The organism is Mycobacterium sp. PO1 (assembly GCF_017312405.1).
In the GTDB taxonomy this organism is placed as follows: domain Bacteria; phylum Actinomycetota; class Actinomycetes; order Mycobacteriales; family Mycobacteriaceae; genus Mycobacterium.
Window position 1 is genome coordinate 57,672 of record NZ_BLTG01000018.1, and the last position, 57,671, is coordinate 115,342.

47 protein-coding genes and 1 pseudogene (2 of these 48 cut by a window edge) are annotated in these 57,671 nt (G+C 68.6%); 26 read left to right on the top strand and 22 right to left on the bottom strand.

Features of this window, described 5'->3' with window-relative positions:
• Positions 1–586 carry the 5' portion of a cytochrome P450 gene (locus tag J3476_RS08025; RefSeq protein ID WP_207066075.1) on the bottom strand. Its footprint begins 668 nt before the window's first position, so the window shows 586 of its 1,254 coding nt (coding positions 1–586); the start codon lies at positions 584–586; its stop codon lies off the left edge, out of view.
• Between the two features lie 386 nt (positions 587–972).
• On the opposite strand from J3476_RS08025, the gene J3476_RS08030 reads away from it, so the two are divergent.
• A complete protein-coding gene (locus J3476_RS08030; protein WP_207065965.1) occupies positions 973–3,162 on the top strand; it encodes an MMPL family transporter in 2,190 nt (729 codons plus the stop codon).
• A gap of 10 nt (positions 3,163–3,172) precedes the next feature.
• On the opposite strand, the gene J3476_RS08035 is transcribed toward J3476_RS08030, so the two are convergent.
• The 4 genes from J3476_RS08035 to J3476_RS08050 all read right to left on the bottom strand — a co-directional run bounded on the left by J3476_RS08035 (position 3,173) and on the right by J3476_RS08050 (position 6,105).
• Positions 3,173–3,418: a DUF6480 family protein gene (locus J3476_RS08035; RefSeq protein WP_207065966.1), complete on the bottom strand. Its 246-nt coding sequence runs from the start codon at positions 3,416–3,418 to the stop codon at positions 3,173–3,175.
• Positions 3,415–3,771, bottom strand: coding sequence for a hypothetical protein (locus J3476_RS08040; RefSeq protein WP_207065967.1), 357 nt, complete (start codon positions 3,769–3,771; stop codon positions 3,415–3,417). Before J3476_RS08040 ends, J3476_RS08035 begins: the two co-directional genes overlap by 4 nt.
• A gap of 195 nt (positions 3,772–3,966) precedes the next feature.
• Positions 3,967–5,721: a bifunctional serine/threonine-protein kinase/transporter substrate-binding domain-containing protein gene (locus tag J3476_RS08045; protein WP_207065968.1), complete on the bottom strand. Its 1,755-nt coding sequence runs from the start codon at positions 5,719–5,721 to the stop codon at positions 3,967–3,969.
• Positions 5,722–5,877: 156 nt separating this feature from the next.
• Positions 5,878–6,105: a hypothetical protein gene (locus tag J3476_RS08050; RefSeq protein WP_207065969.1), complete on the bottom strand. Its 228-nt coding sequence runs from the start codon at positions 6,103–6,105 to the stop codon at positions 5,878–5,880.
• Positions 6,106–6,234: 129 nt separating this feature from the next.
• On the opposite strand from J3476_RS08050, the gene J3476_RS08055 reads away from it, so the two are divergent.
• The 5 genes from J3476_RS08055 (at position 6,235) to J3476_RS08075 (ending at position 11,930) form a co-directional block, all read left to right on the top strand.
• Positions 6,235–6,924 (top strand): helix-turn-helix domain-containing protein, encoded by a 690-nt coding sequence (locus tag J3476_RS08055; protein ID WP_207065970.1) that lies wholly within the window; start codon positions 6,235–6,237, stop codon positions 6,922–6,924.
• Between the two features lie 88 nt (positions 6,925–7,012).
• The gene (locus J3476_RS08060) at positions 7,013–8,611 is read left to right on the top strand and encodes an aldehyde dehydrogenase (NADP(+)) (protein WP_207065971.1); all 1,599 of its coding nucleotides are present in this window, start codon (positions 7,013–7,015) and stop codon (positions 8,609–8,611) included.
• A 54-nt stretch (positions 8,612–8,665) separates the two neighbouring features.
• On the top strand, positions 8,666–9,607 hold the full coding sequence (locus J3476_RS08065; protein ID WP_207065972.1) for a 5-dehydro-4-deoxyglucarate dehydratase: 942 nt from the start codon (positions 8,666–8,668) through the stop codon (positions 9,605–9,607).
• Complete coding sequence (locus J3476_RS08070; RefSeq protein ID WP_207066076.1) at positions 9,604–10,869, top strand: enolase C-terminal domain-like protein; 1,266 nt, start codon at positions 9,604–9,606, stop codon at positions 10,867–10,869. The genes J3476_RS08065 and J3476_RS08070 overlap by 4 nt, the downstream gene beginning before the upstream one ends.
• Before the next feature lie 137 nt (positions 10,870–11,006).
• Positions 11,007–11,930, top strand: coding sequence for a LysR substrate-binding domain-containing protein (locus tag J3476_RS08075; RefSeq protein ID WP_207065973.1), 924 nt, complete (start codon positions 11,007–11,009; stop codon positions 11,928–11,930).
• Here J3476_RS08075 and J3476_RS08080 read toward each other — a convergent pair.
• Complete coding sequence (locus J3476_RS08080) at positions 11,927–13,462, bottom strand: alkaline phosphatase (RefSeq protein ID WP_207065974.1); 1,536 nt, start codon at positions 13,460–13,462, stop codon at positions 11,927–11,929. The genes J3476_RS08075 and J3476_RS08080 overlap by 4 nt on opposite strands.
• Before the next feature lie 174 nt (positions 13,463–13,636).
• Here J3476_RS08080 and J3476_RS08085 point away from each other — a divergent pair, with 174 nt between their 5' ends.
• Complete coding sequence (locus tag J3476_RS08085; RefSeq protein WP_163673015.1) at positions 13,637–13,762, top strand: calcium-binding protein; 126 nt, start codon at positions 13,637–13,639, stop codon at positions 13,760–13,762.
• A gap of 81 nt (positions 13,763–13,843) precedes the next feature.
• Here the strand turns inward: J3476_RS08085 and J3476_RS08090 are convergent, their stop codons facing one another.
• The gene (locus J3476_RS08090; protein ID WP_207065975.1) at positions 13,844–14,839 is read right to left on the bottom strand and encodes a 2-hydroxyacid dehydrogenase; all 996 of its coding nucleotides are present in this window, start codon (positions 14,837–14,839) and stop codon (positions 13,844–13,846) included.
• Positions 14,840–15,149: 310 nt separating this feature from the next.
• Here J3476_RS08090 and J3476_RS08095 point away from each other — a divergent pair, with 310 nt between their 5' ends.
• The 9 genes from J3476_RS08095 to J3476_RS08135 are packed head-to-tail and all read left to right on the top strand — an operon-like array spanning position 15,150 to position 24,613.
• Positions 15,150–16,706 carry an ABC transporter substrate-binding protein gene (locus J3476_RS08095; RefSeq protein ID WP_207065976.1) on the top strand — a complete coding sequence of 519 codons (1,557 nt, stop codon included), beginning with the start codon at positions 15,150–15,152 and terminating at the stop codon, positions 16,704–16,706.
• Between the two features lie 20 nt (positions 16,707–16,726).
• Positions 16,727–17,656, top strand: coding sequence for an ABC transporter permease (locus tag J3476_RS08100; RefSeq protein ID WP_152515500.1), 930 nt, complete (start codon positions 16,727–16,729; stop codon positions 17,654–17,656).
• A gap of 19 nt (positions 17,657–17,675) precedes the next feature.
• A complete protein-coding gene (locus J3476_RS08105; RefSeq protein ID WP_207065977.1) occupies positions 17,676–18,671 on the top strand; it encodes an ABC transporter permease in 996 nt (331 codons plus the stop codon).
• A 14-nt stretch (positions 18,672–18,685) separates the two neighbouring features.
• Positions 18,686–19,738 carry an ABC transporter ATP-binding protein gene (locus tag J3476_RS08110; protein WP_207065978.1) on the top strand — a complete coding sequence of 351 codons (1,053 nt, stop codon included), beginning with the start codon at positions 18,686–18,688 and terminating at the stop codon, positions 19,736–19,738.
• The gene (locus J3476_RS08115; RefSeq protein ID WP_207065979.1) at positions 19,731–20,735 is read left to right on the top strand and encodes an ABC transporter ATP-binding protein; all 1,005 of its coding nucleotides are present in this window, start codon (positions 19,731–19,733) and stop codon (positions 20,733–20,735) included. Before J3476_RS08110 ends, J3476_RS08115 begins: the two co-directional genes overlap by 8 nt.
• Positions 20,732–21,457, top strand: coding sequence for a sulfite exporter TauE/SafE family protein (locus tag J3476_RS08120; RefSeq protein ID WP_207065980.1), 726 nt, complete (start codon positions 20,732–20,734; stop codon positions 21,455–21,457). The genes J3476_RS08115 and J3476_RS08120 overlap by 4 nt, the downstream gene beginning before the upstream one ends.
• Before the next feature lie 10 nt (positions 21,458–21,467).
• The gene (locus tag J3476_RS08125) at positions 21,468–22,265 is read left to right on the top strand and encodes an IclR family transcriptional regulator (RefSeq protein WP_207065981.1); all 798 of its coding nucleotides are present in this window, start codon (positions 21,468–21,470) and stop codon (positions 22,263–22,265) included.
• 25 nt (positions 22,266–22,290) lie between these two features.
• Positions 22,291–23,634: an enolase C-terminal domain-like protein gene (locus J3476_RS08130; protein ID WP_207065982.1), complete on the top strand. Its 1,344-nt coding sequence runs from the start codon at positions 22,291–22,293 to the stop codon at positions 23,632–23,634.
• Between the two features lie 10 nt (positions 23,635–23,644).
• Positions 23,645–24,613, top strand: coding sequence for a 2-hydroxyacid dehydrogenase (locus J3476_RS08135; RefSeq protein WP_207065983.1), 969 nt, complete (start codon positions 23,645–23,647; stop codon positions 24,611–24,613).
• 82 nt (positions 24,614–24,695) lie between these two features.
• On the opposite strand, the gene J3476_RS08140 is transcribed toward J3476_RS08135, so the two are convergent.
• The 4 genes from J3476_RS08140 to J3476_RS08155 all read right to left on the bottom strand — a co-directional run bounded on the left by J3476_RS08140 (position 24,696) and on the right by J3476_RS08155 (position 28,765).
• Positions 24,696–25,904, bottom strand: a complete 1,209-nt coding sequence (locus tag J3476_RS08140) for a hypothetical protein (RefSeq protein WP_207065984.1) — start codon at positions 25,902–25,904, stop codon at positions 24,696–24,698.
• Between the two features lie 82 nt (positions 25,905–25,986).
• Positions 25,987–26,151, bottom strand: a complete 165-nt coding sequence (locus tag J3476_RS08145) for a hypothetical protein (RefSeq protein ID WP_207065985.1) — start codon at positions 26,149–26,151, stop codon at positions 25,987–25,989.
• Between the two features lie 127 nt (positions 26,152–26,278).
• Entirely contained in the window at positions 26,279–27,721 is a 1,443-nt protein-coding gene (locus tag J3476_RS08150; RefSeq protein WP_207065986.1) for a PE-PPE domain-containing protein, read from the bottom strand.
• Positions 27,722–27,853: 132 nt separating this feature from the next.
• Positions 27,854–28,765 carry a PE-PPE domain-containing protein gene (locus J3476_RS08155; RefSeq protein WP_207065987.1) on the bottom strand — a complete coding sequence of 304 codons (912 nt, stop codon included), beginning with the start codon at positions 28,763–28,765 and terminating at the stop codon, positions 27,854–27,856.
• A gap of 215 nt (positions 28,766–28,980) precedes the next feature.
• Between J3476_RS08155 and J3476_RS08160 the strand changes: the two genes are divergently transcribed.
• Positions 28,981–29,781 (top strand): potassium channel family protein, encoded by an 801-nt coding sequence (locus tag J3476_RS08160; protein WP_163673002.1) that lies wholly within the window; start codon positions 28,981–28,983, stop codon positions 29,779–29,781.
• 9 nt (positions 29,782–29,790) lie between these two features.
• On the opposite strand, the gene J3476_RS08165 is transcribed toward J3476_RS08160, so the two are convergent.
• A complete protein-coding gene (locus tag J3476_RS08165) occupies positions 29,791–30,993 on the bottom strand; it encodes a cation:proton antiporter (RefSeq protein WP_207065988.1) in 1,203 nt (400 codons plus the stop codon).
• 5 nt (positions 30,994–30,998) lie between these two features.
• Positions 30,999–31,481, bottom strand: a complete 483-nt coding sequence (locus tag J3476_RS08170) for a cation:proton antiporter regulatory subunit (protein WP_207065989.1) — start codon at positions 31,479–31,481, stop codon at positions 30,999–31,001.
• 62 nt (positions 31,482–31,543) lie between these two features.
• Between J3476_RS08170 and J3476_RS08175 the strand changes: the two genes are divergently transcribed.
• From J3476_RS08175 to J3476_RS08190, 5 genes and pseudogenes are all read left to right on the top strand, one after another.
• Entirely contained in the window at positions 31,544–32,842 is a 1,299-nt protein-coding gene (locus J3476_RS08175; protein ID WP_286182749.1) for a wax ester/triacylglycerol synthase domain-containing protein, read from the top strand.
• 118 nt (positions 32,843–32,960) lie between these two features.
• Complete coding sequence (locus J3476_RS08180; protein WP_286182750.1) at positions 32,961–34,937, top strand: PQQ-dependent sugar dehydrogenase; 1,977 nt, start codon at positions 32,961–32,963, stop codon at positions 34,935–34,937.
• A gap of 383 nt (positions 34,938–35,320) precedes the next feature.
• Positions 35,321–35,935, top strand: a pseudogene (locus J3476_RS27870) (class I SAM-dependent methyltransferase); the annotation flags it as partial.
• A 93-nt stretch (positions 35,936–36,028) separates the two neighbouring features.
• Positions 36,029–36,862, top strand: a complete 834-nt coding sequence (locus tag J3476_RS27875) for a cyclopropane-fatty-acyl-phospholipid synthase family protein (protein ID WP_373889042.1) — start codon at positions 36,029–36,031, stop codon at positions 36,860–36,862.
• 137 nt (positions 36,863–36,999) lie between these two features.
• Entirely contained in the window at positions 37,000–38,463 is a 1,464-nt protein-coding gene (locus tag J3476_RS08190; protein ID WP_207065991.1) for an HNH endonuclease signature motif containing protein, read from the top strand.
• Here the strand turns inward: J3476_RS08190 and J3476_RS08195 are convergent.
• Positions 38,460–40,469 carry an Ig-like domain-containing protein gene (locus J3476_RS08195; RefSeq protein WP_207065992.1) on the bottom strand — a complete coding sequence of 670 codons (2,010 nt, stop codon included), beginning with the start codon at positions 40,467–40,469 and terminating at the stop codon, positions 38,460–38,462. The genes J3476_RS08190 and J3476_RS08195 overlap by 4 nt on opposite strands.
• A 168-nt stretch (positions 40,470–40,637) precedes the next feature.
• Here J3476_RS08195 and J3476_RS08200 point away from each other — a divergent pair, with 168 nt between their 5' ends.
• Both J3476_RS08200 and J3476_RS08205 read left to right on the top strand, forming a co-directional pair.
• Positions 40,638–41,030, top strand: a complete 393-nt coding sequence (locus J3476_RS08200) for a hypothetical protein (protein WP_207065993.1) — start codon at positions 40,638–40,640, stop codon at positions 41,028–41,030.
• Positions 41,031–41,224: 194 nt separating this feature from the next.
• Positions 41,225–42,001, top strand: a complete 777-nt coding sequence (locus J3476_RS08205; protein ID WP_207065994.1) for an acyl-CoA thioesterase II — start codon at positions 41,225–41,227, stop codon at positions 41,999–42,001.
• Here the strand turns inward: J3476_RS08205 and J3476_RS08210 are convergent.
• The 5 genes from J3476_RS08210 to J3476_RS08230 form a co-directional block, all read right to left on the bottom strand.
• The gene (locus J3476_RS08210) at positions 41,984–43,450 is read right to left on the bottom strand and encodes a sodium:solute symporter (RefSeq protein WP_207065995.1); all 1,467 of its coding nucleotides are present in this window, start codon (positions 43,448–43,450) and stop codon (positions 41,984–41,986) included. The genes J3476_RS08205 and J3476_RS08210 overlap by 18 nt on opposite strands.
• 18 nt (positions 43,451–43,468) lie before the next feature.
• A complete protein-coding gene (locus tag J3476_RS08215) occupies positions 43,469–45,040 on the bottom strand; it encodes a thiamine pyrophosphate-binding protein (protein ID WP_207065996.1) in 1,572 nt (523 codons plus the stop codon).
• On the bottom strand, positions 45,037–45,993 hold the full coding sequence (gene speB, locus J3476_RS08220) for an agmatinase (RefSeq protein WP_207065997.1): 957 nt from the start codon (positions 45,991–45,993) through the stop codon (positions 45,037–45,039). The genes J3476_RS08215 and speB overlap by 4 nt, the downstream gene beginning before the upstream one ends.
• Positions 45,994–46,050: 57 nt before the next feature.
• Complete coding sequence (locus J3476_RS08225; protein WP_207065998.1) at positions 46,051–49,383, bottom strand: hypothetical protein; 3,333 nt, start codon at positions 49,381–49,383, stop codon at positions 46,051–46,053.
• A 110-nt stretch (positions 49,384–49,493) separates the two neighbouring features.
• On the bottom strand, positions 49,494–52,340 hold the full coding sequence (locus tag J3476_RS08230) for a hypothetical protein (RefSeq protein ID WP_207065999.1): 2,847 nt from the start codon (positions 52,338–52,340) through the stop codon (positions 49,494–49,496).
• 414 nt (positions 52,341–52,754) lie between these two features.
• On the opposite strand from J3476_RS08230, the gene J3476_RS08235 reads away from it, so the two are divergent.
• Entirely contained in the window at positions 52,755–52,934 is a 180-nt protein-coding gene (locus tag J3476_RS08235) for a hypothetical protein (protein ID WP_207066000.1), read from the top strand.
• Between the two features lie 281 nt (positions 52,935–53,215).
• Here the strand turns inward: J3476_RS08235 and J3476_RS08240 are convergent, their stop codons facing one another.
• The 3 genes from J3476_RS08240 to J3476_RS08250 all read right to left on the bottom strand — a co-directional run bounded on the left by J3476_RS08240 (position 53,216) and on the right by J3476_RS08250 (position 57,371).
• Positions 53,216–53,512: a hypothetical protein gene (locus J3476_RS08240; protein ID WP_207066001.1), complete on the bottom strand. Its 297-nt coding sequence runs from the start codon at positions 53,510–53,512 to the stop codon at positions 53,216–53,218.
• 61 nt (positions 53,513–53,573) lie between these two features.
• The gene (locus J3476_RS08245; RefSeq protein WP_207066002.1) at positions 53,574–56,333 is read right to left on the bottom strand and encodes a LuxR family transcriptional regulator; all 2,760 of its coding nucleotides are present in this window, start codon (positions 56,331–56,333) and stop codon (positions 53,574–53,576) included.
• 159 nt (positions 56,334–56,492) lie between these two features.
• Entirely contained in the window at positions 56,493–57,371 is an 879-nt protein-coding gene (locus tag J3476_RS08250; protein WP_286182751.1) for an endonuclease/exonuclease/phosphatase family protein, read from the bottom strand.
• 115 nt (positions 57,372–57,486) lie between these two features.
• On the opposite strand from J3476_RS08250, the gene J3476_RS08255 reads away from it, so the two are divergent.
• Positions 57,487–57,671: the start of a sorbosone dehydrogenase family protein gene (locus J3476_RS08255; RefSeq protein WP_207066004.1), read on the top strand. 859 nt of this gene lie beyond the right edge of the window; the window shows 185 of its 1,044 coding nt (coding positions 1–185); the start codon lies at positions 57,487–57,489; its stop codon lies off the right edge, out of view.

Consider the following 57,671-nt stretch of genomic DNA (forward strand, 5'->3'; position numbering starts at 1 on the left):
GATCGGCGATCTCGGCGTACAGCAGCCGGTCGGCCTCGGCGATCGCCCTACGCAACGGTCGCCACGGCCACCTCTGCAGCAACTCCGGATTCATGACCGCCAGGCTCTGCCAGGCCCCGATCCGCAGCACCCGGGGCAGCACCACCCGCAGCGCCGCGAGCCGGGCCTGGTCGGTCGTACCGATCACGGTGCGCAGGATGACCTCCAGCGTGATCTCCGACATCTTCGGCGCCGCTGCGAAGGCCCGGTCGCGCGGCCAACCGGCGATGTTGTCCGCGGCGATCTGGGCGATCAGGTCCACTTGCGCGGCCACGGCGTCCCGGGCGAACGGCGCGAGCATCAACCGGCGCCGGTCGCGGTGCACATCGCCGTCGACGACCAGCACCGAGGTGTCCCCCAGTAGCCCCCGGAGCATCGAATTGGCTTCCCCGGCGTGGTAGACGCGCGGATCGCCGGAGAACACCGTCTTGATGTCGGCCGGATCGGTCAGATAGACCACGGTGCCCATCGAGGCCACCCGCAACGTGAACGCGGTCCCATAGCGTCGCCGGCACGCGGCGATGAACTGGGGTCCGCGGGACAGCATCAGCGCCGCCTGCACTCCGCGCGGCAGGCGTGGACCTGCGGGCAGCGACGTCGTCGTCACCCGGCCCAGCCTACGAGCCGGCTCCCGGCGTCACGCCGCTTTGGCCGCTGTCCAGCAACAACTCCGGAAGCGGGAAGCGCTTCGAATACGTTGACGAGCACCTTCGGCGGGCGCCCGCCCCGCGTCACACAGATCACACCGTCTGGGCTGCGTAACCCGCGCCAGCGTGGGAACACAATTTGCGAAAAGTGTCTGCTCGACACCGCGACCGGCAGGCCGAGGCAGAACCACACCACTGCGAGACACCACTGAACGACGACCACTTCGAACGACGACGATTTCGAACGACGCCAATTTCGAACTACGACGACCCAGAAGGACCAACGATGTCGCGCTTCCTGTTCGCGCTTGGCCAGTCCAGCTTCCGGCACCGCTGGTGGGTGCTCGGCGCCTGGCTGGCGGTGCTGATCGCGGTGGCGGCCGGCTTCCTCGGGTTCCGCGGCCAGCCCAGCGACAACTTCACCATCCCCGGCACCGAGTCCCAGCGGGCCGTGGAGCAGCTGCAGCAGAACCTGCCCGCGTTCAGCGGGGCGCAGACCCAGCTCACCTTCGTCGCACCCGAAGGCCGCGCCGTCACCGACCCGTCGCTGACACCGGCGATCAACGAGGCCGTCGCCGCCGCCAACAACGTCGACAACGTCGCGGCGGCCGCCGGCCCGAGCCAGACCGGTCAGATCGCCCCCGACGGCCGCGTCGGGCTGGGCACGGTGCAATGGACCCAGCAGATCGGCGAGGTGTCGGAGTCGTCGTTGACGTCACTGGAGGACGCGATGGCCCCCGCCGAGCAGGCCGGGCTGCGCGTCGAATACGGCGGCAGCGTCTACCCCGGGTACAAGGTCGACGTGCCGCACCTGCCGGAGATCATCGGCATCGGGGTGGCGTTCCTGATCCTCGTCATCACCTTCGGGGCGGTAGTGGCCGCCGGGCTGCCGATCATCACCGCGGGGGTGGGCGTCGGCATCGGCGCGCTCGGGATCTTCGTCGCCGCGGCGTTCGTGGACATGCCGACCGCAGCGCTCTCCCTGGCGCTGATGCTGGGACTGGCCGTCGGTATCGACTATGCGCTGTTCATTCTCAACCGCTACCGCAACAACCTGCTGTTGCTGATGCCGCGCGACGAGGCGGCCGGGCTGGCGGTCGGCACCGCCGGTGGCGCCGTGGTGTTCGCGGCGCTGACCGTCATCATCGCGCTGTGCGGCCTGGCGGTGGTGGGCATTCCGTTCCTGACCTACATGGGTCTGGCCGCGGCGGTGTCGGTGTTCATCGCGATGCTGATCGCGGTGACGCTGCTGCCCGCGCTGTTCGGATTCGCCGGCGGCCAGGTTGCGCGCTTCATCCAACCGCCGCTGCAGCCCGGCCGCCCGAAGGAGGTCGCCCAGGTGGCGACCTACACCCCGCACCGCACCATGGGGGCGACGTGGGCGCGGTTCGTGGTCAGATTCCGCAAGCCGCTGCTGGTGACCGGCGCCGCCGGTTTGATCCTGATCGGATTGCCCACCCTCGGCATGCATCTGGGTCTGCCCAGCGGAGCGTCGCAGCCGGAGTCCAGCACCGCACGTCAGGCCTACGACCTGACCGCCGAGCATCTCGGCCCCGGCTTCAACGGCCCGCTGCTGGTCGTCGCCGACCTCAGCGACGCCACCGATCCGCGGGCGGTGCAGACCATCGCGGCCAACCTCGGTCGTGAGCAGGGCGTCGTTGCCGCCGCACCGGCCGGAGGTAATGCGGACACGGCCGCCATCCAGGTCATTCCGGCGACCGGCCCCAACGACACCGCCACCGCGGACCTGGTCCAGCGCATCCGCGCCGACCGCGACGCGATCGAAGCCGACACCGGCGCAACGCTTCTCGTCGGCGGCAACACCGCCTCCAACATCGACACCTCCGCCAAACTGGCCGCCGCCCTGCCGATCTTCATCATCGTCGTCGTCGGCCTCGCGTTCGTGCTGCTGACCGTCGCGTTCCGTGCCGCGCTGGTGCCGCTGACATCGATCGTCGGCTTCCTGCTGTCGGTGTTCGCCGCGGTCGGCGTCCAGGTCGCGATCTTCCAATGGGGATGGGGCGCCTCACTTCTCGGCATCACCCCCGGTGAGACGATCAGCTTCCTGCCGATCATCGTGCTGGCCATCGTCTTCGGCCTGTCCAGCGACTACGAGGTGTTCGTGGTGTCACGCATCCGAGAAGAGCTGTCCCGCACAGACACCGCGGTGGACGCCGTCCGCAGCGGCGTGGGACTCTCGGCGCGCGTCGTCACCGCCGCGGCGTTGATCATGTTCGGCGTGTTCATCGCCTTCCTCGCCGGCGGCGACCCGATCATCAAATCCATCGGGCTGACGCTGGCTGTGGGGGTGTTCCTCGACGCGTTCGTGGTCCGACTGACGTTGATTCCCGCGGTGATGGCCATGCTGGGCGACAAGATGTGGAAGCACTCCAAGTGGTTCGCGCGCTACGTACCCGACCTGGACATCGAGGGGACGAAGCTGGAGGCCGAGCACCGCAGTCCGGTGCCGGCGTGAATCCGTTGGGCTAGAACGCCGCCAGCAACTCCATCACCAGCACCACCGCGGTGACGGCGAACAGCGCCGCGAACAGTCCGATCGCCACAAACGTCACCACGGCCCGCGGGGTGAGGTTGCGCCCCGCGGCGGGATCGGCGTTCGACGTCGCCGAGGTCTGCGCCGAGTCCGGCGGCGTCTCACCCGGAGGAACACCCCCGGCGCGGTCTGGACCGGGGGTGTTCCCGGGGGCGGGATCCGGGGGAAGATCGGTCATGATCGTCCTGTCCGGGCGGCGCGTCCCGGGGCGTTCGGGGCTTCGTCGCGCCGGCGTCGCAGTTCGGCGTCGGTCTGTCGGAGACGCCGCGCGGCAATCTCGTCGATGTGGGCCGCCTCTTCCAGTTCGGCGGCGCGCTCGATGCGGGCGACACCTTCGTCCTCGAGGGCGCCGTCGCCGAGCACCATGCCTACCGCCGCGTCCAGCGCGCCGATGGCACGCTCGAACAGCAACCGCACCGGCGCTTCCGGGCCCATCCGGGCGACCAGTTGTTCTTCCAGCAGCCGGATCGGAACCCGTCCCAGCCGGTACTGCGTCCGCAGGATCGCCCACGGGATCGTGCGAACTCTCATCGACGCTCCTCTTCGTTCCGCGTGTGCTGGCGTACCCCGGTCAGCGCCGTTTACACGTTTGCCGCCAGGTCGCGCAGGTGCGCAGCTACCTCGATGCCGGGGTGGAGGAGGTAGATGTCCGACGACCCGGACCGGACATGGCCGGATTCTTCGACGTCTACGCGCGTGAAGTGCTCCCGCAGTCGCGCTGAGCCGCTACCCGCCGGCGCCGTTGATCTGCGGCTTGTCGATCATGCCGCGCTCGACGCCCCACATGGTGGCGATGGCCCGGTAGTCGCCGCTCTCGATCAGGTGCTCGAGTGCCTGCCGCAGGGATTCCGCGAGCTGCGAGTCCTTGGGCACCGGCCAGCCGTACGGGGCCGAATCGAAGACGTCGCCGGCGGGCACCAGGTCACCGCGGGAGAGTTTGATCGCGAAACCGGTCACCGGCGAATCCGCCGACATGGCGTCCACCTCGCCCTTGACCAGCGCCGTCGTCACGGCGTCCTGGCTGGCGAACTCGACAATCTCCAGCGGCGCCATCCCGGCGGCCACGCACTCGTCGCTCTTGCGCGGCAGCTCTTCGGTGGCCTGCAACGTCCCCTGCGCCACACCGATTGTGACGCCGCACGCGGCGGCAGGACCGACGACGACGCCGGGGCGCGACGCCCACTGCGTACCGGCTTCGAAGTAGGTGACGAAATCGACGAGCTGCTCGCGCTGCACGGTGTCGGTGACCGAGGACATCCCGACGTCGACCATCCCGGCCTGCACCGACGGCAGGATCTGGTCGAACGGGATATGACGGTAGTCCGGAACCAGGCCCAGCACCCGGGCCACCGCGTTCATCAGCTCGACATCGAATCCGACCAGCTGACCGTCGGTGTTCTTGAACTCCATCGGCGCGTACGGGACGTTCACGCCGATCACCAGCCGGCCCGTCTCGCGGATGTCGGCGGGCACGGTCTCGGCGATGTGCGCGATCGCCCCGTCGGGCAGATCCTGGGCGCCGGCGTCGCGCCACGGCGCCCACATCCACGCCCCGACGGCCGTCGCAGCCAGGACGACCGCGGCAGCACCGGCCAGGGCCAGCACACGACCGGGCAACCGTCGGTCGCTGCGCGCCGAGTGCCGCGATCCGCGGGCCCGCCGCACCGGCGCGTTCAGCGCGCGCCGGGCAGCGACGGCGAGCTCGCCGGCGCTCTGGTAACGCTTGGCCGGTTTCTTGGCCATGCCCTTCGCGATGACGGCGTCGAAGGCCGCCAGCCGCGGATCGGTGTCCGACGGACGCGGCAGCGGGGCCATCATGTGCCCGGCGATCTGCTGTTCGAGACTGTCGGCGGGATACGGTCGCGACCCGGTGAGCAGTTCGTAGAGCACGCAGGTCAGCGCGTAGACGTCGGAGCGGGCGTCGACCTGGCCGGCCTCGAACCGCTCGGGCGCCATGTAGGCCAGCGTGCCCAGGGTGCTGCCCGCGGTGGTCAGGGCCTGCTCCCCGGCGGTGCGGGCCAGCCCGAAGTCGATCAGGTAGACGAAGTCGCGGCCGGTGATCAGGATGTTCGACGGCTTGATGTCTCGGTGGATGAGCCCGGCCTTGTGCGCGGAGTCCAGGGCGTGCGCGACCTGCTCGACGACGTGCACCGCGAACGGCGCCCCGAGCGGTTTCTCCGTCTCGGCGAGCATCGCGCCCAGGTTGCGGCCCTCGATCAGGCGCATGTCGAGGTAGAGCCGGCCGTCGATCTCGCCGTAGCCGTGGATGGGCACGACGTGCGGGTCGTTGATGCCGGCGGCGGATTGGGATTCCCGGCGGAACCGAGCCTGGAAGACCTCGTCCTCGGCCATGTGGTGCGGCAGCACCTTCAGCGCGACGACACGGTCGGTCCTGGTGTCGTAGGCCTGGTAGACCTCGCCCATCCCGCCCCGGCCGATCAGCTTCTGAAGCCGATAGTGCCCGAATGGTGTCGCATTCACCGCTGGTCTCCTCGGCTGCGGCCAATCGGTTCGTGCGTTGAAGCTACCTCAAGTCCGCCGCGGTCGCCCCCGAGCCGGGAAACGCGGGAAACCGGGGATCAGCCGGGTTTCGCTGGGTGTTCTGCCGGCGGCGCGCCGGTCCGGCAAGCCCCGGGGTCAGAGTCGGTACATCTCCCGGGCCATCGCGGCCTGCTCGAAGACCCGGTCGCGCTGCGCCGGGTAGTGGCGCTTACCGGACTTGGCCGGGCCGGCGGTCGTGGTGTCGTCGCGTACCAACACCGCGGACTGGGGCGCGATGGGCGCCTGCAGCCACCGCAACAGTGCAGACAGAGACCACCGCCGGGCATGCGCACCGGTCACGGAATCCATGGAAAGAGAAGCCATGTCGTTTCACCTCACCTCGTGGGCTGGCCGCGGCTCAAATTCCGCGAAACGCCCGAACTGATTCCGAACGTAACATAAGAAATAGAAGTAGACAACAGAGTTTGTACTTTGCGATTGAAATGTGAGTGAATGGGTACCATGGCGGACGTGGCACGCAAGACCTACGGACAGTTCTGCGGGCTGGCCCATGCCCTCGACGTGGTCGGCGAGCGCTGGACGCTGCTGATCGTGCGTGAGCTGGGCACGGGACCGAAGCGCTACACCGACCTGGCCGACGCCCTAACCGGAATCGGGACCAGCCTGCTGGCCACCCGCGTCCGCCAGCTCGAGACCGACGGCGTCATCCAGCGCCGCCTCGCCGTCGGACAACCCGGCTCCGCGGTGGTCTACGAGCTCTCCGAGGCCGGCCGGGAGCTCGCGCTCGCCCTGATCCCCCTCGCCACCTGGGGTGCCCGGCACCAGATGACCGACGCCGACATCGGCCGCGAGGCCTTCCGGGCCGAATGGCTGCTGAGCTTCCTGGCCGCCGATCTCACCGGCGACACGGACCCCGGACCCGATGCGGTCTACGAGTTCCACATCGGCGACAGCAGCGCTTGCCTGCAGGTCCGGGGCGGACGAATGCGGGTGGCGCCCGGGCCGGCCGCGACACCACCCGACGTCACCGTGCGCGCGGCGGCGCCGACGGTCGCCGCGCTGCTCGGTAGGCAGCTCACGCTCAGCGACGCGGTGCGCTCCGACCAGGTCGACATTTCGGGAGACGCTGCGGCCACCGACGCGCTGGTCGCGCTCATCGAAAGTCACCTCGCCCTGTCTTGAGGCACCCGTTCGATTGATCTAATCGACGCATCAATGATGCGAGAAATGGTCTTGGACAGGCATGGATATGCCTCATACCGTTGACGTCATGACTGCGACGATTCCCGAAACCCACCGTCTCACCGGTCAGATGATCATCGCCGGGACGCCCGTGCGCGGGACGGGCACGCAGATCCACGCGTTCGACCCCGCCGCCGGTGCCGCACTGGACCCGCCGTATCGCCATGGTGACGCCGGCAACGTCGACGCCGCCTGCGCCGCGGCCGCCGACGCGTTCGGCCCCTACCGCGCCACCACCTCCGAACAACGGGCCCGCTTCCTCGAGGCGATCGCCGGTCAGATCGAGGCGATCAGCGAGCCCCTGATCGCGCGCGCCGTCGCCGAAACCGGGCTGCCGCAGGCACGCATCACCGGCGAGGTCGGCCGCACCACCGGGCAGCTGCGCCTGTTCGCCGAGGTGTTGCGGGAGGGCAGTTACCAGGGGGCCCGCATCGACACCGCCCTGCCCGACCGGTCCCCGCTGCCCCGCCCGGACCTCCGCCAACGCTTCATCGGACTGGGTCCGGTCGCCGTGTTCGGCGCCTCGAACTTCCCGCTGGCCTTCTCGGTCGCCGGCGGGGACACCGTCTCCGCACTGGCCGCCGGATGCCCGGTCGTGGTCAAGGCGCACGACGCCCACCCCGGCACCTCCGAGCTGGTCGGACGTGCCGTCACCGCCGCGGTCGCCGAATCCGGCATGCCCGCAGGGACGTTCTCGATGCTGTTCGGCTCGGGCCCCGGCCTCGGGACTGCCCTGGTGACCGATCCGCGGATCAAAGCCGTCGGCTTCACCGGATCCCGCTCGGGCGGCACCGCCCTGGTCGCCGCCGCCGCCGCGCGGCCCGAACCCATCCCGGTCTACGCCGAGATGAGCTCGATCAACCCCGTGTTCGTCCTCGACGGCGCCCTGGCCAGCCGCGGCGGCGAGCTGGGCCGCGCGTTCGTCGCATCGTTGACGATGGGATCGGGGCAGTTCTGCACCAACCCCGGACTGGTCATCGCCGTCGACGGCCCCGGCCTCGACGCGTTCGTCACCGCCGCCCGCGAGGCGCTGGCACAGGCACCGGCCACACCCATGCTCACCCCGGGCATCGCCCGCAGCTACGCCGAGGGCGTCACGGCGCTCTCCGAGGCGGCCGAGCTGATCGGCCGCGGCCGGGACGCGACCAGCGAATGCGGCTGTCACGCAGCACTGTTCACCACCGACGCGCCGAGCTTTCTGAACTCCGAGGCGCTGCAGGCCGAGGTGTTCGGCTCATCGAGCCTGATCGTGCGTTGCGCCGACGCCGCCGAGATGCACGCCGTCGCCGAGGGTGTCGAAGGACAGCTGACCGCCACCGTGCACGCCGACGAATCCGACCTCGACGCCGCCGCCGAACTGCTGCCACGCCTGGAGCTCAAGGCCGGACGGATCCTGTTCGGCGGGTGGCCCACCGGCGTCGAGGTCAGCCACGCCATGGTGCACGGTGGCCCGTTCCCGGCCACCTCCGACTCCCGCAGCACCTCCGTGGGCAGCCGCGCGATCGAACGCTTCCTGCGGCCGGTGTGCTACCAGAATGTGCCGAAATCCCTGCTGCCCAGCGCAATAGCGGACGGCAACCCCGATCACCTGTGGCGGCGCATCGACGGCCGGCTCAGCCAGGACTGACCTCACCCACCGACCGGGCCCCCGCGCCCCGACAACCCCTGCTAGGAGCCCACGATGCGTTCCACGTCCCGCCCGTCCTTCGACGGTGTGCTGTTCTTCCCCGTCACCCCGTTCACCGAGACCGGTGACGTCGACGTCGACGCCCTGGCCGACCACATCGCCAAAGGGGTCGCAGCCGGACCGGGCGGCGTGTTCGTCGCCTGCGGCACCGGCGAATTCCACGCCCTCGACGACCAGGAGTTCAGCACCGTCGTGCGCACCGCGGTCGACGTGGTCGCCGGCCGGGTGCCCGTCTACGCCGGCGCGGGCGGATCGGTGGCGCAGGCCAAGCGGTTCGCGACGGTGGCCGAGCAGGTGGGCGCCGACGGGCTGCTCCTGCTTCCCCCCTACCTCGTCGAGGTGCCCCAGCCCGGTCTGGTCGACTACACCCGCGCCGTCGCCGGCGTGACCGACCTTCCCGTCATCGTCTACAACCGTGGCAACGCGCGGTTCACCGAGGCGTCCGCGGTGGCGGTGGCGAAGATCGACAACGTCGTCGGGTTCAAGGACGGCACCGGCAACCTCGACCAGGTGGCGCGCATCGTGTCGGCCATCACCAGCGAGGTCGACCCCGACTTCCTGTTCTTCAACGGGCTGCCCACCGCCGAGACCACACAGCAGGCCTACCGCGCGATCGGGGTGCCGCTGTACTCGTCGGCGACGTTCGCGTTCGCCCCCGACCTGGCGCTGGCCTTCTACGACGCCCTGGAGGCCGACAACCGCCACCTGGCCGAAGACCTGTTGCGCGCCTTCTTCCACCCGCTGGTGCGGTTGCGCGACACCGTCCCGGGCTACGCGGTCTCGCTGGTCAAGGCCGGCGTCACGATGGGAGGCGTGCCTGCCGGGCCGGTGCGCCCGCCGCTGGTGATGCCCACCGCCACCGACGTCGACGAGCTCGCCTCGATCATCGCCGCGGGCCGCGCCGTGATGACCGGCGCACTGTCCCAGGCGATCTGACCGTGGGCCCGCTGCGCATCACCGGCGCCCGCATCACCCCCGTCGCGTTCCGCGACCCGCCGCTGCTCAACACCGTCGGTGTGCACCAGCCGTACGCGCTGCGCGCCATCATCCAGCTGGACACCGACGCGGGCCTCGTCGGCCTCGGCGAGACGTACGCCGACACCCGGCACCTGGCCCGGCTGCGGGCCGCCGCCGACGCGATCACCGGTCTGGATGTGTTCGCGCTCAACATGATCCGCGCGGCGATCGCCGATACGCTGCGCGGCGACACCGCGGCCGTGGGCACCGCCGGGATGATCACCTCGGCCAGTGCCGTGGACCAGGTGCTGTCCCCGTTCGAGGTGGCCTGCCTGGACGTGCAGGGCCGCGCGCTCGGGCGTCCGGTGTCGGACCTGCTCGGCGGTGCGGTGCGAGACGCCGTTCCGTTCAGCGCCTACCTGTTCTACAAATGGGCCGCCCACCCCGGCGCCGAACCCGACGCGTTCGGCGCCGCACTCGACCCGGACGGCATCGTCGCCCAGGCGCGACGCATCGTCGACGAATACGGTTTCACCGCCGTCAAACTCAAGGGCGGGGTGTTCGCACCCGAGGAGGAGATGGCGGCGATCGAGGCCCTGGCCGCCGCGTTCCCCGGTATGCCACTGCGCCTGGACCCCAACGCCGCCTGGACGCCGCAGACCTCGGTGAAGGTCGCCTCCGGGCTGGCCGGCATCCTCGAGTACCTGGAGGACCCCACGCCGGGCCTGGACGGCATGGCCGAGGTGGCCGCGCAGGCGCCGATGCCGCTGGCCACCAACATGTGCGTCGTCGCGTTCGACGAACTGGCCCCCGCGGTTGCCAAGAGCTCGGTGCGCGTGGTGCTTTCCGATCACCACTACTGGGGCGGCTTGCAGCGGTCGCGGCTGCTGGCCGGCATCTGCGAGACGTTCGGGCTGGGACTGTCGATGCATTCCAACTCCCATCTGGGCATCAGCCTGGCCGCGATGGTGCACCTGGCCGCGGCCACCCCGAACCTGACCTATGCGTGTGACACGCACTGGCCGTGGAAGAGCGAGGACGTCGTCGCGCCCGGTGTGCTGTCGTTCGTGGACGGGTCGGTGCCGGTCCCGACCACACCGGGACTGGGCGTCGACATCGACGACGACGCACTGGCGGCGCTGCACGAGCAGTACCTGCGGTGCGGAATCCGTGACCGCGACGACACCGGCTACATGCGCAGTGCCGATCCGTCGTTCGAGACCGCCAGCCCGCGCTGGTAGTTCCATCCCTCTGTACCGGGCCGGGGTGGGCCGGTTCGGGTTCGCGGCCATCAAGCCCACACCGGCCCGAATCGTCGGCACTACACTGATGCCGCGGTGCGCCCGTACAGGCGCCGACTGATACGAGGAGTGCATCGGTGTTCTCGTTGGCCCGGTTGCAGTGCTTCGTCGCCGTGGCCGAGGAGCTGCACTTCGGCCGCGCCGCCGAACGCCTGCACATGACCCAGCCGCCGCTGTCGCGTCAGCTGCAGCAGCTGGAAAGCGAACTGGGCGTCCAGCTGATCGACCGCACCACCCGTACCGTCACCCTCACCCCGGCCGGTGCGGCGTTTTTGCCCGACGCCCGCCGGATCCTGCAGCTGGCCGAAGGCGCCGCGCAGACCGTCAAACGCATTCCCGCCGGTGACCTCGGCACCGTCGTCGTCGGGTTCACCGCCGCCTCCGCGCACGCCGTGCTGCCCCGGCTGCTCGCACGGGCCCGCGAGCGGCTGCCCGACGTGAAGCTCGACCTGCGCGAGATGGTGACCTCAGCCCAGATCGACGGACTGATGTCCGGTGAGCTCGACCTCGGGATGGCCCGCCCGCCCCTCAAACGCCCAGGACTGGTGTCGCGCCCGCTGCTGCACGAGCAGCTGGTGGTCGCACTGCCGGCCGAGCACCCCCTGTCCGACCTGTCGCGGCAGCTGACCCTCAACGACCTCGACGGCCAAGACCTGGTGATGTACTCCCCGGTGCAGGCCCGTTACTTCAACGAACTGCTGATCAGCACGTTCACCATCGCCGGCGCCACCCCGCGGTACGTGCAGTACGTCACCCAGGTGCACACCATGCTGGTGCTGGTGCGCTCGGGCATCGGGCTGGCCCTGGTGCCGGCGTCCGCGGCCACGCTGCATCCCGAGGGGGTGGTGTTCCGCACGATCGGGGCGTTCCGGGAGCGCCCGGTGGAGCTGGATGCCGTGTGGCGCGGCGACTCGACCAACCCGGCCCTGCTGCGGTTGCTCAAAGACGTGCTGCCGCAGCAGGAGTGGACCACCGACGAGCTCGTCGAAGGCGTCGTCTAGAGCAGCTGCGGAACCCGGTCGGGAATCACGAACGACGCGCCCGTCGCGACCGGGGCACCCGGGCGGGTCACGAACGGCACGGTGCGGAAGTCGGCGCGCAGCTCGTCGGCGGCGAGCGTCGCGCGCAGATAACCGCGCCGGTTGCTGAAGTACCGGATGTGCGGGTTCTCCGGCAGAATCGCCTCGACATCGGCCCGGGTGTCGGATCCGTCGCCACCGGAGGTGATCGACGTCGTCACCAACTCGGTGGCCACCGCAGCCGACAGCGGATCCTCGGAGTGCCTGCGGATCTCAGCAGCCCAGTGCGCGTGCACATCTCCGGTCAGGACCACGCCGTTGCGCACCGCCGAGTCGGCGATCCCGGCGACCACGCGGTCCCGCTCGGCGACGTACCCGTCCCACGCATCCGGGTTGACGCCGCGCGCCGGACCCGCGGCGAGCTCCAGCGGCGCGAAGAACACCTGCTGCGCCAGCAGGTCCCACCGCGCCCTCGATCGCGCGAAACCGTCGAGCAGCCAACGCTGTTGCTCGGCGCCGAGCAGGGTACGGAGCGGGTCGAAACGATCCGCGCAGTCACTGCGATAGTGGTCGCCGCACGCCTGATCGGAGCGGTACTGGCGGGTGTCGAGCAAATGCACCGTCGCCAGCGCGCCCCATTCGACACGGCGGTACAACCGCATGCCGCCGTCGCGGGGCGCCGCCGATGCGCGCAGCGGCATGTTCTCGTAATACGCCTGCAGCGCCGCCGCCCGGCGCGCGGCGAACCCGGCATCGGGTGTCTTCGGTACGTCGCCGGCCCAGTTGTCGGCCAGTTCGTGGTCGTCGAACACCACCAGCCATGGCGCGACGGCGTGCGCCTCCTGCAGGTCGGGGTCGGTGCGATACTGCGCGTGACGCTGCCGGTAATGCGCCAGCGTCACGGTCTCCGGGCCGGCGTGATCGCGCACCCGGTCACCGTTGGCGGCGTATTCGTACAGGTAATCGCCCAGGTGCACAACGACATCGGGATGTTCCTCGGCGAGGCGGCGGTACGCGGTGAACCAACCGTGCTGATAGTTCGAGCACGACGCCGCGCACAGCGTCAACGTCGCGCTCATCGCGCCGGGCGCGGGTGTGGTGCGGGTGCGACCCACCGGTGACAGATGGCCCTCGGCGCGGAAGCGGTAGAAATACTCGCCGCCGGGCGGCAGACCGGCCAGCTCGACGTGCACACTGTGCGCCGCCTCGGGAGCGGCGACGGTGTGGCCCCGCTGCAGCGGCCGGGTGAACGCCTCGTCGGCGGCGACATCCCACTGCACCTCCACGCGGCGCGCCGGCATACCACCTAGGCCGTCGTCGGCCAGCGGCCGCGGCGCCAGCCGCGTCCAGATCACCGCACCGTCGGGACCGGGATCACCCGAGGCCACCCCGAGGGTGAACGGGTCGGCTGGAACGGGTCCGCGGCGCGGCCCGCCGGTGAATCCGAGCAGCGGAGCGGCGGCCAGCCCCGCCGCGCCTTTGAGGACGGTGCGGCGGCTGAGATTCGGCGACACGGCGCAGTGTCGGAGAGCGGCCTGTCCGGGCGATGGCCGGCAGGCGTCGGGTGTCTCTCGGCGGGCGGACCGTCACGGGAACTGTTCGTGAACGCCGGTTGGCCGCGTCCGCGATTTCAGCCCTCCGAGCTGGGCGAGCGCTCTAATATCAACGTATTCGCAAAGGAGCATGTCATGGCTAGAGATGACCACAAGATCTCCGAGAAGTTGAGAAACCAGGGCTGCCGGTGCCACTGCGCCACCTGCAAGGGCGACGGGCACTGCCACAACATCGCCGCCGGCTGCGCCGTCCGCCGCTGAGCTGACGTCGCGGCGCTCGTCGGACCCACCGCGAGTGAGAAACCAGGGCTGCGCTGCCGGGTCCCACCGCAGCCCGGAATCCTATTTCGCGGCGGCGGGCAACCGGACCGGGGTGATCAGCGCGCCGGTGGCGAGGAACTCGTCGAGGTTGCGCAGCGTCAGCGCCTCCATCGCGGCGCGCGTCTGCACCGTGCCGCTGGCGACGTGCGGCAGTAACACGACGTTGTCCAGCGCGAACAGCTGCTCCGGCACGTGCGGCTCGTCGGCGAACACGTCCAGTCCGGCGCCGGCGAGACGGCCGTCCAGCAGCGCCGACACCAAGGCGTCCTGGTCGACCACGCTGCCGCGGGCGATGTTGATCAGATAGCCGTCGGGCCCCAGCGCGTCCAGCACGGCGCGGTCCACCAGATTGCGGGTACCGTCGCCGCCGGCCGCGGCCACGATCAGCACGTCGACCCCGCGCGCGAGCTCCACCGGCGACGCGGCATAGGTGTAAGGCGAGTCGGGCACCTCTCGCCGGTTGTGGTAGCTGATCGAGCAGCCGAAGGCACTCAGCCGCAACGCAATCGCCGTGCCGATCCGGCCCAGGCCGACGATGCCGACGCGGGTGTTGCTGACCTGGCGGGTCAGCGGATAGTTGCCGTCCACCGGCCAGCGCCCGGCACGCAGGTAGCGGTCGGCGGCCGAGAACTGGCGCAGCGTGTCGATCATCAGCCCGACCGCCGTGTCGGCCACACAGTCGGTCAGCACATCGGGGGTGTTGCTGACCGCGACGCCGCGCGCCGCGGCCGCGTCGACATCGGTGGTGTCGTAGCCGACGCCGAAGTTGACGACCGCGCCGAGGTTCGGCAGCGCCGCCATCAACTCGGCGTCCACGCCGGTCCGCCCCGAGGTCACCACCGCGGCGATCTCGGCGCCGTGCCGCGACAGAAAACTGTGACGTTCGTCCTCGGCGTCGGGCAGCACCCAGGCGGCGTAGTCGTCGACCAGCGTGGCCGACAGCGACGGTTTCAGGGGGCCGACCTGCAGGACGGCGCGCTTCGTCGCGGCTGGGGGATGGTCGGTGGACGCAGTCATAGTGCTGTTCACGCTACGACGACCTGCGGATACCCGTCCACGTCCGAAATAGCATGGACTGATAGCCAAAGCGCATAGGTGCTCCAGTCCGCCGCGCGCCGGGGTATCGCCACGCCGCCGCCCCGATCGAAATTGCAGCTCAGGGCCGGTGTGAGTAGGCAGAGACAGCGCCACTGACGCCCGAAAATCGCCCGGATACGGCCATTTGAGCAGGGTTGACGGTCTCCAAAACACCGCCATAGCGTGTGGCTGTCATCACACATTGCATCTACATACGTAGACGCCAGACATCCCCAGCCCGGGAGGATCGATGAAGCGGAACACACGGCGCCTGACCGCGATGGCCCTCGCGGGAGTCGCCGTCGCCGCCAGCGGCTGCTCGGTCGCCAACTCCGGCGGAGGCGGATACGACCTCAACACGCTGCGCATCGTCCTGCCCCAGGAGCCCCCCACACTCGAGCCCTGCGAGAGCTCACTGACCTCCACCGGCGTCGTGGTGCGCTCCAACATCACCGAGCCGCTGGTGGAGCGCAACCCGACCACCGGCGACCTGGAACCGCTGCTGGCCACCGACTGGGAGCAGAACAGCCCCACCGAGTGGACATTCACCCTGCGCGACGGTGTGACCTTCTCCGACGGGGCACCGTTCACCGCCGAGGACGCCGCCTTCTCGATCGACCGCGCGGTCAACTCCGATCTGCAGTGCAACGTCGACGGCTACGTCTTCGGTGACGAGGTGCTGACCCTGCAGACCCCCGACGAGCGCACCGTCGTGGTCGGCACCACCGAGCCCGATCCGATTCTGCCGCTGCGTCTCTCGTTCGTCGAGATCGTGCCCCGCACCACCAGCATGACCGAGAAGGTGCGCGAGCCGATCGGCACCGGACCCTACGCGATCCGCGACTGGGAGTACGGACAGAAGCTGATCCTGGCCCGCAACGACACCTACTGGGGTGACGCGCCGGCGTTCCCGGTCGCCGAATACCAGTGGCGCAGCGAGGGAAGCGTGCGCGCGGCGATGATCACCAACGACGAGGCCGACATCGCCACCGGCCTGGGCCCCGAGGACGGCGCCGGCGACCTCGGGGTGCCGTTCCAGAACAACGAGACCACGGCACTGCGCATGCAGGCCACCGAGCCGCCGCTCGACGACATCCGCGTCCGCCAGGCGATCAACTACGCCACCAACCGCACCGGCATCGTCAAAGCCCTGTTCCGCGACCTGGGTCAGCCCGCCGCCCAGCTGATCCCGTCCGGTGTGGTCGGCTACAACGACCAGTTGCAGCCCTGGCCGCACGACACGGACAAGGCCAAGGCGCTGATCGACGAGGCCCGCGCCGACGGGGTGCCGGTTGACAGGGAGATCCGCCTGATCGGACGCACCGCGCAGTTCCCCAAGATCGCCGAGACCATCGAGGTGCTGCAGAGCGAGTTCACCGAGATCGGGCTCAACGTCAAGATCGAGATGATGGACACCGCCTCCCAGCTCGAGTACCAGCTGCGGCCGTTCCCCCCGAACACCGGGCCCTACCTGCTGATGATCATGCACGGCAACCAGGCCGGCGATGCCGCGTTCACGATGGACCAGTACACGCTCTCCGACGGTCCGCAGAGCGCCTACGGCACAGCGGAATTCGATGCAAAGATCCGAGCCGCCGAGCAGCTCGAGGGCCGAGCCCGCCAGGACGCGTTCGCCGAGCTGTTCGCCGAGGAGCCCCAGCAGATCATGCAGATGGCCTACCTCGCCCACATGCGCGGCATCCTCGGCAAGTCGCCACGCGTCGACTACACCCCCAATTCGGCGACCGGCGACGAGATGCGCCTGGCCGCGATGTCACCCGCCGCCGACCGGACCGACAAGTCCTGAGAAACAGGAAGGCCCAGCCCATGTTCTCCTTCGTCCGGCGCCGGATGTACACCAGCGCCCTCCCGCTGATCATCGTCCTGCTCGGGGTGTTCCTGCTCGCCCGGCTCACCGGTGACCCGACGAACCTGTACCTGTCGGAGTCGGCCACCCCCGAGCAGCGCGCCGCGTTCGCCGAGCAGAACGGGTTCAACGATCCGCTGATCACCCAGCTGGTCGACTACTTCAAGGGCGTCCTGCACCTGGACTTCGGCACCTCGCTGCGCACCGGTGAATCGGCCGCGGAGATGGCGTTGCGCGCCTTCCCCGCCACGCTGCAACTCGCGTTCGCGACGATGCTGCTGGCGATCGTCGGAGCCGTCGTCGTCGGCTGCTGGGCCGCCTACCGCCCGAACTCGCTGGCCGACCGGTTCTCCAGCCTGCTGTCGATGACCGCGGCGTCCATCCCCGACTTCTGGTTCGCGATCACCGGGGTGTGGCTGTTCGCGGTGCTCCTCGGCGTGCTGCCCACCTCCGGTGTCGACGCCGGCGTGCTGTCCTGGATCCTGCCCGTCGCGACGCTGATGATCCGGCCCCTGGGTGTGCTCACCCAGGTGGTGCGCGGGGCGATGGTCTCGGCCCTGTCGGCGCCCTACATCCGGCTGGCACGCAGCAAGGGCGCGGGCGACTTCCGGGTCGTGTCCCACCACGCGTTGCGCAACGCCGCAGCACCCGCGCTCACCGTCGCCGGCGACCTGATGGTCAGCCTCATCAACGGCGCGGTGGTGGTCGAGGCCATCTTCGGCTGGCCCGGCATCGGCAAGCTGATGATCGACGCGATCCTGCAGCGCGACTTCGCCGTTCTGCAGGCCGCCGTCCTGCTCACCGCCGTCAGCATCTTCCTGCTCAACATCATCATCGACGCCTGCTACGCGCTGCTCGACGCGCGGGTCCGCGAACCCGCCCGAGTCTGAGAAGTCCCAGGAGACAACCATGAGCACGTCAATCGACCTGATCCCGGTCAAGCCGACCACCGCGATCGTCGGCGAGGACGACACATCCTCACGCACCACCAAGCAGTCCGGGCCCTCGTTCTGGTTCCGGCTGCTGTCCAACGACCGGGTCGCGCTCACCGCGGCCGGCGTCCTCGGCATCGTGGTGCTGACCGCGCTCGTCGGGCCGCTGCTGGTCGGTGACCTCGCCATCCGCATCGACCTCGACAACTCCAACCAGCCGCCGTTCACACTGGCCCACGGCTGGGCCAACGTGCTGGGCACCGACCCGCTGGGCCGCAGCATGCTGGCCCGCCTCGTCGTGGCCTGCCAGACCACCCTGTCGGTCGCGATCCCGGCCGTGGTCATCTCCGCGGTCATCGGCTCGGCGGTGGGCATGTGGGCCGGCTATCACCGCGGCTGGCGCGAAACGCTCGCGATGCGCGTCGCCGACGTCATCATGAGCTTCCCGTCGCTGCTGCTGGCCGTCGTCGTGCTCTACGTGTTCTCCCCCAGCGCGGCCAACATCGTCATGGTGCTGGCGCTCACCCGCATCCCGGTGTACCTGCGCACCGCGCGCGCCGAATCCGCCGAACTGGCCAGCCGCGTATTCGTCGACGCAGCAAGAACCTTCGGTGCGAGCGCCACCTCGATCATCTGGCGTCACGTGCTGCCGATCGTGCTGCCCACCATGCTGACCGTCGCCACGCTGGACTTCTGCTACGTGATGCTCGCCGAGAGCTCGCTGAGCTTCCTCGGCATCGGTATCCAGCCGCCCGACGTCAGCTGGGGCCTGATGGTCGCCCAGGGCCGCACCTACCTGCACACCGCCTGGTGGCTGTCATTCTTCCCCGGCCTGGCCATCGTGATCACCACCGTGTCGGCCACCATCCTGGCCGCCTGGGCCCGCATCGCCACCGACCCCGGCCAGCGTTGGCGCCTGACCGTCCCGCAGAAGCGACTGAACACGTTCACCAAGTCGGGAAAGCGCCTCTGATGAAAGGCTCGAGCATGACCGCACCAGCACGCCCTGACACGCAGACCGACCACCACGCCGACGCGCCCACGGTGCTCGACGTCGACGGGCTCTCGGTCGAGGTCCGCACCATCTCGGGCACCCTGCGCGCCGTCAACGATGTGTCGTTCCAGGCCCGGCGCGGCGAAACGCTGGCCCTGCTGGGTGAATCCGGCTGCGGCAAGTCGATGACCGCGACCGCACTGGTCGGCCTGCTCGAACCGGTGGCCGATGTCGTCGCGGGCAGCGCCACCCTGTCCGGTGTCGACCTGCTCTCCGCCGACCGCAAGAAGCGGCGCGCGATGGCCGGCACCGAACTGGCCATCGTGTTCCAGGACGCGCTGACCGCGCTCAACCCGCTCTACACCGTCGGGACCCAACTGGCCGAACCGTTCCGGATCCACAAGGGACTCAACGCCAAGGATGCCAAGGCCAAGGCCGTCGAACTGATGGCGCGGGTCGGCATCCCCCAGCCGGAGACCCGACTGAACTCCTACCCGCACCAGTTCTCCGGAGGCATGCGCCAGCGGCTGCTGATCGCCATGGCCGTCGCCCTCAACCCCAGCGTGCTGATCGCCGACGAGCCGACCACCGCGCTCGACGTCACAGTGCAGGCCCAGATCATGGCGCTGCTGCGGGACCTGCGCACCGAGTTCGACATGGCCGTCGTCCTGATCACCCACGATCTGGCCCTGGTGGCCGAAGAAGCCGACCGTGTCGCCGTCATGTACGCCGGCAACGTCATCGAAACCGGCACCGTCGCCGAGGTTTTCGCCGACCCGAAGCATCCCTACACGAAGGGCCTGCTCGACTCGGTGCCCGTCAACGCCCGCCGCGGCGACGGCCTGACGTCGATCGGCGGGTCACCGCCGGACCTGCACGACATTCCCGAGGGATGCGTCTACCAGGAGCGCTGCCCGTTGGCGCGCGACATCTGCGTCACCACCCGGCCCACCCTCGACCACGTCGGCGAACATCGCAAGGCCGCCTGCCACTTCCCGGAAGAGGTCACGCCCCGCACGCCAAGAGAAAAGAGTGACGATGTCTGAGAATCTGCTCGAAGTCCGCGACGTCCGCAAGTCGTTCCGCGTCCCGCACGCCGGAAAGAACAGACTCTGCGCGCTCGACGGCATCAGCCTGGACCTGGCGCGCGGCGAAACCCTCGGCCTGGTAGGCGAATCCGGCTGCGGAAAGTCGACCCTGGCACGGACGTTGCTGATGCTCGAACGTCCGGACGCCGGAACGGTGCGTTTCGACGGCGTGGACCCGTTCACCCTCACCGGCGCCGAGCTGCTGAAGTTCCGCAGCCGGGTGCAGATGGTGTTCCAGGATCCCTACGCGTCCCTGAACTCCCGGATGTCGGCCGCCGAGATCATCGCCGAGCCGTGGCGCAGTCACAGGGGGCTCGTCAAGAACCGCCAGGACCGCGACATGCGGGTGCGCGGCCTGCTGGACCTGGTGGGCCTGGGCGCCAAGGCCGCCGACAAGTATCCGCAGGAATTCTCCGGCGGCCAGCGGCAACGCATCGGCATCGCCCGTGCGCTGGCGCTGAACCCTGACGTCATCATCTGCGACGAACCCGTCTCCGCGCTCGACCTCTCGGTACAGGCCCAGGTACTCAACCTGCTCAACGATCTGCAGGAGCAACTCGGCATCTCCTACATCTTCATCTCGCACGATCTCTCGGTGGTGCGCCACGTCGCAGACCGGGTTGCGGTGATGTATCTCGGCAAGATCATCGAGAACGGCCCCACCGACACGGTGTTCGACCGCTCCGACCACCCGTACACCGCGGCGCTGATGTCCGCGGCGCCCACCCTCGACGGCGCACACCGCCAGGAACGCATCCTGCTCTCCGGCGAGGTGCCCTCACCGCTGAACCCGCCGTCGGGCTGCCGCTTTCGCACCCGCTGCTGGAAGGCCACCGACGTGTGCGCCACCACCACGCCGCCGGTCACCGTGGACCCCGACTTCGGCGGCCACACGGCGCTGTGCCACCACCCGTTGCTGCTGGAGGGGAGTGGACTTGAGACCGTGTCGGCATGACCCTCGCGGGATTCTGCGTCGTGGCCGCGGCGATTCTGTTCGCTTCGGCCTTGCAGGCGTCGATCGGATTCGGCATGGGGATGTTCGCCGCACCGATCGTCGCGATGATCGAACCGGCGATGATCCCGGGCACGCTGATCATGGTCGCCACGCTGGTCACGCTGATGGTGGTGGTGCGCGAACGGGAAGCCATCGACCTGTCGGGGACCGGCTGGGCGTTGATCGGGCGGGTGCCCGGGACCGTGGCCGGCGCACTGCTGCTGGCCGCGCTGCCGCATCAGGCGTTGGTGATCGTGCTGGCCGCTGTGGTGCTGGGCGGCGTGGTGCTCACCAGCTCCGGTTGGGTTCCGGCGGCCCGGCGCCGCAACGTCGTGCTGGCCGGCGCGGCCTCGGGGCTGCTGGGCACCGCGACGTCGATCGGTGGGCCACCCATGGCGCTGGTCTGGCAGCGCAACAGCGGTGCGGTGCTGCGCAGCACGATGAGCAGCTTCTTCCTCGTCGGCTCGGTGATCTCGCTGATCGTGCTCGCCTTCACCGGCGCCGTCGACGGCCGCACGCTGAAGACCTTCGCGCTGCTGGTTCCGGCCGCGGTGCTCGGATACCTGCTCTCCCGGGTGCTCAACCGGTATCTCAATCCGCTGCGGCTGCGCTGGTTGGCGATCGGCGTCTCGGCCACCGGCGCCGTCGTGCTGATCGGGCGCGAGCTGCTGCTGACCTTCTGAGGGGGACACGTTGAGCCAGGACATCTCGGTGCGCAAGGTGAAGTCGGCGGTACGCACGGTCGAGCTGCTCGAGTATCTGGCCGCCCGCCCCACCGACCCGGCCCGGCTGCGCGAGATCAGCGACGCCCTGGACATGCCGCGCAGCAGCGCCCACGCCCTGCTCCGCACGCTGGTCGCCCAGGGGTGGGTGCGCTCGGACCCCACCGGCACCTACTACGGCATCGGCATCCGGGCGCTACTGGTCGGCACCAGCTACCTCGACAGCGACCCCTACCTACCGCTCATCACGCCGTTCCTGGAGGAACTGCGCGCCGAGCTCGACGAGACGTTCCACCTCGGCCGCCTCGACGGCACGGACATCGTGTACCTGGCCACCCGGGAATCCCAGCAGTACCTGCGCACCGCCAGCCGGGTGGGCCGGCGACTGCCCGCCTACGCCACGGCGCTGGGCAAGGCCCTGCTGGCAGAACGGTTCGGCGCCGACCGCGACAAGCACGTCCCCGCGGCGCTGGAGGCGCTCACCGCCACCACGATCACCGACCGTGACACCCTCGACCACCAGCTCGACGACGTCCGGGTGCGGGGGTACGCCTCCGACGACGAGGAGAACACCTCCGGGCTGCGCTGCTTCGCCGTGGCCCTGCGCTACTGCCGACCCGCGCAGGACGCGATCAGCGCCTCGATACCCGCCGACCGTCTGACCGCCGAGCGCGAGCGCGTGGTCATCGACGCGCTGCGCGACGTCGGCGACAAGGTGACCCGTGTGGTCCGCCCATTGGCCAACGGCGACAAATGGTTTGCCTCGTGACCAGATACCTGCCCGAAGGAGCGCCATGACCGCCAGAACACCCGTCGTCACCGACGTGACCGTCATCCCGGTCGCCGGCCACGACAGCATGCTGCTGAATCTGTCCGGCGCGCACGGGCCGTTCTTCACGCGCAACCTGATCATCATCTCCGACTCGGCAGGCAACACAGGCGTCGGGGAAGTGCCCGGCGGCGAACCGATCCGGCGCACTCTCGAGGACGCCCGGCCGCTGATCACCGGACGCAGCATCGGCGACTACCACGCGGTGCTGGCCGACATGCGGCGCACGTTCGCCGAACGCGACGCCGGCGGTCGCGGAGCGCAGACCTTCGACCTGCGGGTCACGGTGCATGCCGTCACCGCCGTCGAGGCGGCGCTGCTGGATCTGCTCGGCCGGCACCTGGAGGTCCCCGTCGCCGCGCTGCTCGGCGACGGTCAGCAGCGCACCGAGGTGCAGGCGCTGGGATATCTGTTCTTCGTCGGAGACCGCACGAAGACCGACCTGGCCTACCGGTCCCCCGCGGACGAGGCACCCGACGCCGACGACTGGCTCACGGTGCGCCACCAGGAGGCCCTGACTCCCGACGCGGTGGTGCGCCTGGCCGAAGCAGCCCACGCGCGTTACGGTTTCGCCGACTTCAAGCTCAAGGGCGGCGTGCTGCCGGCACCAGAGGAGGCCAAGGCCGTCATCGCGCTCGCCGAGCGATTCCCCGGCGCACGCATCACGCTGGACCCCAACGGGGGTTGGTTGTTGCGCGACGCCGTCAAGACATGTCGCGAGCTGTCCGGGGTGCTGGCCTACGCCGAGGACCCGGTGGGACCCGAGGGCGGGTTCTCCGGCCGCGAGGTGATGGCCGAATTCAAACGCGCCACCGGCTTGCCGACCGCGACCAACATGATCGCCACCGACTGGCGCGAGATGGGGCATGCGATCCGCTCCGGAGCGGTCGACATCCCGTTGGCCGATCCGCACTTCTGGACCATGGCCGGGTCGGTGCGGGTGGCCCAGCTGTGCGAAGCGTGGGGCATGACGTGGGGGTCGCACTCCAACAACCACTTCGACGTGTCGCTGGCCATGTTCACCCACGTCGCCGCCGCCGCGCCGGGTGAGATCACCGCCATCGACACCCACTGGATCTGGCAGGACGGCCAGGCCATCACCACCGACCCGTACCGCATCGTCGACGGCTATCTGACAGTCCCCGAGGCACCCGGGCTGGGCGTGACGCTCGACGAAGCCGCGGTGGCAGCCGCTCACGCGTTGTACCAGCAGGAAGGACTCGGCGGCCGCGACGACGCGGCGGCCATGCAGTACCTGATCCCCGGATGGACGTTCGACAGCAAACGCCCTGCGCTGCAGCGTGGTTGAGAGGAATGACATGTTGATCGTGGTGGCCGACGGCAACCTGCTCCCCCACCGGGAGCGCCTGCAGGCACGGGCACCGTCCGGGTCACGGTTCGTCTGGCTGACCGACGGGGTGCCCTACGAGGAACTGCGCGACGCCGAGGTGTTCGTCGGCAGCTTCTTCACCGCCGACATGGTGCGGGCCGCCGAGCGGCTGCGTCTCATCCACGTCGCCGGGGCCGGCACCGACCGCATCGACTTCGCCGCGTTGCCCCCTGAGGTGGCGGTGTGCAACACCTTCCACCACGAACGTTCGATCGCCGAGTACGTGGCCGGGGCGGCGGTGATGCTGCGGCGGGGCTTCCTGACGCACGACCGGGCGCTGCGGGACGGGATCTGGGCCACGTCGGTGTACGACCGCTCGCTGCCCCAGCCGCCCGTCTTCGGGGACGCCCGGATCGGGTTCGTCGGTTTCGGCCACATCGGGTTGTGCAGCTGGAAACTGTTGCGCGCGTTCGGCTGCACGGGTGCCGCGGTCACCGGGTCGGGCCGGGTCGCAGACCAGGCCGGACTGGACTGGGTCGGCGACACCAGCCGACTGGACCAGCTGCTGGACGAGTGCGACGTCGCGGTGGTCTCCGCGCCGTTGAACGAGCACACCACCGGGATGATCGGGGCGGCGCAGCTGATCGCGCTCGGCTCCGACGGTGTCCTGATCAACGTCGGGCGTGGGCCGCTGGTGGCTGAACGGGCGCTCTACGACGCGCTGGCCGGCGGCGTGATCAAGGCGGCCGCGATCGACGTCTGGTACCGCTACCCCGCCGGCGAAGGGCGTTGTGCGCCCAGCGAATTGCCGTTCGCCGAACTGCCCAACGTGCTGATGACCCCGCATTCGTCGGGAATCACCACCGACACCTTCATCGGCCGGGTCGACGACGTCGGCGCCAACATCACTCGTCTCGCCCAGGGCGAACCGCTGGAAAATGTGGTGAACCGAGCCTGACGACGATCCACGCGTCGCCCGAGTAAGGGCGCTGCAACAACGTCACGCCGTGCGCCACTCTCAGGCGCGACGCGCTTCGGATCTAGGGCGTGTAGTCGTATTCCGGCTCGTGGAACCGGTTGATGATCGGAATGCGCTCGATGATCCGATCGCGAAGCCGCGGCTCGGGCTGCGGGGTGTTCAGCTGCGGCGGCGCCACGTTCGGCGCCGGGGCCGGCGGCACGTACACCGGCGCGGGCTCGGGCGGCAGATAGTTCGGCGGCGGTGCCGGCGGAACGTAGGCCGGAGCCTCGGGCACATAGGCCGGAGCGGGGGCGATCGGCTCTTCGTACACGGGCGGCGGGGCCTGCGGCGCCGGCGGGGCTGCGGGCGGTTCGACGATCGGCATCGCGTCCGGGACCTCGACGAAGGCAGCCACCGCCTCTGCCGGCACCGGAGCGTCAGGTGGCGGCGGGGCCTGCGGTTTCGGGGCCGGCGGAGCGGCTTCGACCGGTGACGGCGGCGCGGCCTCGCGCAGCGGCTCGCTCGCCGAGCGGGCCATCTTCGGCGCCTCGGTATCAGGGGTGAACGTCATACCGAGCGCGATCGAGAGCGAGACCACGAACGTGACCACCGCCGCGACCAGCACGGAGGCGGCCGCCGCGGTCGGCGACAGGGCCCGGCGGGGCGGCGCGGACTCGGCATCGAGCAGCGACACCGCCGACTCCGAGGCCAGCGCGGCGCCCCTGGCCAGCGCCAGGTCGGCTTCATCGGCCGCGACGACGGCGGCATCGGTGCGCTCGCGCAGCGCGCCGACCACCGCGTCGACGTCTCCGGAGCCCGCAACCAGCACCGTGTCGGGGGACAAACCGCCCACGTCGGCGAGGTCCGTCGGGTGCACACGGTCCGCAGTCACGCCGTCCGGGCTGACCGAGGCGACGACAGCGGCGCCCGGCTCGGCGACGCAGACCACGACCCGATCGCCGTCGGCGAGTTCGGCGACACCGCGGGCCAGCGCTTCGGCGGCCTCGACGTCGGAGACGGCAATGACGTTCTCGACGCCACGGTCGGTCAGCGCCTGCCAGATCGCGTTCGCGGCGGCTTCCGCCGAGGTGGTCCAGTTCAGGCCGATGGCGTGCAGCCGACCCGCGGTCCTGTCCATCAGCGCGCTGAGCAGGGCGTCAGCGTCGAAAACCTGATCATGGTCCACGGGCAGTGAGCCGCGGTCCAGGGTTCTGCCCTCTCCGGCGGACTCGACGAGCACCCAGCGCACCGATGACGACGTCATCGACAAACCGAGCACAAGATCCATGGGGCTAGCTTCCAATCTGGTAACGATCAGCCCCCGACACTACCGCGAGCCGCCCCGGCGATGCATCCGGCCGGGTTTCCGCTCAGCCTGCTCCGTCGAGCAGGTGGCGGCGCCACGCCATCGCGGCCTGCGCGGTCAGCTGATGAAAGCCCAGCCAGGACACGTTGGCGTCGCCGACACAGCGGTGCGGTTCACCCAGCCAGGACGGCCGTTGCGCGCCGCATCGCCGGCACTCCATCAGCGCCATGACGCTCCTCTCTGGCCCCCGGACACTGATCCGACGGTCTCACCACAGCGGTGCCCGGCGCACGGCGAAGTAATGCATCACACACGTCTGCCCGATCACACGAGGGTGTCGGCGGCGACTCAGGCGGCTATGCGGCCGCGGCGCCGGCGGAGTCCTCAGCTGCGCCGTCGGCGGAGTCCTCGGCTGCGGCTCCGGCGGCGGCACCGGGGTTGTCCGCCCCGGCGTCAGCCGCGTCCCCCGATTCTTGACCTTCGGTCGCTGGGACCGCTTCCTCGAGTTCGTCGACGCCGGAGTCGGCGGGCAGCGCGTCAGGCTCGCCGGGGGGATCCAAGGCCGCCGACGGCGATTCGCCGCCCCCAGAGCCCATGTCGTCCTCCTCACCGGCCTCGGCCACCACACCGAGGTCGCCGGCCTCCTCGTCCTCCGCATCGCCGGTACCGCTCTCGGCGGTCACCTCCTGCCCCCCGATCGGTGCCCCGCCGACTCCACCGGGTGCTGCGGGGTCATCGGAGGACGAGCTGTCGGCTATTCGTGCCGCGCCTGCGTCCCCCGAATCGCTTTCGGGCTCCTGCCCGTCGGCAACGTCGGCGCTGAAGAGGCTCCATGGAGCGAAGAGCCTCGACCGCAACGGCTGACTGTAATCGGTGCGGTCGTAAGCGGTTTCGATGAACCAGCGCAACGGCGCATCCAGTGCCGCGAGGATCGGGTCGGGCAACCAGTCGAACGGCATCAGCAGCGGGACCGGATAGGTCTTGATGACGTAGTAGGCGGTGTTGGAGTGCTCGTCGAACTGGTAGTACTCACTGCCGGACTGCTCGGCGAGGTCGAGATCCTCGCTCGTGAGCTCGAGTTGAGTGTTGCCGTGCACCAGCACGATGCCCATGAATGCGTTGGCGATCGCGACCGGGTTCCACAGATAGGTCGGGAAGTCAGCCCAGCCGTCGTACTGGCGCACGACGTCGACCGTGAAGTCACCGTTGACCGGTGTGGCGCCGCTGAAGGTGACGTCGACGAACGGGATCGTCAAGCCCCGGAACCTCTGCATGACCCCGCCGTTTGGCCGACTCGGGTTGCCCACCAGAACATAGGTGTTGCCGGTATGGGTGGCCTTGTACAGCGATGCCGCGACCGCGCCCTGGGAGAAGCCGAAGATCACGTCGCCCTCGGCAGCTTGCTGATCGGCCAGCAGCTGCGCCCCCTGCACCACCGAATCGTCGTAGCTCAGGTCGGCGAAGCCACCGTGGGAGAACGGACGGAAACCGGCGTTGTACGCGACCTCCTCGTATGACGTCGGTGGCGTCAGACCGCTGCCGTCGATGACTGTGCTGATGAAGTCCTCGTACTGCTGCTCGCTGGGGATGAACCCGATGTTCGTACCGCGCAGATAGTGCAGCGCGGACAACAACTGCGGACTGGCCGTCAGCGTCGGCGCGGCCCCGAGAGCCAGCGCGCCAGCCAGCGCGACCCCTGCCGCGCCGGTTGCCGCGAGGCCGCTGGGGCGACCGGTCGAGCGGTTCTTCGCTCTCTGCGTCCGCTGACGTCGACATGTGCCCAACCGATGCTTTGCCACAGTGCCCCCTCCGACACCCCCAGGAGGCGTCACTGCGCGCGCCCCCACCCAGGGCGAGTGTACGGACAGAAGTTTGCTGTGAAGGCAATCGGGGGTTTTGGTCGCCGCGGCACTCAGCGGGCCGACACCGCGTCACACGCCGGAGTCGGCACCGACCACCCTGCGCAGCAGTTCCAGCGGTCGCAAGAACGTCGAGCGCGTCGGGCGGCTGTAATCACTTCGGTCATAGGCCGTTTCGATGAACCAGCGCAGGGGGCCCGCCACGGCGTCGGCGACCCGTCGGGGCAGGAAGCGTTCGAACGGCATCAACAGCGGCAGCGAGGGCGTTCTGAGCAGGTAGTACACGGTGTTCGAATCGGCGTCGTACTGGTAGTACTCCGGCCCCGCCGACTCGGCTGCCCGAATTTCGTCGGCGGTCACCTCGGTTTGGGTGCCGCCGTGCACGACCAGGATGCCCATCAGCGCGTTCGCCACCGCCAACGGGTTCCACAGGTCGGCCGGGAAGTCGGCCCAACCGTCGTACTGGCGGGCCACGTCGATGGTGTGGTCACCGTTGTGCGGGGTGGCACCGCTGAACGTGACGCCGGCGACCGGGATCGACACCCCCGGGAAGCGCGCCATGATGCCGCCGTTGGGGCGGCTCGGGTTTTCCACCAGCACGTAGCGGTTGCCGCTGTGAGCGGACTTGTAGAACGACGCCGCGACCGCACCCTGGGAGAACCCGAAGATCACATCGCCCGGCTCGGCGGCCCGCTCGGTCAGCAACTGCACGCCTTGTGCCAACGACGCGTCGTAGGTCAGGTCGGCCGTACCGCCATGCGAGAGCGGCCAGAAGCCCGCGTTGTAGGACACCTTCTCGTAGCGGACCGGCGGTGCCGTTCCGACGCCGTTGATGACCGCGTCGATGAACCGCTCGAAGACCTCGTCGGGGGGATCGTCGCCGATCTTGGTGCCTCGCAGGTAGTGCAGCGCGGCCCGCGGTCGCCGCTCCGCCCGCTTCGGCGTCTTGGGCGTTTCAAGGCCGCCGCCGGCCGAGCGAGTCACCCGAGCTGCCCACCCTCTCCTGAGGCCGAGGGGCGCGGTGACACGGCCCGCCGGTGATGATCAGAGGTTTGCTACGACCCACCGTACCGGCCCCGACGTCTACCTTCGGGCCGGTAGTGGGTACTCCTCCCCCAGGCGTTTCGCGGTAGCGTGACCGTCATCGTCCCTGTTCGACGCATGAACACCGCCATGGAATGAAAGGTGCAGATCGACCGATGGCCTCCTCGCAACGACTCGAGCAATGGGAGTCTCGCAGCGAGTGGGTGCTGGCCGCGGTAGCCGTCATCTTCCTGGTGGTGTACTCGGTGCAGGTGCTCGCCGAGCCGCCGCGTGCGGTGAACAACACCCTCGATGCGGTGATGACGGTGCTGTACGTGACGTTCGTCGTCGACTACGTCGTCCGCCTCACGCTCGCGCCCCAGCGTGTCCGCTGGTTCTTCCGGCACTTGCTGGACCTGGCGATCGTCGTGCTCCCGTTCCTGCGCCCGCTGCGACTGTTGCGGCTGGTCGTCCTCGTCAAGGTGCTGCACCGGGCCGGCGGCGACGCGATCCGCGGCCGGGTGGTGATGTACACCGCGGCCAGCGCGACGCTGCTGGTCTATGTGGCGTCGCTGGCGATGCTGGAGACCGAGCGCAACGCCGCCGAGGCCACCATCACCAACTTCGGCGAAGCCGTGTGGTGGTCGATCGTGACGGTCACGACCGTCGGTTACGGCGACGAGTACCCGGTCACCACGACGGGGCGGGTTATCGCGGTGCTGCTGATGATCGGCGGGATCAGCCTGATCGGTGTGATCACCGCGACGGTCGCGTCGTGGATCGTCGAGCGTGTCTCGGAGGAGGACTCGGCGCACCGCGCGGCCACGGCCGCGCAGATCGACGAGCTGCGCGACGAGATCCGGCACCTGTCCCGGCAGCTGCGCGGACACGACGCCGGACGGGAACACACCCGGCACCTGGAACGTGAGAGCGCTTCGCGTGACGAGGTCCGTCGCGGAGCGTGGTCGCGCCGCTGACTTGTCGGCTCAGCCCGAGGGCGGGTCGGCACGTCGCGCCCGAGCGGGCCGCGACACCCGCCGCTGGAGTCGGGGTCGCGCGGTGACACGCCCGCTGAGCAGGGTGGCCACCGGCCCCAAGAACGCCAGCACGAAGACGTACGGCATGGCGATGGCCTCGATCACCGGAATCGATTCGCCGACCAGCGCGATGATGACCAGCGAGAACTCCCCGCGCACGATCAGTGCGGTGCCCGCCCGGAGCTGACCCGGACGCGCCACCCCTTCGCGCTTCGCGGCGTACATCCCCGACACCACCTTGGTGGCCGCCGTGACCACGGCCAGCACCACCGCCAGCGGCAACATCGGGATCATCACCGCCGGATCCACCATGAACCCGATCGAGACGAAGAAGATCGCGGCGAACAGGTCCCGCAACGGGCTGAGCAGTTCCCGCACCCGGACCGCCGTCTCCCCGCTCAGCGTCAGGCCCACCAGGAAGGCGCCCACGGCGGCCGACACGTGCACGAACTCCGCAAGTCCGGCGACCAGCAGCGCCACGCCGAGCACCCGCAGCAACAACAGCTCCGAATCCGGGTGCGACACCAGCCGCTCGACGACGTGCCCCCACTTGTAGGACGCCAGGAACGTCACCGCCAACGCCACGATCGCGATGGCGATGCCGACGACGGCGTTCACCCACGTCCCCCCGGCCGCCAGCACCGCGAGCAACGGCAGATACACCGCCATCGCGAAGTCCTCGAGCACGAGCACCGACAGCACCGCCGGGGTCTCGCGGTTACCCAACCGGCGCAGATCGGTGAGCAGCCGCGACACCACCCCGGACGACGAGATGTAGGTGACGCCGGCCATTGCCAGGATCCCGACGAAGTCCAGGCCGAGGAACCAGCCGACGAGCGCTCCCGGGGTGGCGTTGAGCGCGAGGTCCACCCACGCGGACGGAAGATGTTTGCGCATGCTGGCGGCGAACTCGGTGACCGAGAACTCCAGCCCCAGTGTCAGCAGCAGCAGCACCACCCCGACCAGCGCGCCGGTCTCGATGAACTCCGACGCCGACGGTTCGACCGGTATCGCGCCCTCACCGAGGCTGAGCCCGGCCAGCAGGTACAGCGGGATCGGTGACAGCGACACTTTGCGGGCCAGGGCACCCAGCACGGTCAGGACGACCAGGAGCAGCCCGATCTGGATCAGCAGCGCGACGGAGCCGTGCACCCCGCTCAGCCCTTGTCGAAAATGTGCTCGACCTGGGTGATGCCTTCCTCGGTGCCGATGATGACGAGGATGTCGCCGACGCGCAGCACATCGGCCGGGCCGGGCGACGGCTGGACGTCCTCGTCGCGCACGATCGCGACGACCGAGGCGCCGGTGCGGGTGCGCACGCGGGCGTCCCCGAGGGGCCGGTCGGCGTAGGGACAGTCGGGGTCGATGGAGACCTGTCCCGCCTCCAGACCGGGCACCTCATGGGTCAGATCGGCGAACCGCTCGGCGATGCGCGGGGCGCCCAGGATCTGGGCCAGCGCGTCGGCCTCTTCGGCGTTGAGGTGAAACAGCGGCTGCGCCACATCGGGATCCTCGGCGGCGTACAGCACGACCTCGAAGTCGCCGGCCCGCTTCGCGACGACGCCGATGCGGTCGCCGTCGGTGTTGTCGAACTCGTAACGCAGCCCCACACCGGGCAGCAGAACCTCGTTGACGTCCATGCGTCCCATCTTGACCGACCCATCCCGACCGTGTGCCGCAAGCCCCGGACCGCGTGGCCGACGTGTCCGATACTGGGCTCATGGTGTCCGAGGACGGCGAATCCCTCTCGGGCGAGGACGCGCGGATCCTCGGTCTGGAGTCGGCGGCCATCACCGGTCACACGCTCAAGCTGATCATCCTCGAGCCCGGCGAAATTCTCGACGTCGGCCGGTTGCGAAACAGCGTGGCAGGCCGACTGTCCGACCAGCCGCGAGCCACCGAGCGGGTCGACACCGGAGGCGACGGGCCGCGCTGGGTCGCCGACGAGCAGTTCGACATCACTGCCCACGTGCGTCGGCGCGCCGGAGGTGAGGTGGTGACGCAGGCCGAATTGTGGCAGCAGGTGGGCGCGCTCATGGCCGAGCATCTCGACCGCCGGCGGCCGTTGTGGACCTTCGACGTCCTGGGGCCGCTCGACGACGGCCGTGAAGCGATCGCCGCGCGGATCCATCATGCGATGGCCGACGGGATCGCCGGGATCCGTTTCCTGGACGCGGTGCTGTTCGACCCGCGCGATGACAGCGCCCCGCGTGCTGCCGGGATGCGCAGCGCCGCGGCGCCGTCGCGGCTGACCGAAGTGCGGCGGATGCCCGACGTGGTGCTGCGCGAACTCGGCCGCCCCGGTCCGCATTCCCCGTTCGACCGGCCGGTCGGCGCCGCCCGCGAACTGGCGTTCACCGTGCTGCCGCTGTCGCGACTCAAGGAGATCGGGGCGTCGCGGCCCGTCCACGCCACGGTCAACGACGCGCTGCTGGCGGTGATCGCCGGTGGTCTTCGACAGTGGCTGAGCTCACGCGGCACCGCGGCGGGGCGGCTGCGGGCGCAGGTCCCGGTCAGCCTCCACCACCGCGACGAGACAGCACACGACCTGGGCAACCGCGACTCGTTCATCAACGTCGATCTGCCGCTGGCCGAACAGGATCCGCTACTCCGGCTGGATCTGATCCGCGCCGAGACCGCCCGGCGCAAGCGGCTCGGCGACGCCGAGGAGCTGTTCGATCTGTTCCACGCGCTGGGCCGACTCCCTCGTCTCGGCGCCGCGGTGGGTCGGCTGGCCGGCGGCGGGCGCGAATTCAGCGTCGCCGTGTCCAATGTGCCGGGGCCTGCCGGTGCCGTGTCGGTCGCGGGCCGACGGGTGCAGCACCTGTTCTCCTCGTCCGAGCCGGCGATGCACCATGCGCTGCGCATCTCGGCGATCTCGTGCGGAGACGACATCGGCGTCGGCCTGTGCACCGATCCTGGGGCGCTGCCCGGCGTGCGGCTGCTGGCCGATCACGTCGCCGCCGCCTACACGGAGTTGGCCACCGCCGCCCCGGCGTGACGTATTGCTGACCGTCCGGCCAAAACGCTGTGCCCAGCAAACCAGCGCAATACAGTCGGGCTACCAGTGGGCGCGCGTGGAGGCGAGCTTCACGGCGCCCCGTTCGCAGGGAGGCGACATGGGGGGATCAGCCATCACACGGGAGGCGCGGCCGACGGCCGGGCCCAGCCGGCACATCGGACGGGTCGGCGGACTGGCGTTCGCCCTCGGGGTCGGCGCAGCGGTGCTGGCGGGGCCGGGGTTGGCGTCGGCGGAGACGTCGGAGTCGGGTTCGGCGTCGGTCACGTCGGAGACGACGTCGGCAAGCGGGTCGTCGACCGCCCCGGAGTCTTCAGGCGCGGAGCAGGGCAGCGTGACGTCGGAGGAATCCGAGGCCGAGGCCACGGAGGCCGAGGTTGAGGCGGAGGCCCAAGCAGAGGCTGCGGCGGCGGCCGAGGCAGAGGCAGAGGCAGAGGCAGAGGCTGAGGCGGCTGCAGAGGCCCAAGCCGAGGCAGAGGCGGCGGCCGAGGCTGACGCGGCGGCTGAGGCTGACGCGGCGGCTGAGGCTGACGCGGCGGCTGAGGCCGCCACCACCGAGGAGGCCGAGACAGATGCGGCAGTTGAGGTGGCTGAGATCGCAGCGCCGGAAACCGAATTCCTCGACGAGGCGACCGCGATGGCCTCGAACCGTGCCGACACGAGCGCTGCGCAGTCCGCGGCCCCCGACGACGCCTCTCCTGCCGCCGCAGCGCCCACCTTGGGTGAGCTCATCGACAGCTTCTTCGACAACGACACCCCGACCCTGGACCACGACCCGTCCGAGAACAGCGTCGTCGACGGGACGATCCAGGGCCAGCTTCATCCCGAGGACCCGGACTCGAGCAGGCTCACCTTCACGGCGACCGATCCGGCCCACGGCAGCGTCGTCATCAACTCCGACGGCAGCTTCGTCTACACCCCCGACGACACGTTCGCCGGCCAGGACAGGTTCGACGTCACGGTCAGCGACGCACGTAGCGGTCTGCACATCCACGGCCTCGCCGGCCTACTCAACCTGGTCAGTTTCGGTCTGCTCGGCAACAGCGGGCATCGCTCCACCGAGACGGTGTTCATCGGTTTCGAGCGCGCTGTCGTCGTTCCCGGACTCGACACCCCGGTGGACTTCCGGTTCCTGCCCGACGGCCGCATTCTCGTCGCCGAGAAAGCGGGCACGATCAAGGTTGTCGAAAACGGCACGCTGCGTGACGAACCCGTGATCACGCTGTCGGTCAACACGCTCGGTGAGCGCGGAATCAGCGGCCTGGCCGTCGATCCCGACTTCGCCGACAACGGATACCTCTATGTCTCGTACGTCAGTTCGGCCAATCGCAACCAGCTATCCCGGCTGACAATGGTCGGCAACACCGCCGGCACCGAAGTCGTCCTCCTGCAGTCAGGTCAGTCCTCCGCGGTGAACCACCACGGCGGAGCCTTGGGATTCGGACCCGACGGCACGCTGTACTGGGGAGTCGGGGACAACGGTAACGGCGCCAACTCGCAGGACCTGACGAACATTCACGGCAAGATCCTGCGCCTCAACCCCGACGGCAGCACCCCCGCCGACAACCCGGCCATTCCCGGTGCACTGCCTCAGATCTACGCCTACGGTCTGCGCAACCCGTTCCGGTTGACGTTCACACCGGACGGCAAGCTGCTGGTCGCCGACGTCGGTGCGGCCTCGTTCGAGGAACTGAACCTGATCACCGCCGGCGGAGATTACGGGTGGCCCGGCGCCGAAGGAGTCTGCGACGACTGCGACTCGATCAACCCGATCTACACCTACCCGCGTGGCGGGGGCGCGGCGATCACCTCGGTGCTCGTCTACGACGGCGACACGTTCGGCCCCGACTACGTGGGCAAGGTGTTCATCGCCGATCTGGTCCAAGGCTGGATCCGCGTTCTGACGTGCACGCCGGAGTTCACGTCGTGCGGGGACGCGCAGACGTTCGATCCGGACGCCGGATCGACCGTCGTGCTCGCCCAGGGACCGGACGGCAACGTCTACCAGCTCCTGTACCAACCCGGTTCGCTGGTGCGCATCGCACCCGCCGGGGAGGCCGAGGCGGAGTTGGTCTGAGAACGAGTTTTTCGGTGACGTCGCTGGTCGAGGTGCCGGCGGCCAACGGATTCGGCCCTAGCGGTCGCTAAAAGTTCCCTGTGAACTACAGTAGAACCGCGGTGTGGGTGCGACGGGAGTCGCCCGTCCCCTGCTCTGCGGGGAACGGCGCAGCTACGACTTCGCCCCCAAAACCGCGGATAGCGTGCGCATTCCTCGTGATTGAAGGATCAGCGCACGCACGACCACTTTTTCCGAGAGCGTGCGCGTGGCAACGGAAAAAGAAAGGTCTCATGACTTCCACGACCACCCAGGACAATGCAGAACTGCGGTTGCGTGAACAGAACTACGGTGACGATCCACTAGCCGATCGCGACACCGATCTCTACCGAGGCGAATACGTCATGAGCTTCGTCGAGAAGTGGGACGAACTGATCGACTGGGATGCCCGGGCCCAGTCCGAAGGCCGATTCTTCATCGACGTCCTACGTGCCCGCGACAAGAAGAGCGTGGTCGACGTCGCCACCGGAACCGGTTTTCACTCGGTGCGACTCACCGAGGCCGGGTTCGACGTCACGAGCGCCGACGGGTCTGCAGCGATGCTGGCCAAGGCCTTCGAGAACGGCAAGAAGCGCGGGCTGATCCTCAAGAGCGTCCAAGCCGATTGGCGCCAGCTGAACAAGAGCATCCAGGGCAAGTACGACGCCATCATCTGCCTGGGCAATTCGTTCACCCATCTGCACGACGAACAGGACCGGCGCCGCGCGCTCGCCGAGTTCTACGCCGCACTGCGCCACGACGGCATCCTGATCCTCGATCAGCGCAACTACGACGAGATGCTCGACCACGGCTTCTCGTCGAAACACAGGTACTACTACTGCGGCGAACAGGTCACCGCCGAACCCGAGCACGTCGACGACGGACTGGCGCGATTCAAGTACACCTTCCCGGACGGCTCGGAATACACGCTGAACATGTACCCGCTGCGGAAAAACTATGTGCGACGGCTGATTCGGGAGGCCGGCTTCGAGCGGGTCCGCACCTACGGAGACTTCCAGGAGACCTACCAGGAAAACGAACCGGACTTCTTCGTCCACGTCGCCGAAAAATCGGTGGACAATCTGAACACCGTCGCCGATGAGGCGGAGGCTTATTACGACAGCGACGACGCGGACAATTTCTACTCCCTCATCTGGGGCGGCGAGGACATCCACGTCGGGTGTTACGAGGACACCGACGACATCGGGGCCGCCGGCGTCGAGACGGTGGACCGGATGGCCGGGCTGCTGTCCAACCTCGGCTCTGACGCCATGGTCGTCGACCTGGGCGCCGGCTACGGCGGCTCGGCGCGTCGAGTGGCCAGCGCCCACGGCTGCAAGGTCACCTGTGTGAACATCTCCGAAACACAGAACGCGAACAACCGGGCCAAGAACCGGCAGTCCGGGCTGGATCGCCAGATCCACGTCATCCACGGCAGTTTCGACGACGTGCCGATGCCCGCCGAAAGCGCCGATGTCGTCTGGTCCCAGGATGCCTTCCTACATGCCCCCGACCGTCGCAAGGTGATCGAAGAGGCCTTCCGGCTGCTCAAGCCCGGCGGCGAACTGGTGTTCACCGATCCCATGCAAACCGATGACGTGCCCGACGGGGTGCTGCAGCCCGTCTACGATCGGCTCAACCTGCGCGACTTGGGCTCGATGCGGTTCTACCGGGAAGCTGCGCAGGACATCGGTTTCGAGGTGCTCGATCAGATCGATCTGGTGCACAACCTCCGCACCCACTACGACCGCGTGCGCCAGGAGCTGGAGTCGCGCCGCAGCGAGCTCGAGCAGAGGTCTTCTGCCGAGTACCTGAACAAGATGGTTGTAGGACTGCGCAATTGGGTGGACGCTGCCGACCAGGGCCATCTGGCCTGGGGAATTCAGCGGTTCCGTAAGCCGGCCTGATCCAGGTTTGTCGACGACGGCCGCCGGTCTGCAGTGTGCAGCCGGCGGCCGTCTCTTTTTGTCGGTGGCGCCTTCGGTCTGTGCAGCGCGGGCTGCGCGCGTCCGTTTTTGTCGGTGGGTGCTGCTTTGATGGGGTCATGTCCTCTGCTGCAGCGTCTTTGGTTGACGATGAGGTGTCGCCGAAGGAGCGGTTGGCGGAGTTGTTTGAGCAGATCGCGGAGTTGACCGGTCAGCGCAACGCCATCGATGCGCAGATCGTGGACATCGTGGCCGAGATCGATCATGGTGGGTTGGCCGGGATGACCGGGGCGCGGTCGATCTCGGCGTTGGTGGCGTGGAAGACCGGGGTGTCACCGCGTAATGCGAAGACGATCGCGGCGGTGGCGGCGCGTGGTGGGCAGTTTCCGCGGTGTGTGGCCGGGTTGCGGGAGGGCCGGTTGTCGTTGGATCAGGTCGGGGTGCTCGCCGAGCGTGCCGCTGATGGTTCTGATGATCATTATGTGGAGTTGGCGTCGGTGGCGACGGTGACCCAGTTGCGCAAGGCGGTCAGCCTGGAGCCGCGCCCCGATGCGGCCCCGAAACCGCAGCCAGAACGCGGGATCTCGCGCACCGATCATGGTGAGTCGGTGACGTATCGGATCACGGTGTCCAAGATCGAGGCCGCCAAGGTCGATGCTGCCCTGGCCGGCAAGCGTGACGGGTTGATCGCGGACTGGAAACGCGACCACGACCAGCAGCCCGATGCCGCCACCGGCTCGAGCGCCGACCCCGACGCTCCCACCCCCGATGCCGACGGCGGCCATGGCGAGTCCCCTGCCGACACCAGTGACCTCGATGGCGTCGCTGACGCCACAACCGACCCCGACGCCGGCGGCGTCGGTGGTGACTTCTCGGACGACGTCTCCGACGTCTTCGCCGACCTCACTGATCTCACCGACGGCCCGGGTGGCGACGCCGAGGGCGCTCCGCGTGCGCCGATGCCCACTACCGTGGATGCGTTCCTGGAGTTGATCGAGAGCGGCTGGGACGGCGAGGTGGCCCGGCGCCCGCACGCCCAGCACACCACCGTGGTCGTCCACGTCGACGCGCAGTCGAAGGTGGGGGCGCTGCATCTGGGGCCGCTGCTCACCGACGCCGAACGCCAGTACCTTTCCTGTGATGCGACCTGTGAGGTGTGGTTCGAACGCGCCGGACGCCCGATCGGCGCCGGCCGCTCGACCCGCACGGTCAACCGGCGGCTGCGCCGGGCGCTCGAGCATCGGGATCGCTGCTGTGTGGTGCCCGGCTGCGGCGCGACCCGCGGCCTGCACGCCCACCACCTACGGCATTGGGAGAACGGTGGGCTCACCGAGCTGGAGAATCTGGTGCTCGTCTGTCCGTACCATCACCGGCTGCACCACGCCGGTGGGATCACCCTGACCGGGCCCGCCCACCAGCTCGTGGTCACCGACGCCGACGGCCAGGTCCTGACCAACGCCTCGCTGGCGCGTCCACCCACACAACCGCCACCGGCGGTCGCCCCCTGCACGGGGCCGACCGGCGAACGCGCCGACTGGTGGTGGTACGAACCCTTCCAACCCCAACCACCACCAGCCAATTAGGCGGGTGCGCTCACCTGCCACCCGATGTCCGGGTCGACGGCAATCCCTGTGACGTCGACGGCCTCGAACCACTGCAGCGGAATTGCGGACAGTTCACGCTGCATGCCGGCGAGATCGATACCCTCCCAGCCGTTGCTCATACCGGCAAGAGTGATCCCGTCCTGCCCCGGTCCGCCCGAATCGAAGATGACCGCCCCGTGCACCTGCAATGCGCGCAACACCGCCTGGGTGGACTCGGCGTAGCCGCTCAGGTCGACATCCTCGCGCAACCGGAACACCATGCCCATCGGCACACCGTCCACGCCGCTACCATCGCCGGCGCGAGCGGGCCAGACATATCCGGCACCAAGGTCTTTGGCGATCGTGATCCCCAGCATGTGGTCGATGTAGCCGCGCTCGATCTCGTCGGGCCGCACCATCAACGGCACCTGCGGAAGTTTCGCCGCATTGGCGAACCCGATCTCGGGGTACAGCGCTGAACTCATGTCGTAGTGCACACCGCCCTGGGCGATCCACGCCGAGCCCCAGATCGACCGATAGACAGCGTTACCCAGGATGTCGAGGACACCGGCGCCCGGCAACTCCACTCCATTGGCGACGTTGATCAGCTCCTGCGAAATGCAGGTGCCCTCCTGGAACACGAACAGATGGCGGTCCCACGCCGGATACGACGGCATCCCCTCGACCAGCGGACGGTCCGGTATCGCATAGGGCCGATCATCGATACCGGGCCCTGTGGTCGAGTAGCCCCGATTGAAGATGACTGTCTCCGTGGGATGGTCCGGGCCGACCACGTTGACCGGGATGCCTGCGGTGCTCCCCATCCACTCGCCGCCGCCCCATCGCGCTTTCATGGTGGCGCCCCGGCTGCCGCCGAGAAGCTCGATCCACGCATCTGACTCGGAAACCGCTGTCAATGAACGGATGTCGGCGTGGTAGATCGTGTCGGACGGCATCATCGTGCAGCCACAAAAGGTGGACTGCGGCACCGTGGCGGGTGACTCGTCCTCAGGTGCGAGCGTTACGCTGACCGTCACCGTCGTGCTGCCACCGTGGCCGTCGGAGATCGTCACACCGAAGGTGTCGGATCTGCGTGCCGGGGTGGAGTAGACAGATCCTGCTATCAGGCGCGCCATCGCGTTGGGTGAGTATGTGATGGCACCGTCCGCGCTGACCTCGACCGTGCCCTTGGTGGTGACGGTCGAGCCGCTGTAGGTCAGGGAGTCACCGTCGGCGTCGGCGCCGATCACCACGCCGGTGACCACGCCGCTGACCGCGTCGGGATTGTTCACGATGGCGTTGCCCGTCGGCGCGGCGTTGGCCGGGCTGATCGTGACCGTCACCGGAATCTCGGTGACCGCACCGAAGACATCGGAGACGGCCACGCGGAACGTGTCGGTGCGGTCGCCGACGGAGGCGTCGATCGCCGAGGCGGTGTGGCGGGCGACTGCGGTCGGGGTGTAGGTGAACGTGCCGTTGCTGCGAACGGTGACAGCACCTTTGGTGGTCTCGATGGTCGATGCGATGAAGGTCAAACGATCCCAGTTCGGGTCGACGGCGTTGGCTTTTCCGGTCACGGCACCGGTGCCTGCAACCGGTGCGTTGACGGTGACGCCGCGGGCCCGGGGGGCGCTGTTCAGCGGGACGACCGTAATGGCCACCGTGGAGCCAGCGACACCGCCGCGGCCGTCGCTGACCGTCACCACGAACCGGTCGGAGCGCGCGAACGGCAGGAATCTGGCCAGCAGGCGCGAAAAGCTGGTGGGTGTGTAGGTGAACACACCGGTCCCGTCGCCGCTGACCCGGCCGAATCTCGGCCGGGCCGCCGTGTAGGTGAGCGCGTCGCCGTCGGGATCCTGGCCGTCCACCCGGACGGTCGTGACGCCGGTGAGAGGGTCGGGGTCTTCCACGGAGGTGGTGACCACGGGTGCGGCGTTGGAAACCTCGGCGAGGGCGGGTTCGGCGATGCCCTCGCCAACCCGGGCGGGTTCGCGCCGTACCGCCACCGAAGCTGAGCCTATGAGCTGCGCCTGCGGGGGAAGCCGGTCAACGCTGTCCCCATCGACCGGTTCTTCCGAGACCGGCCTTCCGGCCGGCTCAGCGCCATCCCGAAGGGTGACAGCGTCACGAGTGACAGCGTCCCCGTCCCCGTCGCCGGTGCCGACGGCCGAAGAGTGGTTGGTCTCGTCAGCGTCGACGTCGTCGAGGCCCACATCGCCGTGTACACGGTCTTCGTCGCCCAAACCGTCATCGTCGGGGCCGCCATCGTCGATGTCGTCGTCACCGATGTCGTCGTCACCAAGACGGTCATGACCGACGTCGACGTCACCGAAGTCGCCGTCACCGAGGCCGTCGTCCTCGAACGCGTCGTCGTCCGTCGCGTCCGGTTCATCGGTGCCGGGTTCGTCAGGGTGGGCGCCCGCCGCGCTGCCCGCGGCGGACTCATCGTTCCGTGCCGCTGCACTGTCCGCGGCAACGCTGTCGGCTGCGGCGGCGTCAGTGCCGGCACTGTCCGCCGCGGCGGATCCGGCTCCGCCGAGAAGTACCGCGGCGCCGACACCGGCTGAGACCGCCACCCCGGCGACCCACCCGACATGTTGCTGCACGACCATGGGGACCCCCTCCCACTGGGCCCGAGGTTAGCCCTGCAGTTAGCCGAGCAAAGCCGAATGACCAAAACGACGGTGATACCCCCGCGCTGATCGCCGCCCACCCCCGATGTTTAACATGTGTCAACTAAGCACATCATCGATGGAGGGCCATGCCGAGCTGGATCGCCGACCTGGTACGACTCGACGGTGAAGGCCAGACCTTCCGCAGCACCGCGACGTTCGGTGCTGGTGGCCGACTCTTCGGTGGCCTGATTGCAGCCCAGGCGCTCGCCGCGGCCGGGGCGACGGTGGAGCCAGACCGGCTGCCTCAGTCACTGCACGCCTACTTCATCAAGGGCGGCAAAGTCGGCGTCGACGTCGAGTACGTCGTCGAGTTGACCCGCGACGGGAAGTCGTTCAACACCCGCCGGATCACCGCCAGCCAGGAAGATGTGCCGATCTTCGAGATGCTCGCCTCGTTCCACCGGGCCGAGACGACCACCGACTGGCAACGCCCCGGCTCGCCGAGCATCGCTTTGGCGGACGCGACATTGGCCAACCCGCTTCCCGAGCAGTGGGCCGACCACTTCGAGATCCGGTCCACGAAGACCGTGGTGGACAACTGGCCTATTCAGCCGATGTGGTTCCGCAGCCGCGACCTCATCGAGGACGACCCGCTGGTGCGGGCTTGTGCGCTGACCTTCATCTCCGATGTGGGTTTGGTGCCGACCGCCCGGCCACCCGGGGAGGAGTTGCCCGGCGGCGGGGCAGCCAGTCTCGACCACGCGCTGTGGCTGCACCGGCCCTTCGACCCGCAGCAGTGGCATCTCTACGACGCGGAGGCCATCAGCCACAACGACGCCCGCGGGCTGGCACGCGGCTCGATCATCGGCGAGGACGGGACCCTGGTCGCCAGCGTCGCGCAGGAGTCACTGTGGCGGCTGTGAAGCCGGAGCTTGCTCGGAGTCGCGGTTGACCTTTCCCTTCCCGGCGCTGCGGCGGTCCCACTCGGCGAGCACCTCCTCGGAGGTGGGCGTGCTGAGGAGACTCCCGATGACGAACACCAACAGCCCGGACCCCAGACCCACGTAGATCGGTTCGTTGGCGTAGATGTCGCCCAGCACGATCATCGTGGCGAGCGTCGCGACGGTGCCGACCGCCATCGCCGCCACCGCGCCGACATTGGTGCCACGCCGCCACAGCAAGCCACCCAGGATCGGGACCAGCAGACCGCCGACAAGGATCGCGTAGGCGACCGTCAACGCCGCCACCACATCCAGCAGGATGCAGGAGATCGCCACCATCACCAGACCGAAGCCCAACACGTAGTAGCGGTTGCTGCCCACTTCGTCGTCGTCCTCGTCGTTCGGTGTCTGCCTGAGCAGCCGCGCGACGATGCTGTGCCGGAACACCGTCGCGGTGGCGATCAGCGCACCGCTGGACGTCGACATCACCGCGGCCAGGGCCGCTGCCAGCACCAGACCGGCCAGCACCGCGGGCAATTGCAGGGAGACGAGCTCGGCGAACGCGTCATCGCGGTTGTCCAGCGCCGGTAATAACGCCTGGGCCGCGGTGCCGACCACCGCGCCCGCCACCCCGTACGCGAGGCAGTACACCCCGGCCGCTGTGCCGGCCCACCGCGCCACCCCGGGGCTACGGGCGGTGAAGACCCGCTGCCAGATGTCCTGTCCGATAAGCAGACCGAAGGAGTAGATGACGAAGTAGGTCAGGATGGTCTCGCCGCCGATCGCCGTCAGAGACAGCGCGTCGTCGGGCACCGCGTCAGCCAACCCGGAGAAGCCGCCCACTTTCGACAGCACGATCGGAAGCAGGATGAAGAAGATGCCGACCGTCTGGATCAGGAACTGGACGAAGTCGGTCAGCGTGATCGACCACATCCCGCCCAGCGTGGAGTAGACGATCACCACTCCGCCGCCGATCAGAATTGCCGGGACGCGGCCGATGTCGAACAACGCGCTGAAGATCGTGCCGTAGGCGATGGTCGACGTCACCGACAGCATCAGGGTGTAACCCCACATCACCACCCCGGACAGCACGCTGGAGCCCGGACCGTAGCGCAGTTCGAGCATCTGGCTGACGGTGTAAACCCGCAGCCGTTGGATCCGCCCGGCGAACAGCAGGCTCAACGCGATGATCCCGACGCCGATCGCGACCACCAGCCACATGCCGGAGATCCCGTACTCGTAGCCCAGACCGACGCCGCCGATGGTGGAGGCGCCGCCGAGCACCACCGCGGCCATCGTGCCGGAGTACAGCAGCGGACCGAGCCGGCGACCGGCGACCAGGAAGTCGGACTCGGTCTTGGCGCGCTGGCGACCCCAGAAGCCGAACGCGATCATGCCGAGCAGGTAGATGACGACGACCGCGATGTCCATGGTCGCTCCTCTCCGATGTCAGCGGATGTCGAAGTGAATGACGGTCGGTCCCGCTGCGCCGAGGGCCGAGGTGATCAGGTCGGGGAGGTCGGCGACCGAGGTGGTCCGCTCGCCGCGGGCGCCCATCGCGACCGCCAGTGCCGCGAAGTCGGGACTGTTGAGCTCCACACCGATCGGGGTCATGTCGCGGCTGCGTTCCTGGTCCAGGATCTCCTGGTAGCCACCGCTGTCGACGACGACGACCGGCACCGGCAGCTGGTGCTGCACCAGGGTGGCCAGTTCCTGGACGGCGAACATCATGGCGCCGTCACCGAGGAGGACCGCCACCGGTGTGCCGGGCAGCGCGATCGATGCTCCCAGGCCGGCCGGCAGTCCGTAGCCGAGGGTGGCGAAGCCGGGCGAGTAGCAGAATCGGCGTGGCGCGGGCATGTCGAAGAAATGCACGGACCCGAAGTAGGTGACCTGAGAGCTGTCCCCGGCGAGGACGCTGTCGACTGGAAGTGCTTGGCGCAGTGCGGTGTTGATGTCGGCATGAATGCCGGCATCCGGCAGGGCCTCGTCACGGCAGCGGGCTCGCAGCGTGGCCGCACGGCCGCTGTCCGGGGCCGCGTCGTCGGGAAGTTCGCCCAGCAGCGCGCGCACGGTGGCGCGCGCGTCGCCGAGCAGGACGTGGTCGGCCGGGCAGTTCTTGTGCAGCTGGGCTGCGTCGATGTCACAGCGAATGACGGTGCGGCCCCGGATCTGGCCGCCCCACAGATCCGAGTCACCCAGTTCGGTGCCGATCAGCAGCAGGCCGTCGCTGTCGGCGGCCGCCTCCTGCAGGGCGGGTAATCGAATCGACGCGCCCACGGACAACGGGTGCGATTCGGCGACAACACCTTTGCCGTTGACCGTGGTCGCCACCGGCGCACCGAGCCGCTCGGCCAGCGCGGTCACCTCGGCCTGCGCATCGACCGCTCCCCCGCCGGCGATGACGAGCGGCCGATCGGCCTTGCTGAGAACGTCGGCGGCTCTGGAGACGGATGCCGCGTCGGCCGGGGGCAGGGTGACGTCGACGGGTGTGCGCGGCGCACCGGTCCAGGGCTGTTCGAGCACGTCGACCGGGATCTCGATGTGCACCGGGCGGGGGCGCGCCGCGGCGAACCCGGCGAACGCGTCGGCGACGGCGTCGGCAGCCTCGTCGCTGCTGCGGACCCGGCGACTCCACTGCACCAGTTGATCCATCGCGGCGCTGGTGTTCTTGGCTTCGTGCAGCTGGCCCAGGTCTCGGCCCTCGGTGCCGGTCGGCATACCCGGCGATATCACCAGCAGCGGTTGCGATTCCGCGTACGCGGTAGCGGCTGCGGTCATCGCGTTGGTCAGGCCGGGTCCGCTGGTGGTGACCACCACCCCGGGACGGCCGGTGACCCAGGAGTAGGCGCCGGCGGCGTATCCGGCACCCTGCTCGTGACGCGGGGTGATCGCGCGGATGCCGTTCTTCGAGAGATGCCGGTACAGCTCGAGGTTGTGGGTGCCGGGAATGCCGAACACGGTGTCGACGCCGTGGGCGGCCAGCGTTTCGACTACCGCCGCTCCCCCGTTGCGGTTCACGGTCCGGCCCGGTTGGCGGCCAGCACCGACAGCAGCTCGTAGCCGACGTGGGCTGCGGCGATGCCGGTGATCTCAGCATGGTCATAGGCGGGAGCGACTTCCACGATGTCGGCGCCGACGATGTTGACGCCCTTGAGGTTTCGCAGGCAGTGCAACAGCTCGCGGCTGGTCAGCCCGCCGGCCTCCGGGGTGCCGGTGCCCGGCGCATGAGCCGGGTCGAGGACGTCGATGTCCACCGAGACATACACCGGCGCCTCACCGATACGGTCGCGCATCCGCTCGATCATCGTCGCCAGACCCTGCAGCTGGAAGTCGTCGCAGCTGAGCACCTGAAAACCGAGCACCTTGTCGTCGGACAGATCGGTCGGCGCGTAGAGCGGGCCACGGATGCCGACATGCAGGCAGTGTTCGGGATCCAGCAACCCCTCCTCGCTGGCGCGACGGAACGGGGTGCCGTGGGTGAACGGCGCCCCGAAGTACGTGTCCCACGTGTCGAGGTGCGCATCGAAGTGCAGAACCGCGATCGGTCCGTGCTCCCGGTGCAAGGAGCGCAGCAGCGGCAGCGCGATCGTATGGTCACCGCCCAAGGTCACCAACTTCGACCCGCCACTGCGTAGTTCGTCGGAGGCGCGTTCGATGGCGGTGATGGCATCGGCGATGTCGAATGGGTTCACCGCGATGTCGCCGGCGTCGACCACCTGCTGAGCCGCGAACGGCTCGACGTCCAGCGGCGGGTGATAGGTGCGTAACAGCTTCGACGACGCCCGGATGTGCGACGGCCCGAACCGGGCGCCGGGCCGGTAGGAGACCCCGGAGTCGAACGGGATACCGACCACGGCGACGTCGGCGCGGGTCACTTCGTCGAGGCGCGGCAGCCTGGCGAACGTCGGTGGACCGGCGAAGCGAGGTACCTGCGTTGCGTCGACCGGGCCGCGTGGGGGACTCGTGGCCATGCTCAGTGATAGCACGCCACGGCCGAAAACAAACCTCGGAAGTCGCCGGCGGCGGCGTCACTCGTCGACGAACAGCTTCACCACTGTCAAACCGTCCCCGGGTCCGGTCGCAGCATCCAGGTTGTACCCCACGGCGATCGCGGTGTTGCCATCACCGGGACCGGCTGACGCCACGCTCTGCCCGCCCACCACGATGGCCAGATTGTACTGGCTGGCAGGACTGTTCAGGGGGTCCTCGAAATCGAACCCGGACTCGGCCTTGCTGAACGTCCCGATCGCCACGGCGATGTTGCTGCTGCCGAGAACCTGCGCGGCGCTTTCGGCACCGGAAACGTAGGCCAAATTGTCGTCTCCCGGACCGAGCCGTCGCGTCGAGGAGTTGTCACCGCGAGTGAGCATCGTGTTATTGCTACCCACGTCATCTCCGGTTCCGGCGTCGGAACCGTCCCCACGGACGCCGGCGTAGTTGTCATCGCCGTTGGCGGCAGTGGCGCTGCTGCCGTCCCCGCGGACTGTGGCAGTGTTGTTGTCGCCCCCTACGCCGAGGCCCACGCTGCCACCGCTGATCGCCGAACTCTGGCTGCCCCGAACGGTCGCGGTGTTGCCGTCGCAACCGTCGGTGGTGGCGAAGGAGCAGCCGGCTTCGGCGTTGGATTGCCGACCGCTGACGAGAGCGGTGTTGTGGTCGCCACCGCGGGCGGTACCCAGGTTGTTGTCACCGTAGACCCGCACGGTGTTGTGATCCCCGTCGCCGGTCTGGGCGGTGTTGCCGTCGCCCTGCACATAGATGCGGTTGCCGGTGAAACCCAATCCCGTCCCAGCCACATTGCCGTCGCCGATCACCACGACAAGGTTGTCCGCGCCGTAGCCACTGGCACTGTTGTCGTTCCCGAAGACGCGCAAGACAGCACCTTCATCAGCCGTCGCAACGTTGTCCCTGCCGACCGCCACCGCGTCGCCGTTGGTGGCAGACACCGCGCTCGACGTGCCGTGCATCGATGCACGACTAAAGCTTCCCCCGTAGGCCTCCGTGGAGGCCGAACTGTTGCCACCAACCACTTCCACAATCCCCAGCGCGTCGTTTATTGCGTCAACTGCGCCGATGTTCGAGTCACCGACGACTCGTCCCACTGCGTGTGCACCGAGATCGGCGCTCACGACGAGCGTGCTGTTGTCTCCGGACAGCATCGCACGGGACATCGCGTCGTCGCTGGCGTCGACGGTCGTGGTGCTGGAATCACCCCACAGCGTGGCGGTGGCCCGAGAGTCGTTATCCGCCAGCGATGTGACCGAATTATCATCGCCGACAACGCTTGTCGTTGCTCGGCTGTCTTGGGAGCTGGCTAGCCCATCGTTACCGGCACCGATGATCACCACCTTGGCGCGCCCGCCCGCCGCCGCGGCAACCCCCTCGTTAAGGTCGCCGATCAACAGCAGCCTGGCGTATCCGTCACCGTCGGCGGCTGCGGTCGCCTCGTTCTGGTTGCCGTACACCCTGATCACCGCGCGGGCTTCTTCCGCGGCGACCTCTACGGTGTTGTCGTCGCCGACGATCACTGCGGCACTGGAGCTCTCGCCACCGGCCGTCACCGTGTTGTCGTCACCGCGGATGTATACCGTGCTGTGCCTATCGGTGGCCTCGGCGATGTTGCTGTCGCCGCCTACCAACGCTCGGTTGAAGTCGCCGATGCTGTTCACCGTGTTGAAGCTTCCGAACAGTTTCGCGCTGGTGAATTCACCGGCGGCGGTAACGAGGCTCGAGTCGCCGACGAGCAGGACCGTGGCGAAGGCATCGCCTTCGAGAGCGGTAGCTTCGGCGGCGCTGGAGTCGCCGAAGATCATCGCCTTGGCAACAACACCATTGGCTGTCGCGGCACTGCCCGTGCCATCGATGAACGCGGCGCTGTGGCGGCCGTCGGCCAATGCCACACTGTCGGCACCAATGATCGTGGCCATGCTGGCGTGTCCGCTGGCGCCTGTGGTGTTGTTGGTGCCGCGGACCCGTGCGGTGTTGTAGTCACCGTCGCGCGCAGTCGCGCCATTGTCATCACCCACCGCCGAAGCGGTGTTGTGGTCGCCGTTGAAGGCGCGCACGAGATTACCCGCGCCGATGGCGATGCCCCGGTTGAAACTGCCTGAGCCCGTGGTCGCATTGCTGAGGGTGCCGATCACGACCGACCTGTTGAAGCTACCCACGGCCGTTGCCGAATTGGTGTCGCCGATGATCAGGGCGGTAGCGAAGATCTCGCCGTCTAAGGTGCTGGCATCGGCGGCATTGCTATCGCCGATGATGATTGCCCTGGCAGCCGTGCCGCTAGCGGAGGCGGCGCTGGCGTTGCCGTTGATGTAGGCGGTGCTGCGGCGTCCGTCGGCGGAGGCCACGCTGCTATCGGCGATGATTTTCGCGGTGACCGCGCGGCCACTGGAGACTGCGGTGTTGCCGTCGCCGCGGATGATGGCCCTGCTGAATGTGCCGCTGGCGGTCGCGGCGTTGTCATCGCCGTAAACACGCGCGCGGTTGAAGTTACCGTCGATGGCCTCGGCGGTGGAGTCATCACCACGCACCACCGCCCGCGAAAACCAGCCCTGCGCCGTGGCCGTCGCATTCTCCCCATAGGCGATCGCGATCGAACCGAACCCATCCGACACCGCCACCGCGGTGCCGTTCTGCACCAACTGCACACCATTGATCGAAATGCTGTAATTCGCATACGCCGCCTCGATCTCCCGACGCACCCACCCCAAAATCCCCAACAACGCCGGCGACGGCGCCGGAGCCGCCGGGGCCGACGGCGCCGCCAACGGGGCCATCGCCGCACCCAACGCACTCGACGCCACCTCGACGAACGTGCCCGGCTGCACCTGCAACCCACGCGCCGGCCCATCAGCCTGCATCACCTCAACGACCGGCTCAGACTCTGCCTCGGCGACCGGCTCCGGATCCGGATCCGTCACCTCGGCCGCGGACTCTCCCACCTCAACCTCAGCACCGCCAGAGTCCTCATCGAGCTCTTTCTCAACAACCTCGACGGACTGCTCGTCGGCATCAAACTCGTCGTCGCCCACCTCGGCGTCACCGTCATCGCCCTCGACCTCAGCGGCCAACTCCTCAGCAGCGGCGTCGGCCTCTGCCTCGCTCTCCGCCTCGGCCTCACCGTCGTCGTCGGAATCCCCGCCGGCATCCGAATCCGCTGCGCTACTGGGAGAGCCCGACTCCCCGCCAGCGCCGTCCTTTTCTGACGACTCCGATTCCGTGTTCGAAGACCCCGACTCCGACGACCCACCACCATCGGACGAATCCGCCAATGCCGGACTGTTGGACACCGCCAACCCCAGCCCCAACGCCACCGCCAGCGCACCAACCCGCGATACGTACTTCGCCGACTCCATCAGTTCCGACCCCTCACCCAACACACACCAGCAGACAACATGACGTTAAGCACGAACCCGACCCAACCGAATCAGGGAAATCCCTACCCCAGCACCCTCGACCCGTCGACTCACTCGTCGACGAACAGCTTCACCACCGTCAACCCGTCGCCAGGCCCGGCCTCTGCGGTCAAGTCATAGCCAACCGCGACCGCGGTGTTGTCATCCCCGGGCCCAGTGGCGACGATGTTCGACCCGCCCAGGGCGACAGCGGTGTTGCCGCTGCCGTCGACGGCCAGGACGTCGTTGTTGTCGCCGAGAATCCAGACGAGGTTGGCGCTGCCGAGCGCCGCGCTGGCCACGTTGCCATCGCCGATCACCACGACGCGGTTATCGCCTTCGAACCCCGAGGTCGCTTCGTTGTTGTCCCCGATCACACGGACGTCACCACCGGCGTCCGCGCTGGCGACGTTGTTGTCACCAAGAACCACTGCTCGGCCGCTTGTTCCGTCGACCGCATTCGAGTCACCAAACGCTGCGGCGCGGGCATACGTCCCCTCGAATCCCTCGGTGGACGCGGCGCTATCCCTGCCGACGATTTCCGACACCGCGATGCCACCGGCATTGGCGGAGCTGGCGGCGACGCTACTGAACCCGGTGATCCGCGATGTTGCGTCGGCTTCGTCGATAGCGCTGGCGACTGCGGTGCTGTCTACCCCGTAGATCGACACTCGCGACACCGACCCGTCCTCGGCGGACGCCGTCAGCGTACTGTCATAGCCCACGTGCGTGGTGCTGGCCTGCGAATCCCCCGTCGCCAACGCCGTCATCAAGCTGGAACCGGTGACCGCCCACACGCTGGCGCGGCTGTCGTCGGCCAGGGCCGTGGCCTCGTTGTCGTACCCGACCAGAAAAACCTTGGCGCGCCCACCCGTGGCCGCGGCAGTCCCGTCGTTGCGCCGACCCGTCAGCCGCACCGTGGCGTAGCCATCGCTGTCGCCGGCAGCGGTCGCCTCGTTCTCATCGCCGTCAACGATCACGGCGGCGAGGCCGTCGACCACATCCGTCTCACCGGTATTGTCATCGCCTACAACCTTCGTGAAGGCATGACCACCGTCTGTCGATTCCGCGGTGCCTTTGTTGCCGCTTCCCCGCACCAGGACTGTGGCGCGGGAGTCGACGGCCGAAGCGGTACTCGCGTTATCGTCGCCGATCAGCATGACCGTGGCGCCCTGGTCGAAGCCGCCCTCGCCGAATGCGGAAGCGACGGTGGAACTATCCGTGCCGACGACGAGGCTGGTTGCATTGGCGCCACCCTGACCGAACGACAGGCTGTTACTGCCGGAACCCACAATGCGCGCGATCGCGGTCGAGCTGTCGTTACCCACGGTGTTGGCGAAATTGTCGGAGCCGATGATGACGGCTCGGCTCCGCGACCCCGCGCCCGCAAACGCTGTGGCGCTGTTCGCCACACCGACGATTCTTGCAGTGCTCGAGCCCTCGCCCGTGGCGTAGGCACTGCTGACGTCGCCGCGGATATACGCCACGCTGCGCCCGTCGGTAGCTTCGGCGATGTTGCCGTCACCAATGATTCGCACCGTGTTGTGGTCACCGGTTCCGGCGGTGACGAACTCGTTGGGCGGAGCGGCCGGACCGAAGAAAATTTCCCCGTTGTCGTCGCCGCGGATGACCACGGTGTTGTGGTCGCCGTCGCCCGCCCTCGCGGCGTTGCCCGATCCCGTAATGACGACCTTGTTGTGATCACCGGAATCGACCAGCACACCGTTGCCATCACCGAAGACCAGCACTGCGTTTCGGTCGCCCCCCGCGATGGCGGTAGCGGTGTTTTGGTCGCCGACGAGCAACACCAGGTTGTCGCCGAACGCCGTTGATCCCGAATTGTTGTCACCGAGCACGATGGTCGCTCCACCCGCGTCACTGGCGGTGGCGGAGTCGTTCATGCCAACGATAGCGGCGAGGCCACGGCTGCTGGCTTCCGCGGCGTTGTCTGAACCGATGATGACGGCCGTCGCGTTATTCACCGCGCTGGCCACACTGTTGTCGCCTCGGATGTAGGAAACGCTGCGCTCCTCGGCCCCGGCGAGGTTGTCGTCACCGATGATGACCACTTTCGCATTGGCGGATGCGAAGCCGACACTGCCGATGCCGTCGACCCGGACGTAGTTGCGGTCACCGTCGGCCTTCGCCTCGCTGTTGTTCCCACGAACCCTGACCGTATTGCGGTCGCCGTTTCCGGCGAACACCACCCCGTCCAAGGATGGCGGCGTCTCCGTGGAGCCGTTGTTGTTGCCACGCACCACAACCGTGTTGTGGTCACCATCTCGAGCGAGCGCGCTGTTTCCGTCACCGACCGCGAGGACGCGATTGTTGTCACCGAACGCAGCACCCACAAGATTCAGATCGCCGATGATGAGCGCACGATTGAATTTGCCCTCAGCCGTGGCCGAGTTGGTGTCGCCGATGATGACCGCGCAGGTGAAGAACTCCCCCTGTGCGGTAGCGGAGTTCGAGTCACCGATGACCAGTGCCTGCGCACCACCCGTCGAGTCGGCGACACTGCCATCACCGAGAATCCGGACCGACGCCCCCACCCCGGCTGCGGTGGCCGCATTGCTGTCTCCGTCGATGGCTGCGACGGTGTACCGACCGGTTGTGGAGGCCACGCCCGAATCGCCGACGATCGTGGATCTTGTGGAAAAGCCCTCGGCCACTGCCGTGTTCCCGTTACCGCGGACCGTCGCTCGGTTGAACCAGCCGCCCGAGGCTGTCGCGGCGTTGTCATCGCCGTACACCCGTGCGCGGTTGAAATTGCCGTCAATCGCCTCGGCGGTGGAGTCGTCACCGCGTGCCACCGCCCGGGAGAACCAGCCCTGCGCCGTGGCCGTCGCGTTCTCCCCATAGGCGATCGCGATGGAGCCGAACCCATCGGACACCGCGACCGCGGTGCCGTTCTGCACCAACTGCACCCCGTTGATCGAAATGCTGTAGTTCGCATACGTCGCCTCGATCTCCCGACGTATCCACCCCAGAATGCCCAGCAACGCCGGTGACGGCGCCGGAGCCGCCGGGGCGGACGGAGCCGCCAACGGGGCCATCGCCGCACTCAATGCGCTCGAGGCCACCTCGACGAACGTGCCCGGCTGCACCTGCAACCCGCGCGCCGGCGCATCAGCCTGCGGCGCCTCAACGACCGGCTCAGGCTCCACGGTGGCCGGCGAATCGGCAACAGGCTTCGGCCGCTGCACCGTCACCTCGTCTGCGGGTTCCGACTCCGCAATGCGGTCACCGTCTGCAGCGAGCTCCTCGGCAGGATCGTCCTCGATGAGCTCCACCGACTCCTCGACTGCGGCATCAAACTCGTCGTCAGCACCGTGGGCGTCATCGTTGTCGTCCTCCGCCACCTCGCTGGCCAGATCCTCCGCCACCTCGCTGGCCAGATCCTCTGCCACCTCAGCGGCCAGCTCGTCGGCCGCCTCTGCGGCGGTGTCGTCCTCGTCGGAGTTCTCGTCGTCGCGATCGATTTCACCGGATTCAGCACCCGCGCGACCTGAACCCGAACCAGCGTCGCCCTTCTCCGAGGTCTCCGACGCTGACTTCGACGATTCCGATTTCGAGGACTCCGACTTCGACGAGTCCGAGGCACCCCCACCGTCGGACGAATCCGCCAGCGCCGGGCTGTTGGACACCGCCAACCCCAAACCCAGCGCCACCGCCAACGCACCAACCCGCGACACGTACTTCGCCGACTCCATCAGTACCGACCCCTCACCCAGCGCACTTGTGGACGCACCGACGCTATGGGCACACCCGCCCCACCGAATCAGGGAAATCCCTACCCCGGCACCCTCGATCCGCTCAGACCGCCGTCCAACGCGGCGTTGATCCGCATCGGCGGCAGTCCGGCCCGCTCACAGGCGTCGGTGACAGAGTCTGCGGACGGCGCGTCGAAGAGCCCGAACACCACTTCATCGGCGGGCACCGCCAAGGTCGCGACCAGACGCACCGCACCACGTCGGCCGCGGCCTCCGGTCGCCGCGCGCATGCGTTGCACGATGTCGCTGACGTCGGCCTCCGCGCACTCCGGCACATACCACTCCGCGAGGAAGCGCTGGGGCACGGCCGACGTCATAGCCGGGAAACTAGCCCGAACTCCGGGACAGACGAATCAGGCGTTTCCCTTGCAACCCCTCCTATACGTCGGTGGGGTGCACATGGCGGGCGAGCTGGCTCCGTGAGCGGATACCGAGCTTGCGATAGGTGCGCGCCAGGTTCGCCTCCACCGTCTTCGGGCTGATGAACAGGGTGGCGGCGATATCGCGGTTGGTGTGACCAGCCGCGGCCAACTCGGCGACGCGCTGCTCCGTCGCGGTCAGGGTTGCCGTAGCGCCGGAAGCGTTGTCCAGCCGCGCCAGTTCGGTGCGGGCACGCTCGGCCCACAGCGGCGAACCGTAGTCGTCGAACACCGCCAGGCTGCTGCGTAACGCCTCGGTGGCTGCTTCCCGGTGCCGCCTGCGGCGTTGCAGCTTGCCCAGCAACAACTCCGTCCGAGCGCGTTCGAACGGCATCGGCAACCGGTCATGGGTTTCGAGAGCTTCCTCTGCGCATTCGGTGGCTGCGGCGAGTTCACCACGGGCGGCATGCAGCATGCCCCGGCAGCGGGCACTGACGGCCAGCAGCCAATGCCGTCCCAACCGTTTTCCGTTGTGATGAAGACGATCGACCAACGCATCGGCCTGCTCCACCCGGCCCACTTCGATGAGCACCTCGGCCGCATCGGCGACAAAGGGCGCGGTGATGATCTCGGTGGAATTCGGCATGGTGTCGAGCACCGCCAACGCGGGATCGTAGATTGCCGCTGCGGCGTCATGGTTGCGCAGCGACAACTCGAGAAATCCGAGAATGCTGATCGGCCAGACCAGCAGAGTGATTGCGCCGCTTCGCCGACTTGCCGACAGCGCTTGCTTGGCGGCCTGACGTGCCGACTGCTCCTGGCCGGCGAACGCCGCCAACGCCGCCTGCATGGTGTGCGCGATACCAGGCGCGAGCTCGCCGCCGAGTTGCTCGGCCCGCTCCATCGCGTCGGCAGCCACGGCCTGCGCCGCGTCGATGTGCCCAAGCCACAGCTCGGCCAGGAAGCTGTTGAACGTCACCGGCAGCAGATCGGATTCTTCACCCCGCTCGATGCAGCGTTTCCTGATGGCGAGCAGCTCGTCGCGGCCCTCCTCGATCCGACCGGTCCACGACAACAGGCAGGCGTGATGCAAACTGGGCCGAAACGGTGCCGGCACATGGCCGGACTCACCTTCGAGTCTCATCGCCCGCTGCAACGCGTCCTCGTCGAGACCATCCCCGCGCATGAAATGCAGGTGCACCTTGATCGTGAGCGCCTGACAGGCGAGCAGCGGGAATCCGGCCGCCTCGGCAAACGACTCGGCCTGTTCGACGCACGCGACGGCGGCCTCGATATGACCGCCGTTGAACAGCGCGAAAGCCAACGCGGTGGAGATCTGGGCGCGCCGTGCAGGGTTGTCGCCGGCCTCGCCGAGCGCCCGCTGCAGCAGCGCGGCCGCTTCCAGGAAATTGTCGTCGAACAGGTGCACTGCGGCCCACTGCGCCAATGCTTTTGCGCGCAGCGGCCCTTCCGGCAGCGCCTCGACGGTGGGCTCCAACAGTTCTCGCGCGGCGCGCGCGTCCCCGGCGGCAAGGTGGTAGCGCGCGGCCCGAATCCGGCGCTGCGGCGCGCCGTCGGGATCGTGGCGAATGGCGATGTCGAGGAGTTCGGCGGCGGCGGCCGGTGCGCCGCGCGCACTCGCCGAGCGGGCCGCCTCGTCGAGCATCTCCAGCGTGGCCGGTTCCGCGGTCGCGGCACCCAGAGCGAGATGACGAGCTTTGAGCTCGGGTTCGTCGACCACGTCGGCGAGCCGACGGTGCATCGTCCGGCGGGCACTCGGCGGCGCACCGGCATACACGCCCTGAACCAGCAGCGGATGACTGAAACGGACGCGGTGCCCGTCGAATCGGACGATCCCCTCATCCTCGGCGCGGCTCAGCAGGTCGACAGTCTCAGCGGCATCCCGGTCAATGGCTTGTGCCACTGTCATGATCGACGGCGCCCCCGCGCACGCCACCGCCAACAGAGACGTCAGCACCTCCTGCGGCAGGCTGCCGATCCGCGCCGAAACCAGTTCAGCCAGCGTGCCCGGCAGCGCGACATCCATCGCGCGCGGATTTCTGAGCAGCGCGCGCCCCAATTCCAGCGCATAGAAGGGGTTTCCACCCGAGATGGCCGCGATACGCGACATCGTCGGACGGGCGAACGACTGCCCGAGACGGCTGGACAGTACCGAGTGCAGCTTGCCCAGGCTCAACGGGCCCATCGTCAGGGTCTGCGACGACTCCGGGCGCAGCATGCGCAACCACGAACTGGCCGACGCGGTGTCAGCCCGCGGTCGTTCGGTGACGAGCAACCCCACAGGACCGTCGAGCCGTCGCGCGGCGAATGCGAGAACGTCGCGGGTCGACCGGTCGATCCAGGGGATGTCGTCGACAGCGATCAGCACCGGCGACCGCTCGGCAAGGGTGTGCACCAGTGTGAGAAAGCCGGCCGACACCGCTCGGGCGTCGTCGCCTCCGGCAGCTTCGCGGTAATCCACCACAGCCCGCATCGCCACCCGTTGCGGCTCGGGCAGCCGTGCCCAGATCTCGGCATCGATCCCCTCGACGAGATCGGCCAGCCCGCCATAAGCCAGCACCGACTCGGTCGGGGCACCCTGGACCGACAGGACGACGAAGCCGTTCTGTTCGGCCTGCTGTATCGCCGCGAGCCACAGCGTGGTCTTGCCGATTCCGGCTTCGCCATCGACGAACAGCGCCGACGGCTGCGCGCGGGCGCGGTCGAGAAATTTGCCAACGCTGCGCGCCTCCGCGGCTCTTCCCGCGGTAACCAGCATTCACAGATACTTTCAAGCTTGCTCCCAGCTGTCCACGGGTGCGTCAAAATTGTGGCCGCTCAAACGACACCCCAGAACGGCTGCCGCAGGCGCCGGGCAACGCTGAGCCGCAGGTGACGAGCAGACTCGACAGTCACCGGCGCCGCCGCACCAGGAGTCTTACCTCTCTGTGACGCTCCCCGGATCGACGGTGCGCAAGCGGCACCGCAGGCCGAAATGGTCTGAGGGAAAGACGCGCGGCAGCTCCGGTGAGATCGGCTCGGTACCGAGCATCGCGATGTCGGTCGGCACCCAATCCGCACCCTTGATGAGCACCCGGTCGAATCGCAGCTGCCGGGGCTTTTTCTTGCTGTCCCGCAGCATCGGGTTCGTCGACGAGTTCTCGGTGAAGCCGGGTTCCTGCGGATGCAGCGTCGGCCAGACGTCCCGGTACGCCGGTGCGATCCATCGCTCCTCACCGTCGCGCATGTTGAAGTCGCCGAGAATCACCGCCTGGTCGGCCGACACCGCGCGGAACACCCGTCGCAGCTGCCAGGCCCGCAGCCAGGCGCCGTCCTGACCACTTTCCAGATGCACCGAACAGATCCGCAGTGTGCGGCCGTTGACCGCGAGGTCGGCCTGCACGAAACTGCGCCTCCGCCGGCTGGGCAACCGACTGAATGTCGCCGCAGCGATCGGCAGCCGTGACAGCACCAACATTCCGTAGCCGCCGATCCTGCCGCCGACGACTCCGACGCATCGGTATCCCTCACGCACCCACGGCTGCTCCAGCAACAGGGTCTGCGCAGCGGCGGTGACCTCCTGGAACACCATCACGTCGGGCCGGTCGCACTGCAGCAGACCGGCCAGAGCCTGGTAGCGCTGCTCGGCGAAGAAGGCCTTGTTCCACACGTTGAACGTCGACACGCTCAGTTCGTGCACCTCGACCGCGGCGCCGTCCGACGGGGCGCCGTCCGACGGCGCGTCGACCCAGGCGTCGCAATGAGCGTCGAACCTCCGCACGGTCAGCCGGCGCCGACCGAACACCGCAGGGATCACTGCGGCGACATCGCGGTCGCGAACAGCAGAGCGGCGGCGCTCGCGGTCGGGTCGCTCGCGGTCATCCCGCGATGATTTCAGACTCCCTTTCGCAGCACCTGGGTACCCCGAGGCCATGTTCACCCCACTGCGCCGCGCCGCGACCGTCCTGACCACCGTGGGTCTTCTCGCGGCCTGCGCCGACGAGCCGCCCTCACCGGCCCAGCCGTCCGCCGGCGCGGCCAGCGACGTCACCACCGATCTCGACGTCCCATGGGGTATCGCGTTCCTGCCCGACGGCAGCGCGCTGATCGCCGAACG

Coding starts and splice junctions, on each gene's coding strand:
- speB (WP_207065997.1), bottom strand. CDS start 45,993: ATGGCCACGAGTCCCCCACGCGGCCCGGTCGACGCAACGCAGGTACCT.
- J3476_RS08110 (WP_207065978.1), top strand. CDS start 18,686: ATGACCGCACCAGCACGCCCTGACACGCAGACCGACCACCACGCCGAC.
- J3476_RS08055 (WP_207065970.1), top strand. CDS start 6,235: ATGGGTACCATGGCGGACGTGGCACGCAAGACCTACGGACAGTTCTGC.
- J3476_RS08115 (WP_207065979.1), top strand. CDS start 19,731: ATGTCTGAGAATCTGCTCGAAGTCCGCGACGTCCGCAAGTCGTTCCGC.
- J3476_RS08030 (WP_207065965.1), top strand. CDS start 973: ATGTCGCGCTTCCTGTTCGCGCTTGGCCAGTCCAGCTTCCGGCACCGC.
- J3476_RS08090 (WP_207065975.1), bottom strand. CDS start 14,839: ATGACTGCGTCCACCGACCATCCCCCAGCCGCGACGAAGCGCGCCGTC.
- J3476_RS08065 (WP_207065972.1), top strand. CDS start 8,666: ATGCGTTCCACGTCCCGCCCGTCCTTCGACGGTGTGCTGTTCTTCCCC.
- J3476_RS08095 (WP_207065976.1), top strand. CDS start 15,150: ATGAAGCGGAACACACGGCGCCTGACCGCGATGGCCCTCGCGGGAGTC.
- J3476_RS08105 (WP_207065977.1), top strand. CDS start 17,676: ATGAGCACGTCAATCGACCTGATCCCGGTCAAGCCGACCACCGCGATC.
- J3476_RS08085 (WP_163673015.1), top strand. CDS start 13,637: ATGGCTAGAGATGACCACAAGATCTCCGAGAAGTTGAGAAACCAGGGC.
- J3476_RS08180 (WP_286182750.1), top strand. CDS start 32,961: ATGGGGGGATCAGCCATCACACGGGAGGCGCGGCCGACGGCCGGGCCC.
- J3476_RS08190 (WP_207065991.1), top strand. CDS start 37,000: ATGTCCTCTGCTGCAGCGTCTTTGGTTGACGATGAGGTGTCGCCGAAG.
- J3476_RS08245 (WP_207066002.1), bottom strand. CDS start 56,333: ATGCTGGTTACCGCGGGAAGAGCCGCGGAGGCGCGCAGCGTTGGCAAA.
- J3476_RS08040 (WP_207065967.1), bottom strand. CDS start 3,771: ATGAGAGTTCGCACGATCCCGTGGGCGATCCTGCGGACGCAGTACCGG.
- J3476_RS08135 (WP_207065983.1), top strand. CDS start 23,645: ATGTTGATCGTGGTGGCCGACGGCAACCTGCTCCCCCACCGGGAGCGC.
- J3476_RS08160 (WP_163673002.1), top strand. CDS start 28,981: ATGGCCTCCTCGCAACGACTCGAGCAATGGGAGTCTCGCAGCGAGTGG.
- J3476_RS08225 (WP_207065998.1), bottom strand. CDS start 49,383: ATGGAGTCGGCGAAGTACGTATCGCGGGTTGGTGCGCTGGCGGTGGCG.
- J3476_RS08050 (WP_207065969.1), bottom strand. CDS start 6,105: ATGGCTTCTCTTTCCATGGATTCCGTGACCGGTGCGCATGCCCGGCGG.
- J3476_RS08120 (WP_207065980.1), top strand. CDS start 20,732: ATGACCCTCGCGGGATTCTGCGTCGTGGCCGCGGCGATTCTGTTCGCT.
- J3476_RS08210 (WP_207065995.1), bottom strand. CDS start 43,450: ATGGACATCGCGGTCGTCGTCATCTACCTGCTCGGCATGATCGCGTTC.
- J3476_RS08170 (WP_207065989.1), bottom strand. CDS start 31,481: ATGGACGTCAACGAGGTTCTGCTGCCCGGTGTGGGGCTGCGTTACGAG.
- J3476_RS08060 (WP_207065971.1), top strand. CDS start 7,013: ATGACTGCGACGATTCCCGAAACCCACCGTCTCACCGGTCAGATGATC.
- J3476_RS08205 (WP_207065994.1), top strand. CDS start 41,225: ATGCCGAGCTGGATCGCCGACCTGGTACGACTCGACGGTGAAGGCCAG.
- J3476_RS08140 (WP_207065984.1), bottom strand. CDS start 25,904: ATGGATCTTGTGCTCGGTTTGTCGATGACGTCGTCATCGGTGCGCTGG.
- J3476_RS08240 (WP_207066001.1), bottom strand. CDS start 53,512: ATGACGTCGGCCGTGCCCCAGCGCTTCCTCGCGGAGTGGTATGTGCCG.
- J3476_RS08130 (WP_207065982.1), top strand. CDS start 22,291: ATGACCGCCAGAACACCCGTCGTCACCGACGTGACCGTCATCCCGGTC.
- J3476_RS08145 (WP_207065985.1), bottom strand. CDS start 26,151: ATGGCGCTGATGGAGTGCCGGCGATGCGGCGCGCAACGGCCGTCCTGG.
- J3476_RS08100 (WP_152515500.1), top strand. CDS start 16,727: ATGTTCTCCTTCGTCCGGCGCCGGATGTACACCAGCGCCCTCCCGCTG.
- J3476_RS08035 (WP_207065966.1), bottom strand. CDS start 3,418: ATGACCGATCTTCCCCCGGATCCCGCCCCCGGGAACACCCCCGGTCCA.